The organism is Acetitomaculum ruminis DSM 5522 (genome assembly GCF_900112085.1).
Taxonomy (GTDB): Bacteria; Bacillota; Clostridia; order Lachnospirales; family Lachnospiraceae; genus Acetitomaculum; species Acetitomaculum ruminis.
In genome coordinates this window covers 1-57,671 of the sequence record NZ_FOJY01000004.1, presented here as the reverse complement: position 1 = coordinate 57,671, position 57,671 = coordinate 1, and the positions used below count along the sequence as shown (strand labels likewise).

The 57,671-nt window shown below is 34.9% G+C and carries 59 protein-coding genes (1 of these 59 running past the window's edge); 44 read left to right on the top strand and 15 right to left on the bottom strand.

Going from position 1 to position 57,671, the window contains the following annotated elements; all coding sequences use genetic code 11:
* The 20 genes from BM153_RS03355 to BM153_RS03265 all read left to right on the top strand — a co-directional run.
* On the top strand, positions 1–164 hold the 3' end of the coding sequence (locus BM153_RS03355) for a hypothetical protein (protein WP_092870759.1). Its footprint begins 211 nt before the window's first position; only the last 164 of its 375 coding nucleotides appear in the window; its start codon lies beyond the left edge, outside the window; the stop codon is at positions 162–164.
* Positions 164–556, top strand: coding sequence for an HK97 gp10 family phage protein (locus tag BM153_RS03350; RefSeq protein WP_092870757.1), 393 nt, complete (start codon positions 164–166; stop codon positions 554–556). The genes BM153_RS03355 and BM153_RS03350 overlap by 1 nt, the downstream gene beginning before the upstream one ends.
* Positions 556–999 carry a phage tail terminator family protein gene (locus tag BM153_RS03345; protein ID WP_092870755.1) on the top strand — a complete coding sequence of 148 codons (444 nt, stop codon included), beginning with the start codon at positions 556–558 and terminating at the stop codon, positions 997–999. Before BM153_RS03350 ends, BM153_RS03345 begins: the two co-directional genes overlap by 1 nt.
* Complete coding sequence (locus BM153_RS13620; protein ID WP_177205556.1) at positions 992–1,165, top strand: hypothetical protein; 174 nt, start codon at positions 992–994, stop codon at positions 1,163–1,165. Before BM153_RS03345 ends, BM153_RS13620 begins: the two co-directional genes overlap by 8 nt.
* A gap of 17 nt (positions 1,166–1,182) precedes the next feature.
* A complete protein-coding gene (locus BM153_RS03340) occupies positions 1,183–2,463 on the top strand; it encodes a phage tail sheath C-terminal domain-containing protein (protein ID WP_092870753.1) in 1,281 nt (426 codons plus the stop codon).
* A 12-nt stretch (positions 2,464–2,475) separates the two neighbouring features.
* Positions 2,476–2,949 carry a phage tail tube protein gene (locus BM153_RS03335; RefSeq protein WP_092870751.1) on the top strand — a complete coding sequence of 158 codons (474 nt, stop codon included), beginning with the start codon at positions 2,476–2,478 and terminating at the stop codon, positions 2,947–2,949.
* A gap of 52 nt (positions 2,950–3,001) precedes the next feature.
* The gene (locus BM153_RS03330; protein ID WP_092870749.1) at positions 3,002–3,436 is read left to right on the top strand and encodes a phage tail assembly chaperone; all 435 of its coding nucleotides are present in this window, start codon (positions 3,002–3,004) and stop codon (positions 3,434–3,436) included.
* A 182-nt stretch (positions 3,437–3,618) separates the two neighbouring features.
* The gene (locus tag BM153_RS03325) at positions 3,619–5,802 is read left to right on the top strand and encodes a tape measure protein (RefSeq protein ID WP_092870747.1); all 2,184 of its coding nucleotides are present in this window, start codon (positions 3,619–3,621) and stop codon (positions 5,800–5,802) included.
* Entirely contained in the window at positions 5,802–6,494 is a 693-nt protein-coding gene (locus BM153_RS03320) for a LysM peptidoglycan-binding domain-containing protein (RefSeq protein WP_092870745.1), read from the top strand. The genes BM153_RS03325 and BM153_RS03320 overlap by 1 nt, the downstream gene beginning before the upstream one ends.
* 8 nt (positions 6,495–6,502) lie before the next feature.
* Positions 6,503–7,462, top strand: coding sequence for an XkdQ/YqbQ family protein (locus BM153_RS03315; RefSeq protein WP_092870743.1), 960 nt, complete (start codon positions 6,503–6,505; stop codon positions 7,460–7,462).
* Positions 7,459–7,740: a DUF2577 family protein gene (locus BM153_RS03310; protein WP_092870741.1), complete on the top strand. Its 282-nt coding sequence runs from the start codon at positions 7,459–7,461 to the stop codon at positions 7,738–7,740. Before BM153_RS03315 ends, BM153_RS03310 begins: the two co-directional genes overlap by 4 nt.
* Complete coding sequence (locus tag BM153_RS03305; protein ID WP_092870738.1) at positions 7,718–8,128, top strand: DUF2634 domain-containing protein; 411 nt, start codon at positions 7,718–7,720, stop codon at positions 8,126–8,128. Before BM153_RS03310 ends, BM153_RS03305 begins: the two co-directional genes overlap by 23 nt.
* Complete coding sequence (locus BM153_RS03300; protein ID WP_092870736.1) at positions 8,128–9,204, top strand: baseplate J/gp47 family protein; 1,077 nt, start codon at positions 8,128–8,130, stop codon at positions 9,202–9,204. Before BM153_RS03305 ends, BM153_RS03300 begins: the two co-directional genes overlap by 1 nt.
* Positions 9,205–9,215: 11 nt before the next feature.
* Entirely contained in the window at positions 9,216–9,758 is a 543-nt protein-coding gene (locus tag BM153_RS03295) for a putative phage tail protein (RefSeq protein WP_177205555.1), read from the top strand.
* The gene (locus BM153_RS03290) at positions 9,755–11,500 is read left to right on the top strand and encodes a hypothetical protein (protein WP_092870732.1); all 1,746 of its coding nucleotides are present in this window, start codon (positions 9,755–9,757) and stop codon (positions 11,498–11,500) included. The genes BM153_RS03295 and BM153_RS03290 overlap by 4 nt, the downstream gene beginning before the upstream one ends.
* Positions 11,501–11,519: 19 nt before the next feature.
* Positions 11,520–11,963 (top strand): hypothetical protein, encoded by a 444-nt coding sequence (locus BM153_RS03285; RefSeq protein ID WP_092870730.1) that lies wholly within the window; start codon positions 11,520–11,522, stop codon positions 11,961–11,963.
* Between the two features lie 60 nt (positions 11,964–12,023).
* Positions 12,024–12,320 carry a hypothetical protein gene (locus tag BM153_RS03280; protein ID WP_092870728.1) on the top strand — a complete coding sequence of 99 codons (297 nt, stop codon included), beginning with the start codon at positions 12,024–12,026 and terminating at the stop codon, positions 12,318–12,320.
* Positions 12,321–13,199, top strand: a complete 879-nt coding sequence (locus BM153_RS13905) for a collagen-like domain-containing protein (protein ID WP_092870726.1) — start codon at positions 12,321–12,323, stop codon at positions 13,197–13,199.
* Positions 13,200–15,491 (top strand): bacterial Ig-like domain-containing protein, encoded by a 2,292-nt coding sequence (locus BM153_RS03270; RefSeq protein ID WP_092870724.1) that lies wholly within the window; start codon positions 13,200–13,202, stop codon positions 15,489–15,491.
* Positions 15,492–15,500: 9 nt separating this feature from the next.
* Complete coding sequence (locus BM153_RS03265; protein WP_092870722.1) at positions 15,501–16,355, top strand: glycoside hydrolase family protein; 855 nt, start codon at positions 15,501–15,503, stop codon at positions 16,353–16,355.
* A gap of 57 nt (positions 16,356–16,412) precedes the next feature.
* Here the strand turns inward: BM153_RS03265 and BM153_RS03260 are convergent, their stop codons facing one another.
* Together BM153_RS03260 and BM153_RS03255 are read right to left on the bottom strand one after the other, a co-directional pair.
* Positions 16,413–16,592: a RepB family protein gene (locus BM153_RS03260; protein ID WP_242949064.1), complete on the bottom strand. Its 180-nt coding sequence runs from the start codon at positions 16,590–16,592 to the stop codon at positions 16,413–16,415.
* A gap of 116 nt (positions 16,593–16,708) precedes the next feature.
* Entirely contained in the window at positions 16,709–16,852 is a 144-nt protein-coding gene (locus BM153_RS03255) for a protein phosphatase (protein ID WP_092870717.1), read from the bottom strand.
* A 265-nt stretch (positions 16,853–17,117) separates the two neighbouring features.
* On the opposite strand from BM153_RS03255, the gene BM153_RS03250 reads away from it, so the two are divergent.
* Positions 17,118–18,059 (top strand): Abi family protein, encoded by a 942-nt coding sequence (locus BM153_RS03250; protein ID WP_092870714.1) that lies wholly within the window; start codon positions 17,118–17,120, stop codon positions 18,057–18,059.
* A 156-nt stretch (positions 18,060–18,215) separates the two neighbouring features.
* On the opposite strand, the gene BM153_RS03245 is transcribed toward BM153_RS03250, so the two are convergent.
* The gene (locus BM153_RS03245) at positions 18,216–18,398 is read right to left on the bottom strand and encodes a hypothetical protein (protein WP_092870712.1); all 183 of its coding nucleotides are present in this window, start codon (positions 18,396–18,398) and stop codon (positions 18,216–18,218) included.
* Between the two features lie 130 nt (positions 18,399–18,528).
* Entirely contained in the window at positions 18,529–18,654 is a 126-nt protein-coding gene (locus BM153_RS14120; protein ID WP_278278325.1) for a hypothetical protein, read from the bottom strand.
* Between the two features lie 758 nt (positions 18,655–19,412).
* Between BM153_RS14120 and BM153_RS14115 the strand changes: the two genes are divergently transcribed.
* From BM153_RS14115 to BM153_RS03230, 5 genes are all read left to right on the top strand, one after another.
* The gene (locus BM153_RS14115) at positions 19,413–19,547 is read left to right on the top strand and encodes a hypothetical protein (RefSeq protein WP_278278324.1); all 135 of its coding nucleotides are present in this window, start codon (positions 19,413–19,415) and stop codon (positions 19,545–19,547) included.
* A 125-nt stretch (positions 19,548–19,672) separates the two neighbouring features.
* Positions 19,673–19,840, top strand: coding sequence for a hypothetical protein (locus BM153_RS13615; RefSeq protein WP_177205554.1), 168 nt, complete (start codon positions 19,673–19,675; stop codon positions 19,838–19,840).
* Positions 19,841–20,343: 503 nt separating this feature from the next.
* Complete coding sequence (locus tag BM153_RS14430) at positions 20,344–20,457, top strand: helix-turn-helix domain-containing protein (RefSeq protein WP_330392005.1); 114 nt, start codon at positions 20,344–20,346, stop codon at positions 20,455–20,457.
* A gap of 17 nt (positions 20,458–20,474) precedes the next feature.
* A complete protein-coding gene (locus BM153_RS03235) occupies positions 20,475–21,977 on the top strand; it encodes an Eco57I restriction-modification methylase domain-containing protein (protein ID WP_092870710.1) in 1,503 nt (500 codons plus the stop codon).
* The gene (locus BM153_RS03230; RefSeq protein ID WP_092870708.1) at positions 21,970–22,284 is read left to right on the top strand and encodes a hypothetical protein; all 315 of its coding nucleotides are present in this window, start codon (positions 21,970–21,972) and stop codon (positions 22,282–22,284) included. Before BM153_RS03235 ends, BM153_RS03230 begins: the two co-directional genes overlap by 8 nt.
* Before the next feature lie 10 nt (positions 22,285–22,294).
* On the opposite strand, the gene BM153_RS03225 is transcribed toward BM153_RS03230, so the two are convergent.
* Complete coding sequence (locus BM153_RS03225) at positions 22,295–22,594, bottom strand: transposase (RefSeq protein WP_092870706.1); 300 nt, start codon at positions 22,592–22,594, stop codon at positions 22,295–22,297.
* Between the two features lie 115 nt (positions 22,595–22,709).
* On the opposite strand from BM153_RS03225, the gene BM153_RS13610 reads away from it, so the two are divergent.
* The 10 genes from BM153_RS13610 (at position 22,710) to BM153_RS03185 (ending at position 33,275) form a co-directional block, all read left to right on the top strand.
* Complete coding sequence (locus BM153_RS13610; RefSeq protein WP_177205553.1) at positions 22,710–22,886, top strand: hypothetical protein; 177 nt, start codon at positions 22,710–22,712, stop codon at positions 22,884–22,886.
* Positions 22,879–23,502 carry a Fic/DOC family protein gene (locus tag BM153_RS03220; protein WP_092870704.1) on the top strand — a complete coding sequence of 208 codons (624 nt, stop codon included), beginning with the start codon at positions 22,879–22,881 and terminating at the stop codon, positions 23,500–23,502. The genes BM153_RS13610 and BM153_RS03220 overlap by 8 nt, the downstream gene beginning before the upstream one ends.
* A gap of 172 nt (positions 23,503–23,674) precedes the next feature.
* Positions 23,675–25,111 (top strand): MBOAT family O-acyltransferase, encoded by a 1,437-nt coding sequence (locus tag BM153_RS03215; RefSeq protein ID WP_177205552.1) that lies wholly within the window; start codon positions 23,675–23,677, stop codon positions 25,109–25,111.
* On the top strand, positions 25,111–26,586 hold the full coding sequence (locus BM153_RS03210) for a hypothetical protein (RefSeq protein WP_092870700.1): 1,476 nt from the start codon (positions 25,111–25,113) through the stop codon (positions 26,584–26,586). The genes BM153_RS03215 and BM153_RS03210 overlap by 1 nt, the downstream gene beginning before the upstream one ends.
* Positions 26,587–26,604: 18 nt before the next feature.
* Positions 26,605–27,510, top strand: a complete 906-nt coding sequence (locus tag BM153_RS03205; RefSeq protein ID WP_092870698.1) for a fructosamine kinase family protein — start codon at positions 26,605–26,607, stop codon at positions 27,508–27,510.
* A gap of 146 nt (positions 27,511–27,656) precedes the next feature.
* Entirely contained in the window at positions 27,657–27,890 is a 234-nt protein-coding gene (locus BM153_RS03200; protein WP_092870696.1) for a hypothetical protein, read from the top strand.
* Positions 27,891–28,313: 423 nt separating this feature from the next.
* Entirely contained in the window at positions 28,314–31,343 is a 3,030-nt protein-coding gene (locus BM153_RS03195; RefSeq protein ID WP_177205551.1) for a DEAD/DEAH box helicase, read from the top strand.
* 3 nt (positions 31,344–31,346) lie between these two features.
* Positions 31,347–31,748, top strand: coding sequence for a (deoxy)nucleoside triphosphate pyrophosphohydrolase (locus tag BM153_RS13605; RefSeq protein ID WP_177205550.1), 402 nt, complete (start codon positions 31,347–31,349; stop codon positions 31,746–31,748).
* A gap of 369 nt (positions 31,749–32,117) precedes the next feature.
* Positions 32,118–32,615: an N-acetyltransferase gene (locus tag BM153_RS03190; RefSeq protein ID WP_092870694.1), complete on the top strand. Its 498-nt coding sequence runs from the start codon at positions 32,118–32,120 to the stop codon at positions 32,613–32,615.
* Positions 32,616–32,792: 177 nt separating this feature from the next.
* On the top strand, positions 32,793–33,275 hold the full coding sequence (locus BM153_RS03185; RefSeq protein ID WP_092870692.1) for a hypothetical protein: 483 nt from the start codon (positions 32,793–32,795) through the stop codon (positions 33,273–33,275).
* 113 nt (positions 33,276–33,388) lie between these two features.
* Here the strand turns inward: BM153_RS03185 and BM153_RS03180 are convergent, their stop codons facing one another.
* Complete coding sequence (locus tag BM153_RS03180) at positions 33,389–35,776, bottom strand: Ig-like domain-containing protein (RefSeq protein ID WP_092870690.1); 2,388 nt, start codon at positions 35,774–35,776, stop codon at positions 33,389–33,391.
* Between the two features lie 44 nt (positions 35,777–35,820).
* Positions 35,821–38,145, bottom strand: a complete 2,325-nt coding sequence (locus tag BM153_RS03175; RefSeq protein WP_092870688.1) for a GLUG motif-containing protein — start codon at positions 38,143–38,145, stop codon at positions 35,821–35,823.
* A 254-nt stretch (positions 38,146–38,399) separates the two neighbouring features.
* Between BM153_RS03175 and BM153_RS03170 the strand changes: the two genes are divergently transcribed.
* The 5 genes from BM153_RS03170 (at position 38,400) to BM153_RS03150 (ending at position 44,773) form a co-directional block, all read left to right on the top strand.
* Positions 38,400–39,422, top strand: a complete 1,023-nt coding sequence (locus BM153_RS03170; protein WP_242949063.1) for a FecCD family ABC transporter permease — start codon at positions 38,400–38,402, stop codon at positions 39,420–39,422.
* 10 nt (positions 39,423–39,432) lie between these two features.
* Positions 39,433–40,209, top strand: a complete 777-nt coding sequence (locus BM153_RS03165; protein WP_092870686.1) for an ABC transporter ATP-binding protein — start codon at positions 39,433–39,435, stop codon at positions 40,207–40,209.
* A gap of 15 nt (positions 40,210–40,224) precedes the next feature.
* Positions 40,225–41,220 carry an ABC transporter substrate-binding protein gene (locus BM153_RS03160; protein WP_092870684.1) on the top strand — a complete coding sequence of 332 codons (996 nt, stop codon included), beginning with the start codon at positions 40,225–40,227 and terminating at the stop codon, positions 41,218–41,220.
* Positions 41,221–41,318: 98 nt separating this feature from the next.
* Positions 41,319–43,049 carry an ABC transporter ATP-binding protein gene (locus BM153_RS03155; RefSeq protein ID WP_092870682.1) on the top strand — a complete coding sequence of 577 codons (1,731 nt, stop codon included), beginning with the start codon at positions 41,319–41,321 and terminating at the stop codon, positions 43,047–43,049.
* Positions 43,049–44,773, top strand: a complete 1,725-nt coding sequence (locus BM153_RS03150) for an ABC transporter ATP-binding protein (RefSeq protein ID WP_092870680.1) — start codon at positions 43,049–43,051, stop codon at positions 44,771–44,773. The genes BM153_RS03155 and BM153_RS03150 overlap by 1 nt, the downstream gene beginning before the upstream one ends.
* 105 nt (positions 44,774–44,878) lie before the next feature.
* Here BM153_RS03150 and BM153_RS03145 read toward each other — a convergent pair whose 3' ends face one another.
* From BM153_RS03145 to BM153_RS03110, 8 genes are all read right to left on the bottom strand, one after another.
* Positions 44,879–46,303, bottom strand: a complete 1,425-nt coding sequence (locus BM153_RS03145) for a methyl-accepting chemotaxis protein (protein ID WP_092870678.1) — start codon at positions 46,301–46,303, stop codon at positions 44,879–44,881.
* 21 nt (positions 46,304–46,324) lie between these two features.
* A complete protein-coding gene (locus tag BM153_RS03140; RefSeq protein WP_092870676.1) occupies positions 46,325–46,840 on the bottom strand; it encodes a chemotaxis protein CheW in 516 nt (171 codons plus the stop codon).
* Between the two features lie 18 nt (positions 46,841–46,858).
* Complete coding sequence (locus tag BM153_RS03135; protein ID WP_330392004.1) at positions 46,859–48,985, bottom strand: chemotaxis protein CheA; 2,127 nt, start codon at positions 48,983–48,985, stop codon at positions 46,859–46,861.
* A gap of 31 nt (positions 48,986–49,016) precedes the next feature.
* Complete coding sequence (locus BM153_RS03130; protein ID WP_092870674.1) at positions 49,017–49,412, bottom strand: response regulator; 396 nt, start codon at positions 49,410–49,412, stop codon at positions 49,017–49,019.
* Positions 49,413–49,491: 79 nt separating this feature from the next.
* Positions 49,492–50,520 (bottom strand): protein-glutamate methylesterase/protein-glutamine glutaminase, encoded by a 1,029-nt coding sequence (locus BM153_RS03125; protein ID WP_092870672.1) that lies wholly within the window; start codon positions 50,518–50,520, stop codon positions 49,492–49,494.
* Entirely contained in the window at positions 50,513–51,322 is an 810-nt protein-coding gene (locus BM153_RS03120) for a CheR family methyltransferase (protein ID WP_242949062.1), read from the bottom strand. The genes BM153_RS03125 and BM153_RS03120 overlap by 8 nt, the downstream gene beginning before the upstream one ends.
* 13 nt (positions 51,323–51,335) lie before the next feature.
* Entirely contained in the window at positions 51,336–52,436 is a 1,101-nt protein-coding gene (locus BM153_RS03115) for an HD domain-containing phosphohydrolase (protein WP_092870670.1), read from the bottom strand.
* 64 nt (positions 52,437–52,500) lie between these two features.
* Positions 52,501–53,922, bottom strand: coding sequence for an ATP-binding protein (locus BM153_RS03110; RefSeq protein ID WP_092870668.1), 1,422 nt, complete (start codon positions 53,920–53,922; stop codon positions 52,501–52,503).
* Positions 53,923–54,297: 375 nt separating this feature from the next.
* Here BM153_RS03110 and BM153_RS03105 point away from each other — a divergent pair, with 375 nt between their 5' ends.
* The 3 genes from BM153_RS03105 to BM153_RS03095 all read left to right on the top strand — a co-directional run bounded on the left by BM153_RS03105 (position 54,298) and on the right by BM153_RS03095 (position 57,543).
* Positions 54,298–56,427 (top strand): methyl-accepting chemotaxis protein, encoded by a 2,130-nt coding sequence (locus tag BM153_RS03105; protein ID WP_092870666.1) that lies wholly within the window; start codon positions 54,298–54,300, stop codon positions 56,425–56,427.
* A 327-nt stretch (positions 56,428–56,754) separates the two neighbouring features.
* Complete coding sequence (locus tag BM153_RS03100; RefSeq protein WP_092870664.1) at positions 56,755–57,138, top strand: metal-sensing transcriptional repressor; 384 nt, start codon at positions 56,755–56,757, stop codon at positions 57,136–57,138.
* 87 nt (positions 57,139–57,225) lie between these two features.
* Positions 57,226–57,543, top strand: coding sequence for a hypothetical protein (locus BM153_RS03095; protein WP_092870662.1), 318 nt, complete (start codon positions 57,226–57,228; stop codon positions 57,541–57,543).
* Positions 57,544–57,671 lie beyond the last annotated feature (128 nt).

The following is a 57,671-nucleotide window of genomic DNA, read 5'->3' as shown; positions in this document are numbered from 1 at the left end:
AAAGAATTAAGCTCTTTATGGATAATACAATTCCAATACCGGAAGGAGCAAGGATAAAAGTGATACAAAATGATATTGAAACAGACTACAGATGCTCCGGAACGGCTTTAGTATTTGAAACCCACCAGGAAATAGAATTGATACTTGAAAAGGAGAGAGCATAATGGCAGCACAGTACAGACAATTAAAAGAATTTCAAAAAAAGGTAATGAGGTTAAATGGTGCACAAAGAGATGAGTTCTTTACTAGTACCCTAAATGAACTAGGGGCAAGGCTACTAAGAAAGACAAAAATAAAAACACCGGTTGATACAGGAATCTTAAGAAGAGGTTGGAAAGTAGATCCGGCAGGGAAAACAGCATCCGGATACCAGATAACCATATCTAATCCGATAGAATATGCCTCATATGTTGAGTATGGCCACAGAACCAAAAACAGAAGTGGCTGGGTTAATGGTAAATTTATGCTTACTAAGTCTAAATCAGAAATAAAATCCATTATGCCGGGGCTTCTTAACAGAAGGCTTACCAGGTACTTAAGTGAGGGATTATCATAATGAATAATGATATAGTTAATGCCATAGCAAGGGCTATAAGAAAAGAATATGACAATACATATAAAATCTATATTGAAAGTGTAGAGCAGGGTTTTAAAGAGCCCTGCTTTAGTATTGTAAAGGTATCAGCAAAGCATGAGCATAAGTTCTTTAGAAGAAGGCTTAAAGAATACACCTTTGCGATATACTATTTTCCTTCGGATAAAAGAAGTACATTTGAATGTGCCCAGGCAGAAGAAGAGCTCTTTGACCTTTTAGAGGAAATAGAAACCTCTGACATGATATTAAGGTCCTATGATTTTGATGCAGTAATTACAGATGGGGTTTTATGTGTAACAGCCAAGTATGACGCTCTTATATTAAAAGACGTAAAGACAGAAGAAATAATGGAAGTGGCAGAAAGCGAAATAGCACCCAAGGAAGGTGATAGTGAAGATGGATAAAGAAACAAAAGAAAAGAAATCTGAACCAAAGAAGTATTATAAAGCAGCTATCGTTGATTCAAAGAAATTTGAAGCTTATAGGGACTTTTTAGAAGGAAACCTTAAAGAAGGCGAATTATATAGCTTAAGTCAAATTGAAAGCATAATTAAGAAGCATTACAGATAAAGAAAGGAGAAAAGACAATGGCATTAGGTGGCGGTACCTATATAACAAAAAATAAGAGTCTTCCCGGAGTATATATTAATTTTATATCCAATGCCACAGCAACTACAGGTTTATCTGATAGAGGTGTTGTAGCAATGGGTATAGCCACAGGATGGGGACCATCCGGTGAAATATTTGATATTGATATGGGAGACTTCCAAAAAGACTCTCTTAAAATCCTTGGATGGGATTATACTGCTGAAAAAGTAAAAGGTTTAAGGGATTTATTTAAGAATTGTCTCACCCTTCATGCATATAGGTTAGACGGAGGTGGACAGCAGGCCAGCTGTAGCCTTGGAACTGCCAAATATGCAGGAAGCAGGGGTAATGATATAAAAGTTGTTGTAGTAGAGACAGCAGACAGTACTTTTAAGGTATCTACTTACGTAGGTAATACCCAGGTGGATATCCAGGAAGTAACAACTGCAGCAGAGCTTTTAAACAATGATTTTATAGAATTTGATAAGACAGTAACCCTGACAGCTGTAGCCGGGGAAAATTTAACCGGTGGAACAGACATGGAATCATCAGCTACCACACATCAGACATTTTTGAATCTATGTGAGTCATATAGTGACATTAATGTAATTGCCTATACAGGTTCAGATGATGCCATAGCATCATTATATGCAGCCTGGACAATAAGGATGCGAGATGAAGTAGGTATTAAGCTTCAGACAGTACTTTATAACAGTGCAAAAAACAATGTGGCAGTTATTAATGTATTTAATTCTCCTGATTTAGTATGGTGGGTAGCGGGCAAAGAAGCAGCAGCAAAGGTTAATACTTCAACTACCAATGATATATACGATGGGGAGTTTGATTTTGTAGTTGATTATACCCAGAAGGAACTTGAAGCAGCAATTAAGGCAGGAAAGTATGTTATTCACAGGGTAGGAAATGAAAAGAGGGTCCTTTTAGACATTAATTCCTTTGTAACCACTACAGAAACACAAGGAGAGCTTTTTAAGGACAATCAAACCATTAGAATAATTGATAGTATAGCAACATCCATAGCAAACGTATTTACGTCTAAATATCTTGGAAATGTAGCTAATAATCCTGACGGAAGAACTTCTCTTTGGGCAGATGTAATAGCAATCTATGATGAGCTGTATGCTTTAGGAGCTATAGAAGAGTTTGACAGTGAGGAAGTAATAGTATCTGCAGGTGATGATAAAGGCAGTGTAGTTATAACCAGTACAATAACGGCAGTAAATGCCATGAGTAAGTTATACATGGAAACAGTAGTAGCCTAGGAGGTGTAATATATGGCAAATAAATATTTAAAAGAGCAGGATGTACCATCAGCAAAGCTTGCAACGGTGTATTGCACTATTAATGGAAAAAGATACAATATGATGAATGCCAAGGACTTTGAAGCCACTGCCTCAGTTACTACAAAAGAGGTGCCTATACTTGGAAAGACCATTAAAGGCCGTAAGGCAGCAGGAATGGAAATTAAGCTTACCATGACGGTATACAAAGTATTTGAAGTCTTTGATAATGTTATTGAAAATTATAAGAAAACTGGAGTCCTTCCGACCTTTACCATCCAGGTGACCCAGGAAGATGCTGCCACTTCAATAGGCAGATCCACGAAAGTATATAAAGATTGTGTAATAGATGGTGATGTACTTTTATCCGCTTTTGATGCAGATGGTGAATTCATTGAGCAGGAAATAGAAGCCTATGCTCAGGATTATGTATCAAAAGAAAAGTACAAAGCACCTAAATACATGTAGTTAAGTTTGAAGAGCCTTAGGGCTCTTCGTTTTTTGTATAAAGGAGGAAAAAATGAGCAATTTATCAATGTTTTTAAAGAAAAACAAAAAAGTGAAGGAAAACACAACTTTCGCAGTAACCAAATCCTTACAGGATGAGGAAGGTAATGCCCTTTTATGGGAGATAAAACCTATAACTACAAAAGAATCAGAAAAGATTAGAAGTGAATGCACAATAGAAGTGCCAATTCCGGGGAAAAAGGGCATGTACAGACAAAAATTAGATACAAAAGCGTATCTGGTTAAATTAATGGTTAACTCCATTGTATATCCGGATTTAAAAGATGAAGAGCTTCAGGACTCCTACGGAGTGTGCTCTGAAGAAGAGCTTCTTCTTGAGATGGTCGATGATCCAAGTGAATACAATGAATTTGCGGAATTTATTCAAAAATACAATGGATTTGATAAATCTCTGGATGAAAAAGTAGATCAAGCAAAAAACTCATAAGGGGCAATGATGCAGAATCAACTTATGCATACTATGCCCTTCATAAATTACACATCAGGCCAAGTGAATATATAAATATGGATGAAGAAGAAAGAGCCTTCATCATGGCAGCAATAGACATAAGATGTGAAGATGAGAAGAAACAGGAAAAAGAAGCAAGAAGAAAGGTAAAGGGTTAATATATGTCTGATATAAGTTCATCAATTACTCTTAATGATCATGTTACGGAAGTATTGAACCGAATTACACAGTCACTATATAGCACTATATCCGCCTTTGATGAAGTAGATGAAGCCAGTGCAAGAGCTTTTGCAGATGATATTGGTTCTTCCGTGGCGGACAGCCTTGTGTATTACGAAAATGAACTGGCAGATGTACATGAAAGGCTTGAAGAAGTTACCAATGCCACCAATTCCACTCAGAGTGCCACAAATAATCTCGAATCCACAGTAAAAAGGGTTGTAGGAGCTTATTTGGGTTTTCAGACAGTTAAGAAAGTAATTAATATGTCTGATGAAATATCATCCACCAGGGCAAGGATTGATAACATGAATGATGGTTTGCAGACTACTGATGAACTTATGGATATGATATATCAGGGGGCTCAAAGAGCGAGAAGCAATTATACAGACCTTGCAGATGTGGTGGCCAGGTTTGGAAACAATGCAGGAAATGCTTTTGATTCCAGTGAAGAAGTAGTTAAATTTTCAACTGCAGTTGCAGAGTTTATGGCACAGGCAGGAACAGGAGCACAAGAAGCAGCAGCGGCAGAACTTCAGTTGTCTCAAGCATTAGGCTCAGGAGTCTTAAGGGGAGATGAATTAAATTCAATATTTGAACAATCACCAAACCTTATTCAGGCCATAGCAGATTATATGGATGTAGACATAGGAAAAATCAGAGAAATGGCATCTAAGGGAATGATATCCGCAGAAGTTGTTAAGAATGCCGTCTTAAGCAGTGCCGGGGAAATAGATGAAAAGTTAAATAATATGCCTTTGACATTTGAACAGATTTGGACAAAATTCCAAAATGCAGCAACAAAAGCATTTTTCCCGGTGTCAGAAAAAATTAATGAGATTGCAAATTCTCAGGCATTTCAAGGTTTTGTTGACGGTGCAGTATCAGCTGTTGCTATAGTGGCTAATGCTATAAATGGGCTATTAGATATTATTAGTATAGTAATTAATGCAATTTATGAAGGATGGGCTTTTATAGGTCCCATTTTTGAGATAGCAGCAGTGGGATTAGGTGCTTATTTAACCTGCATATCCATTGCAGCGATTCAAACAGGAATAGCTGCAGCAGCATCCATAGGACACTCTATAGCTCTTGGAATACAAACGGCAGCTCTTGCACTATTTGGTGGTATGACATGGCAGGCGGCAGCAGCACAAACGGGACTTAATGCAGCTATGGCAGCATGTCCTATAGTTTGGATTGTAGCAGCCGTTTTAATGTTAATAATCGTAATATATGGAGTAGCCACAGCAATAGCAAAAGCAACAGGGGTAGCAAGCACAGGCCTTGGAGTATTAGTTGGGTGTATAAATGTAGCAATAGCATTTTTTCAAAATCTTGGAATAGTAGGAATCAACATATTTAGAGCTATAGCTGCAGGGGCATCAGCTGTAGGAAATAATATAAAAACAGCCTTTTCACAGGCTATATCTTATGCCCAGGGGCTTTTTTATGATCTGTTGGCCACAGCATCAAGTGTAATTGCATCAATTGCAAAGGCACTTAATTCATTGCCTTTTGTAAGCTTTGATTATTCCGGCATAAGCTCTGCAGCAAGCGGCTATGCTAAAAAGTCAGCTGCAGCATATAAGGCAGCGAATGGAGCAAACTATAAAGATGTTGGAGCTGAGATAGATAAAGCTATGTCAAAAGGGCAAAATGCTTTTGAAGGAGATTGGGCAGGAAAAGCTTTTAATGCAGGTGCCAAATATGGAGACGGAGTAGCTGAAGGAATAGCAGGAGCCTTAGGAGGCGGTTTTGATCCATCAAAAATTATGGGTGATCTAAACATGGGTGATCTGGGAGCATCCATACCGGATTATGGCTCATTAGGAGGCACAGCAGGAAATGTAGGCGATAATATAGCCGGTAATACAGGGAAAACGGCAGGAAATACAGCAGATATAGCTAAAGCAGTAAATGTATCTAATGAAAATCTTGAGTATATAAGAGATTTAGCAAAAAAAGATGCAATTAATAGATTTACAACAGCACAAATAAGCGTAAATCTTGGAGGGGTTACTAACAATGTAAATGGTGACACCGATTTGGACGGAGTAGTGTCCTACTTAGCAAGAGGTGTAACAGAGGCAATATCAAAAATAGAGGAAGGAGTGCATGCATAATGGCATATTATTTTTTCTTCGGGAAGATACTCCTTCCCGTTCCGCCCCAAAAGATTCAGATGAAAATAAACGGAAACAATAAAAGCTATGATTTAATTAACCAGGGTGAAATAAATGTAATAAAAAGCCCTAAATTAACGGAAATAGACTTTGATTTTGAACTTCCAAATGTTAAATACTCATATGCAATGTATAAAAAGGGATTTCATAGGGCAAATTATTATTTAGAAAAGCTTGAAAAGCTCAAAAAGAAAAAGAAACCATTTCAATTTATTATCTCCAGGAAGCTTCCTAACAGGAAGAAGCTCCACTATACCAACATGAAGGTAACCATAGAAAACTATACCATTACGGAAGATGCTACAAATGGCTTTGATGTGACAGTAAGTATTAAATTAAAGCAATATGTAAGTTTTGGAACGAAATTAGTAAAGGTAAAGAAAAAGAACAAGGCAAAATCAAAAAAGAAAAAAGTGGTTAAAGAGGTTAGAAGCCCCTCCTCAAATGCTCCTTCCAATGGCCTTCCTCAGCAATATACAGTAGTAAGAGGGGACTGCCTTTGGAACATTGCCAAAAGATTTTATGGTGATGGAGCTAAGTACCCTCTTATATACAATGCCAATGCAGGTCAGATTAGTAATCCTAATTTGATTTATCCGGGGCAGGTATTTACCATACCGGCAGAAAGCTAGGTGATAATATGGCAGCAGAAATGATTATTATTAATGCATCAGGAAAAATAATGATGCCGGTATTATTTGATGATATTACCTGGGAAACCGAAAGAGAAGGAGTCCCAGGTAAACTTAACTTTAAGGTTTTATATGATAAAAATCTTGATATAGAAGAAGGAAATGCAGTCAGATTTAAGTGGAATAATGTAAAAGTCTTTTTTGGTTTTATATTTAAGCTAACGATAACAGCTGAAAACGTAATATCCATCGTAGCTTACGACCAATTGAGGTATTTAAAAAATAAGGACACCTATGTAATCAGCAACCAAAAAGCCTCAGAAATGGTTATAAAGATAGCCGGTGACTTTGGTTTAAATTTAGGGGGCATAGAGGATACAGCCTATAATATAGCATCACTTACAGAGGATAATATGGCTTTATTTGATATTATCGGGGACTGCCTGGATGAAACCTTAATGAATACAGGAAGATTATATGTGTTATATGATGATTTTGGGAGTCTTACCCTTAAAAACATTTCAAACATGAAAAATAATCTGTATATAGACTCTCAAACGGCAAGTGATTATAGCTTGGAAAGAAGTATTGATCAGGACAGCTATAATCAGATTAAACTTGTCTATGATAATAAGGATACAGGAGTAAGAGATGTTTACTTAGTTAAAAACAGCGAGAATATAAACAAATGGGGCACATTACAGTACTTTGATAAGTTAAGCGACGGGGAAAACGGTCAAACGAAAGCGGAGGCTTTAATGAGGCTGTATGGAGGCAGAACTGCCACTCTTAAAGTAACAAAAGCTTTCGGAGTTCCTTCAGTAAGGGCAGGAAGCCTTTTACCGGTATCCCTTAAAATGGGGCTGACAAATGTTAATTCTTACATGCTGGTGGAAAAATGCACCCATACCTTTAGCGATAATCTTGATTTAATGGATTTAACCCTTACAGGAGCACAGATACAATGAGTGAATTCAATAATTTAATAAAGCAGATAAAAAAGGCAGCAGTTGAGGCAGTAGAGGCATCTAAACCGGCTGCTTTTTATATTGCTACCGTAGTAAATACACAGCCTTTACAGGTAAAGATAAGCAGCAAGCTAGTACTTACGAAAGCACAGCTGATACTTACTAAATCAGTGGAAAGTATGGTTGTAGGTGATAGGGTGGTCTTAGCAAGAGTACCAGGAGGAAGGCAATTTATAGCAATGGATAAGGTGGTGGATGAGCTTGCTTCCGGAAATTGATAATGATGAATATACAGAAGTTGAAGATTCAAAGATTGTAGAAACGGATTACAGAATGGACATTGAAAATAAAAATATAGGTGCCTTCTGTACCGGCATTGATTCAATTAAACAAAAAATTTATAAAATTCTAAACACAGAAAGGTATCAGCATATTATATACAGCTGGGATTATGGAGTGGAATTTAAAGACCTTATTGGAGAGCCGGAAGAGTATGTAGTACCGGAGATAGAAAGACGTATAAAAGAAGCCTTAATAATAGATGAAAGAATTGAATCCGTTAATGACTTTGAATTTGACACGACAACGAAGGGAAGTATAGTAGTTTCTTTTACAGTAGGAACTATATATGGAGAAATTGAAGCAGATACGGAGGTGAATTATTAATGTTTGAAAATATGACCTTTGAAAACATTATGGAAAGCCTGACAGCCAATATAGATCCATCACTGGATACCGAAGAAGGCTCTGTAATATATGATGCCCTGGCACCTTGTGCAGTTGAATTGGCTAATTTATATATACAGCTTGATACAGTTTTAAATCAGACCTTTGTGGATACAGCAACAGGAGACTATCTAGATCTAAGGTGTGGCGAAAAGGGCATAAAAAGAAAAGAAGCAACATATGCTGTAGTAAAGGGGATATTTGAGCCTTCTAACATTGAATTACTAAACCAACGCTTTACATGTGGGGCATATTCATATAAAGCTTATGAAAAGATAGAAGCAGGAATTTATCTGCTAAGGTGCGAAACCTCGGGAAGTGCCCCAAATGCCACAGTAGGCACTCTTATACCAATTAATTACGTGGAGGGGTTAACCACAGCATCTATAACAGAGATAGCCATTCCGGGAGAAGACAAAGAAAGTGATGAAGAGTTAAGGGAGAAATATTTTACAAATCTTGAAAGCATTGCTTTTGGTGGTAATATTGCTGATTACAGGACTAAAATAGAATCCTTAGATGGCGTAGGAGCAACTAAGATTATACCAGCATGGAATGGCGGAGGGACAGTGAAAGCTCTTTTACTTGATTCTGAATTTAAGGCGGCAAGTTCTAATCTTGTAAATAGTGTTCAGGAGAAAATGGACCCCTTACAAGATGGTAATGGAACGGGTATGGTGCCGGTAGGGCATAAGTTAACAGTGGCAGCAGCAAAAAACAAAGCTATAAATATAAGTTATTCCATAACCTATGAAGGCAGTGAGCAAAGTGTGATAGATGCAGCAGTAAAAGCAGCAGTTGAAAAATATTTTAAATCATTGGCCAAGCTCTGGGCTGACTCAAACACCATAACAGTATCCTACATGGGAATAGCAAGTGCCATATACAGCGTGGCAGGAGTTAAAGATTTAAGTGCTTTAAGTGTTAACAGTGTTAATAACATTAATAACGGAGTGCAAAGCGTAGAGCTGTCTTATGATGAAATACCGGTAATAGGTACATGGACGATGACTTAAGAGGTGATGACATGGATAGATTATTAATTGATTATCTGCCCAATTTCATGCAGGAATACAAGCAGATAAAGGAAATTATGAAAGTGCAGCAACCTCAGATTAATGCAGCCTGGCATAGTGCAAATAAGGTATTACAGGAACAGTATATCAATACAGCTACAGACGAGGGATTAAGAAGACTTGAAAAAATATACAATATCACCATTAAGGAGGAAGATTCTATTGAAACCAGAAGAGCAATGTTTCTTTTAAAACTTGGAACAGTAGATAACCCCACCTTAAAGGTAATAAGCAATAAATTAAATGAGATATTACAGGGCAAAGAATTCTATTTAATAGTTAATTATAGCCGTTATGCAGTGTCCATATTAATCCCTACAGCCACCCAGGCCATACTGGATGCCACAGTAGAATATTTACGAAAAATAATCCCTGCAAATCTGACAATAACAGCGGATATATTAACGCAATATATAGCCCTTGGTGCATATACTCATGAAACCCTGGGGGCTTACACCCATGAAGAGATTAGTAAAGGAGATATGAACTTATGAATTACACAGAACATTTAGATCTGATTAAGCCGGAGGTTACAGATACCTACAATATAGAAGATTTTAATACAAATGCTGACTTGATAGATGAAGCAGTAGGAGGGCATGTATCAAATAGGACAAATCCCCATAATGTAACCAAATCTCAAATAGGTTTAGGAAATGTGCCAAATGTCAGCACCAATGACCAGACTCCAACATACACAGAAGCGTCAAATTTAACGGCATTAACCTCAGGGGAAAGCTTATCTACGGCTTTTGGAAAGATAAAAAAGGCGGTAGGTTCTTTGATAAGTCACTTATCAAATACCTCAAATCCCCATAGTGTAACTAAGTCCCAGGTGGGTTTAGGAAGTGTGCCAAATGTGTCCACCAATAATCAGACACCTACCTACACAGAAGCCTCAAGCTTAACGGCATTAACCTCAGGGGAAAGCTTATCTACGGCTTTTGGAAAGATAAAAAAGGCGGTAGGTTCTTTGATAAGTCACTTATCAAATACCTCAAATCCCCATAGTGTAACTAAGTCCCAGGTGGGTTTAGGAAGTGTGCCAAATGTCAGCACAAATAATCAGACACCCACGTATACAGAGGCTTCTAGCTTAACAGCTCTAGCTTCTGGAGAATACTTATCAACAGCTTTAGGAAAAATAAAAAAGGCTGTAAATGTAGTAATAAGCCATGAAACAGGTAAGATGAATACAAGTAACCCTTCCGGGAGTGGTTCTTTTTCACTTAATAGGAAAAGCGGAACAACAGTGGGGAATAATAGCTTTACAGAAGGAGATGACTGTACAGCATCAGGGTTTTGTTCTCATGCAGAAGGAAATTCGTGTATAGCGTCAAAGGATGAAGCACATGCAGAAGGATGTAATTGTACAGCGTCAGGCTATTATTCTCATGCAGAAGGATTTGGCACAACAGCATCAGTTAGCTGTGCTCATGCAGAAGGATGTAATACAATAGCATCTAATTCTGAAGCACATGCAGAAGGACTTGCCACCACAGCATCAGGCAGTTATTCTCACACAGAAGGTCGTTATACGACAGCATCAAATGAAGCGGCTCATGCAGAAGGATGCAATACAATAGCATCAGGCTGGTATTCCCATGCAGGTGGATGGGGCACAAAGGCAACGGTAAAAGCTCAGACAGTAATAGGAAAGTTCAATGAAACTAATTCAAGTGCTTTGTTTATTGTGGGAAACGGAAGTGAAGGTGTCCAAAATGCAGGCGGCTCTGCCACAGATTCGGCAGAGAGAAGCAATGCTTTTTGGGTTAATGAAAACGGCATCGCATATGTACAAAAAACATCATCAGGAGTAAGTAGCGGCTCAAAAGAAGTTTTAAATGGTGGGGCAGTGTACAATGCCCTAAATCCCAGCCAGGTAAATGTGGACATAAGTACCAATGGGAGTGCCCCATCTTCGGTTACAACGGGAAGCAGTGGAGCACAGGGAGTTAAATATATAAAAATAGGTGCTTTGGTTGTAGTGGAATATATGGTTAATGTAAAAAGTGGAGTCAATATGGATAGCGTAATAACTATAGCATCAGGACTTCCAGCTGCAGCCAATGGCTCAAGGTATTGGGGAAGGACTCAAAATCAATATATTGCAGGTTTACAGCTTACTACAGACGGAGAGCTAAAACTTGAATTTGTAAGAAGAATTACAGATGGAACTAAAATGGATCCGTCAGGTTTATGGCTTCAGGGAACCATCACTTACATTAGCAGATAGATGAGGAGTTAAAAAAATTATGACATTACACGAATTGTTACAGCAATTAGGATTAAATATATCAACCTGGGCAGAATTTATATTTATAATCAGCTTTTTTATCGAAATAGCACCAATAAGGATAAGCCCTTTTAGTGCTATTTTTAAATGGATAGGTAATACAATCCTGGGAGATATTCCCTCAAAAATAGAGGAATTAATGAAAGTAACAAAGGACCTATATAAATATGTTAAAGAGGTGGAGTTTACTACATCCAGATATAGGATATTAAGGTTTGATGATGAACTGATTCATGGATTAAAGCATACCCAGGAACATTTTAATCAAATTAAAGAAGATATAAATGTATACAGACGATTTTGTTTAGATAACCCAAATTATAAAAATGGAATTGCAGACGGTGCCATAAATCATATATTGGAAGTGGATGCCAGATGCCAAAGAGAACACAGTTATTTATAAATTACATCAATTCATGCAGCAGTTTATGGCTGCTTATTTTTTTATAAAGGAGGGGCACACATGACCTATACAATATTTATTACACTTTTAACCTTATTTTGTGGAATTACTAATATTACTCTTGAATGGCTTAAAAAAATGGTTGACACAAATGTAGCTGTTTTAAGTACCATAACAGGCCTTTTAGTAGGTGGGGTAGGAACGGTATTTTATTTCATTTTCATGGAATTACCCTTTGATATTACAATGGTCCTTTATGTCATACTAGAAGCCTTTGCTACAACTATAGCCAGCCAGGTAGGATACGATAAGATTATAAGTTTATTGGCTGAATTCAAGAAAGGAACTAAGGAATAAATGAGTGCAATTATTAAAGCCGGTGAAAACAGGGTTATATTAGTCCAGGTTGTGGATCTAAATGTAGAGCTTGTTGATAGTGTAATTTTCACAATTAAAAATTCAGACTACGTAAGTAGTATTACAAAAACATATCCGGATAATGATGTAGGCTACAGTAACGGCTATTTTTTAATAATAATAAGCCAGGAAGATTCATTGGCAATCTGTCAGGATGAAGAAGATATACAGGCAGTAATGGAAGCCCAGATTAATTTTAAAAATGGCGGAGTTTTAAAAAGCGATAAAATAGCCTGGACAATTCCGGGAAGCATAGCCACAAGGGTTATGGAAAATAATACACCTACGCCTGTAGCTTCAGACATCTTAAACTTAAACATAAGCGGTAGTGCAGTAATAGCAAGCGTGGAGGCGGAAATATCTGAAAATGTAATCAGGCAGCAGTTAGATGATTATCTTGATAATAATGGCTTGAATTTAGATGATTATGTAAAGGAAACTGACTTAGAAACATATACACAGGAAGTAATACCTCAAAGCGTAGATGAATACATAAATTCACATGTCACTTTATTTAAAGGCGAAAAAGGAGATACCGGAATTCAAGGACCACAAGGCGAAAAAGGAGATACCGGAGAGCCAGGAGCAAAAGGCGAAAAGGGAGATACCGGAGAGCCAGGAGCAAAGGGCGAAAAGGGAGATACCGGAGAGCCAGGAGCAAAGGGCGAAAAGGGAGATGCAGGAGAGCCTGGAGCAAAAGGTGATAAAGGGGACAAGGGTGATCCGGGTGAAGATTATGTAATTACCCAGGCAGATTATACAGCTATAGCAAACACAGTATTATCAATGCTTGAAGATGCGGAAGGGGTGAGTGTTTAAATGTCATATTATAAAATTTCTGATACTACCCTTAAAAACATAGCTAATGCCCTAAGGGCAAAAACAGGTTCAGATGCATTAATGAAAGTGTCTGAAATGCCGGATGCCATAGCCTCAATAAAAAATTCAGATTTAAAAGTAGGAATTAAATACAATTTTAATAATAATGTGCCGGGGGATGCTTCCGGCACTATTTATGTATGTAGCATAGATATAAATTTGACAGATATTAGCCTTAGGTGGGCTGATAATGAGGGTGATTTGCAAGAATATACAAATATTAATGTGGAAGCCTTCAATGTAGAATTTATGGAAAGAGAAGCCTACATATACATGAGTGAGATTAATTTGATTCCCACTGCTGCCACACGAGTAATAGCTTTGGTAGATGGAGCAGTAGTAGGAAGTTTTACAATACCTGTTGCCAAAAGATTAACAAGCTCTGTGCTGGGTAACCATGTGGGGGATGTTGCGTTGTTATCGGATGTTCATATTGGCTATGATACCAGCGTAGAGGATTTAACAAAAATATTGTCGTATGCCAGAACTATAGGAGCTGATGCAGTATGTATTGCAGGAGATATAACCCAACAAGGGACACAGGCATATTTGAATAATTGGCAAAGTGCCAGAGATAATGCCAGAGGTTCCCTGGCAGTTTATTCCTGCACAGGAAATCATGAAGCCTATAATGATAATTGCCTTATTGTGCAAGGCCAAAGTATAAGAGCGTACTTAGATACCGACAGCACAAGTGATACCTTGCCTTACTTCTACAAGGTAATAAATGGGGATGTTTATGTGTTTGTATCATGCTTTGATGGTGATGTAAAGCAAAGCAGAGACAATGTCATGTACACCACAGCTCAATTAGATTGGCTTGAAGATGTTTTGGAAACATACAGAAATCAAAGGGTATTCTTATTTGCTCATGTTCCACCAAACAAGTGGGCTATGTCAAATAATGGTTTTGGTATTGCAAATGGGGCATATAGCTTTGATGTATGGGGCACAAGTTCGGGAGTTTTAGCAGACAGAACGAGATTCTTAAGCCTTATGGAGCATTATAAAAATGTGATTTGGTTTTCAGGACATTCTCATATCAAGTGGGAATATCAAGAGTCTGCAAGCATGAAAAACTTAAATTATGCTAGATATAACAACGGTGCAAGGCTCATACACTTGTCGTCTTTAACTGTTCCAAGAGATTTAATAGATTCTGATAATGATGGCTTAAAAGATGATAGTGTGACAGATTATATTTATGCCGAAAGTCAAGCCATGATAATGGAAGTTTATGAAAACGGCATTTTACTAAAAGGCAGAGATTTTATTGTGGATAAATTCATTTCTATAGCTCAATTTTACCTTGATACAGCACCTGTAACGGTTCCGGCTAAGGAAGTAGTGACCTTAACAGGCATAGAAGCAGTTAAAACCAAGACATCCTACAGTACAGGGGAGAGCTTAAATACAAATGATATAACAGTTACAGCTTACTACAGCAATAATACCAGCAAAATAGTAACAGCAATGATTAATACAAGTAATGTGGATATGAATATTCAGGGAACGTATCAAATTACTATTAGTTATACAGAAAATGGAACAACACTTACAGATACCATAAGCATAACTGTAGAAGATGCCCCTGTAATAACCCTAAGCAGCATCACAGCCACAAAGACGAAGACACAATACAATACCAATGAAAGTCTTAATACGGATGATATTACAATAACAGCCCATTATAGTGATGGTTCAAGCCAAGTGGTACAAGGTACAGTGGATACGAGTAATGCAAATATGGCAGCAGCAGGAACTTACACAATTACAGTAAGTTATTCTGAAGATGGAATAACTAAGACAGCAAACATTACTATAACAGTCACAAGTGCAAGCGTTGAACCAAATCCGCCAAGTGGGGAATATGTAGAAATACCTTTAACATGGCACAATGGTCGTGTAGATGGTGTTACGGGAGAAATAGACGATAAAGCTAAGTACTCTTATACAGATGCTGTGTCAGTTAGTAATGTTTCAATGGTTAAAGCTACTGTACAAACAAATATATGCACAGAATACTACTTACAGCTTGTGTGGTTCAACGCTAACAATGAAATGATTAGATACTCCGAGGATGACAGAGCAACCACAACCACAGGTGAAATTGTCACGGTAGAAATGGCTGTACCAAGCGGTGCTAGTTATTTAAGAATTAACATGAAACACGGCACAACATCACAGTATTATGCACAAGCAAGGAGCAATACACAGTTATTTGTAAAATAGGAGGAAATAATGAGAACAAATACAGCAGGAATCAATTTAATTAAATCTTTTGAAGGCTGTACATTAACGGCCTATAAATTAGCCGGAGAGCAGTATTATACTATTGGATACGGACATTCATTTGATAAATCAATAACGGCAGGTACAAGATGGACTGAAAAACAGGCAGAAAATGCCCTTATAGCTGATCTAGTTAAATTCGAAAACTATGTTACTAATATTGCCCTGGTAAAATTTCCGAATTTAAATTCAAATCAATTTAGTGCACTGGTAAGCTATTGTTATAACAGGGGTGCAGGTGGCTTAAGGCAATTAATAACAAATAGTTATAATATTAATAGCTTAAGCCAAAATATAGTGAAATTTTGGGGCAGTGCCACAAGATATAGAACAGGTCTTGTAAGAAGAAGGACGGCAGAACAAAAATTATTTAATACTCCTTGTGAAAGCTCTTCATCAGCTGGAGCAGCAGGATTTAAACCTAAAGGCACCTTGATCGCAATCGAAAAGTGTGATTTGTATAAAGATTTGGGGGCTCATAAGGTTGGAGAGCTTGGGGCTGGCAATCGTGTTGAATTTGAAACCTATATAAATAAATATGTTAAGATTAAGCATCCTCAAATAGGTGTATGCTATGCTCCGGCAACATATCTAGATAAAAAAAACTGGAAGGCAGCAGCAACCAAAACAGTAAATTGTCAAAAACTAAATATCAGACTTAACCCCTCAAACACAGCTTTGATTCTAGGAAAGCTAAACAAAGGAAATCGGGTTGAGATTAACAAAGAGACTGAAAACGGCTTTTATAAATGCAAGGTCAAAGGATATGGCATTGTATGGCTTTCAGCCTCTTATTTAGATTAAAAAAGTGTACAAATAGACCGCCTCAGAGCATGAGGCGGTCATGTAGCAAGGAAATAGCTATTTAATATTTAATTCTTTAAAAATAAGTTCTTTAATGAAAGTATTAACAGGCTTTCCAAGCTCTTCACAATGAGCCTTAATTATTTCATAATGTTCATTTTTGACCTCTAAAGGTATTCTTTTATAATTTCTCTTTTTGTATTTGGCAGTAGCCTTATTTTGAGATTCGCTTGGCATAATACACCTACTTTCTAATTGATTTTTTTTAAGTTTCCTGCTAAGATTTAATTGGAAGGGCGGAAGCAGGAAACTGTTTAAGGAGTCCGCCCTAGGTTTTTTGTTTTAAAGTCTTATTATTTATCTAATAAGGCTTTAATTTTTTCTTTTGCCTCTTCAAGGCTTTTACAGGTTTCTAAGATAAGTAAAATCTTTCTTGTTTGATTTTCTTCAATTACTTGTTTTAATAATTCTGAATTATTCATTTTTTTCTTCTCCATTTTGTAAACTCCTTTCCTGCTATCTCCTTGCTACAATTATATTATAGCATATGTGGACACATATGTCAAGGGAATAACAAAAAAATTAAATATTTTATAAAAAATCTGCTTACCTTGATAAATAAGGATAAAAGGAATATAATTTTTAAATAATTATTTAATAAATTAAATGAAGTATTTAAGCGAAGATAATGAGAAAGTTAAGATGCAAAATCTTGAATAGGGAAATAAGGAGTTTAGATGAAGTTGAGAATAGGAAATCATCATGAATAAAGTAACAAAACCATTTTTAAAAATAGAAGACCAATTGAAACATATGGAATCGAAGGGAATAACATTCAATATTATTAGTCGGGATGAAGCAAGGAATTATCTTACTGAAAATAATAATTATTTTAAACTACGTGCATTTCGAAAAAATTATGATAAGGTTTCAGGAGGCGAGAACGATGGGAAATATATAGGGCTAGATTTTGGAATGTTATGCGATTTGGCAACTATAGATATGCATGTTAGATACTGCGTTTTGCAACTGGCATTGAATACAGAACATTTTCTTAAAGTAAAGTTATTAAAGCGGTGCGAATTAAATAATGAAGATGGTTATGCCATTGTGAATGATTATTTTAACCATATTAAAGTTAGCGACAAAAAACATAACAGACTTAGTAATGAGCTTGAAAGGAATCGGAATAATCCTTATTGTGGTGGAATTATTGAATCGTGTTCTGATGGATATGCAATATGGGCATTTATTGAAGTTGTTTCACTTGGGACTTTGCTGGACTTTTATAAATTTTGTGCAGATCGGTTTAATGATGACGATATGAAAAATGATTACTATCTCATGAGAACGGTCCGACCTCTGCGTAATGCAGCAGCACATAATAATTGTATTATAAGTGATCTTCGAGCTAAAGACCGTAATTTTCAACCAGATAAAGAAATGTTAAAAGAACTATCATCTATTAGGAAAGACACTAAAAATAAAAGACTTTCTAATATAAGGATGCTTCAAATTTGCACATTATTATATACACATAAAAAAATAGGAAGTAGTGCTTCTAACGGGGCTGCTAGACGATTATTAAATGAGTTGGTTAACAGAATGATTAGGAATAAAGATTACTATATGAAGAATACGACTTTTGTAGGAAATTTTACTTTTTTAAAAAAAATAGTTGAAATATTTTTCCAGGAATGTTAAAATTTAACTACGTTACAAAAAGGTTGACCTTTTATAGGAGCGTGATTGCTTGGGTGATCAGGCTCCTTTTTTGTATTTCAAAGATATTATAGTATGTGTAAATATACATGAAAAAAGACCGCCCCAGAGCGTGAGACGGTCTTAATTTAAAGGAATCTAATTATTTTCTAACTCTTTAAAAATAAGCTCTTTAATTAAAGTGTTTACAGGTTTACCCAGCTTTTCGCAATGTTCCTTTAATCGTTCATAATCTTCATAACGAAGATCCAAAGGAACTCTTTTATAAGTTTTCTTTTGATACTTAAGTGTAGCTTTCTTTTGGGATTCTGTATACGGCATATATTATTTTACTCCTTTGACATTTGTAATTTTTCCTGCTAATATGTTTTTACAAGGAGCGGTCAGCAGGAATGTTGAGGTATCCGCCCCTCGTGTGGTTTTGGGCTACCTAGTTGCTAGGTAGCTTTTTTTAATCTTTAATTAATTCTTCTAGGTATTCAATCATTTCATTGACTGGTGTGCCTTTTTTTAAAAGAGCGATTATCATTTTTATGATTCCCTTAAATTGATAATTTGTCATTTTATTATCCTCCATTGTATCAACTCCTTTCCTGCCATTCCCTTGCTACAATTATATTATATCATACACGCACGTGTATGTCAAGCAATTATATTCATTTTTTATAAAAAAGATGAATATAATAAGCATATAAAATCCTATGAAAATAAAAATCAATAAGCCCTATAGTACAAGTTTTAAAGTACTATAGGGCTTTTTAAATATAAACAATTTCTTTTTTGCCCCAAATTTTGCCCATTAGTCAAAAAAAACGCATAAATACAAGGGTTATAGCAGTTTATTGTTCGGGTTCGATTCCCGTTGCTATTTATCTTGAATGTTTCGTTGTTGCTTTTTTTTTGACTGTAAATTCATCTTCAAGGCAGCAGGATACAAATTCTAAAACTTTTTCAGCCTTGGTGTATTACGTATGGAAGATAAAAAATACAAAGTTGGTCATTTCTCGACTGACTTGGAAAGTGAGGCAAATGAGAAAAAATAGTAAAGACTACTGGAGAAAAAGATATAAAGAAGTAGAGCAGGCTGCAAATGATTTATCTGTGGAATAAATCACAAATCTTGAAAAGAAATATAGAAGTTGTGAAATGGCCATAAATAATAATAGGACATGATGGGACTGTTTACTTGTATACAGCACCATCAAGAATTATAGAAAAAATTGATTATTATGTTGCATATAAGAAGCTTTCGAAATACAATCTTGATGAAGAGGCGGTTGTTAAATATTTATCTGAAAAATTTAGTTTTAAATTCAAGAAATTGTAGGTGATATCATGCAAGATGGAGAATGGATAGTTGATGATAGAGAAGAGATGAGAGACGAGATGGAAAAAATACGTGCCATGTCAGATGAAGAGTTTGAAAAGCATATAGAAAAATTAAAGAGAGAAGATAAAGATAAAAGATAAAGATAAAAGATAAAGATAAAAGAGTGAAGAAAAGTAGTATATAGAGCTGCAATATAGATATAAAAGATTTGATGAAACATATGTAGAATATAGGACGAAACAGAGGCTAGAAAGAAGGTAGTTGTATGTACGTAGATTATGATACAGGGAAAATTAAGGAATTAAGAGAACAATTTGAACCTTGGCTAGAGCCTAATAGAGTAGATTTGCGTGAAGATACACCAAAATATATCAGAAAAATTAGAGATAGATATGATGAATATCTTAAAAGTCTGATGGAAGGTGTAATGTAACTTGATAATATTTTTAACATCCTGAAAAGGGTGCTTTTTTGTATTTATTTAATAATAAGCAAGACGTAATCCGGGTTGGGAAGAACTATTTGATTTTGAAATCAAGTTTGAAGAGTATCTGGAGTTGAAAAATAAGAATGTGGAAACGGAAGATATTATCAAGGAGTTAGGGCAGTCAACACGAGTTAGTAGACGGAAAAGATAACACTATTCCACCTTTTTTAAAACTACTCTTTAAAATTCATTATTATAGTGATACAATAGAACAATCGTTTGGGAGTGGTTTCAAGATTTATTCTTGCTGCAACAAGAATAAATCTTGATTTGGAAAAAGGTTTGGCTTATAATGTACCGCGTGGTAAAAGAAACACAAGATATTGAGAATAGAAAGATGTAGAGATGAGTATAAGTTATAAAAAGCTATGGAAATTGTTGATAGATAAGGAAATGATGAAAAAGATCTCCAACGAGAGGCTGGCATAAGTTGGGCGTCAGTTACAAAGATGTCAAAGGGAGAAGTTGTTGGGACGGAAATTTTAATGAAAGTATGCAAGACGCTTCACTGCGACATTGGAGATATTGTTGAGTTTATTGAAGACGATAATTCGGAAGAATAATTTAAGGGTGTGATTATATGGATTTACTTGGTTATGTAAAAAAACAAACAGGAGAATTCCTGGAAAAAATGCCCAAAAGTATAAGGAAGAAAAAAGGACAGTTTTTTACATCTGTTGAGACAGCCATTTTTATGGCAAACATGTTTGATATTTCAAATTGTAAGGATGAGGTTTCTGTTTTAGATCCAGGCGCAGGTACGGGAATTCTAACGATTGCATTCGTGAATAGATTATTTGCAGAGAAATCTAATACAAGTGTAAATATAACTTGTTATGAAACAGATGCAGATGTATTGCCGGTTTTACAAAAGAATCTTGCATATTTAAAAAATGCATTTAATGATTGTGTGAGCTATAGAATTATAGAGGAAGATTATATTCTGTCACAGAGTAACGATTTTCAGGAAAACCTTTTGGCGGCAAAGAATCCTGAAAAATATGATTATGTTATTGGAAATCCACCATATTTAAGGATAATGAGGGATAATCCTGCGGCTATTGCCATGCCCAAAGTTGTGCATGGTGCGCCTAACCTTTATTTCCTATTTGCATCGATGTCCCTGTTCAATTTAAAAGATAATGCTGAAATGGTTTATATTATTCCGCGCAGTTGGACATCTGGTGCATATTTTAAAGCGTTTAGAGAGTATTTCTTGAATGTGGGTAAAATTGAGGGTATCCACTTGTTTGTGAGCCGAGATAAGGTTTTCGGTGCCGAGCAGGTTCTACAAGAAACTATGATTATCAAGATGAAAAAAACTGCTGAAAAACCCGAAAGTGTATTAATTACATCTACGAATAGTAGTTCCGATTTTGAAGATGTTTCTGAACTACGAGTGCCTTATGACGCAGTTGTTTCGGGAGAAGAATTATATGTATATCTTCCGACAAACGAGGCAGATATTAATGTTATTAAGAAAATAAATATGTATCATTCAACAATGCCGGACGAAGGATTAAAAATGAAGACAGGAATAGTTGTTGACTTTAGACAGTGGGAGGAGTTGAGAAAGGAACCGGGCGAAAACACGTTACCTCTGTTTTACAGTCAACATATTCGAGATGGCAGGGTGAATCATCAACCGTCAGGCAAAGAGTATGATTGGATAAGTGATGAAAAGCCGGGGCTGATACAGAAGAACAAGAATTATGTGTTTATAAAAAGATTTACAGCAAAAGAAGAACGTCGTAGATTGCAATGTGGTGTGTATTCGCCATCAGATTTTGAAGAATATGAATATATAGGAACTCAAAACAAGATTAATTTTGTGGACAAAACAGATGGTGGAGAAATGGATGCGCAAACGACATATGGAATATATGCTTTGTTAAATTCTACATTTTTTGATATGTACTATAGAATCTTAAATGGAAGTACGCAGGTTAACAGTACAGAAATTAATAATATTCCTGTACCGCCAGTAGATTTAATTAAAGAAATTGGAGAACAAGTTTTACTTTCTGAAGATTTATCTACAGATAATTGCGATCGTATTATTTCGGAGGTGGCGTATGTCTAAAATAGATGAAGCAAGGAAGTTTTTAGAAGATATAGGTATGCCAAAGGCGCAGCAGTCAGATATTTGTGCACTAAGCTTATTAGCTATGGCAGGAATTAAACCGAGTAATGAGTGGAAGAGTGCGTCAAATGAATGGATACGTATTCATGATATTATAGCTTTTGTAAATCAGAATTATGGGACAACTTATGCGGAAAAAGCTCTGTATCCAGAACGTGACACGCCTAAAATTTTCAGCATTCCGGAAGTAGAGACACGGCGTCCGGTAACTTTAGATGCCTCTACCTTTGCAAAAACTTCAGTATAGATAGCTTCTGTTAATCTTTTCCCAGAATGCCGATGGCTTTTTTTAACACATCAAGTGCATCCTGAGTGTCACGGAGTTCACGTTTGAGACGAGCTATCTCTTTAGCTTCGTCTGATTCGTAATTACCGGAACCTCTGACAGGAATATCGCCATCATTATTTCTGAATTGAGCTTCCCATTTTCCTAGGGTACTGGTTCCAATTCCAAGATTTTTGGCACATTCAACCTGAGTAATATCGGGATGTTCTTTGCGATAGTTGACAGCATCCAATTTAAATTGCTTAGTGTGTTGTTTTGTTTTACGTGACATAATGAGTTCCTCCTATTGTTATGATTATACTATATTTCAAGGGAATAGCTCATTTTACTTTGTACTAATTAGATGCTAACATCATTAAAATGTAATAGTGAAGGAGGCGGATAGTATGACTAATGCTGAAGCATGGAATTATGCAATAGGTATGATTAAAGTAGATGGTTTGGAGCCAACTAAAGAATTTAAAGAATATATTGAAAAAGAAAAACGCAGTGAAGTGACAATGGAGGATGCAAAGCGTTTTTTAGATAAGAAATATAAGATGAAGGAGTCTACAAATGCGTGATCCTTATCTTTATGAGGATGTTCCTATTTTAAAAAATATTCTTGGTATAAAATCTCAAGAATTGTTGGATGAAGCTGAGGCTGATTATGTTGTATATCGATTAAAAGATGTAGTAGTAAATCCGTTGGTGGGAGATTATCACACTGAGCATTTTCTTAAGATGCATCAGGTTATTTTTCAGGATATATTTGATTGGGCAGGCTCTCCTCGAACTATTTCTATTTATAAAGAAGAAGATGTTTTAAGTGGACAATCTGTAGAGTATTCTGATCAATTTGATATTGTTTCTGATATTCATCATGTATTGAAAGATATGAGAGATAAAGAATGGGATTCGTTTAATCTGGAAGAATTATCAAATCAATTCTGTAATTCTTTGGGGGTATTATGGAAAATTCATCCGTTTAGAGAAGGGAATACTCGCACTACAATAACTTTTTGCTGTCAGTTTATAGAAGCACAAGGAATAAGGATTAATCGAAGGATTTTTGAAGAAAATGCTGTATATGTTAGAACGGCACTTGTTGCATATAATGCATTTTTTTCAGATGGCAGTGATTTTAGTAAAAAAGAGTATTTATATAAAATTGTCTATGATGCTTTTTCTGGCCAATAATACAATGTTTATTTTGCGAGAGTCTTCAGTGCTATGGTCACAGTATTTTAACCAATTTAAAATATTGATTGAAAATACGGACAAATACAAGGGATTTTGTTATAATTATTGATGTTGTGTTAGAAAAAATCTACGCAATTACACCTTTTAAATGGGGGAATTCGAGAGCGTTATGACATATATATCAATGTATTATTATTTCTTAGTCCTTGCTGTGCTAATTATTTATTATTTATTTCCAATAAAGCATAGGTGGATTGCATTACTTGTTGGAAATATAGGTTTTTATTTCTTATTCTATAAAACCGGCTGGTGGATTTTTGGAATAACGATAATTATTTCGTTTTTTGCAGGAATCGCATTACAAGGATTTGAAGGAAAAACAAGAAAACTGATTTTAATATTGGCGTTATTAGCAATAATTGCACCGTGGTTTTTGTCTAAAAATTTTAACTTTATTTTAAAAATAGCACAGAAAGATCCTATTCAATGGATAACTCCATTAGGAATATCTTTTTATACCTTGCAACTTATATCTTATTTGGTAGATGTTTATAACAAAAAAATAGCACCACAACGAAATATTGCTCATTTTGTTCTATATGCAAGTTTTTTTCCTCAGTTAATACAAGGACCTATACCGCGCTATGAACAGTTGCAAAACCAGCTTATTACAGGCAATAAATTTGAAGAGAAAAATATCGTCAAAGGATTTTGCTATATAATATGGGGCTTTTTCTTGAAATTGATGATTGCAGACAAGGCAGCAGTGGTAGTTGATACTGTTTTTGGAAACTATCCTGCATACTCGGGAGGGTTTATTTGGCTGGCATCAATTTTGTATAGTGTGCAGTTATATGCGGATTTTTTGGCTTGCACGACATTGGCACAGGGCGTTTCGAAAATGTTTGGCATTGAGATTATAGATAATTTTGCAAGACCATATTTTGCCACTTCAGTAAAGGATTTTTGGAGAAGATGGCATATATCACTTAGTAGCTGGCTAAAGGATTATATTTATATCCCTTTAGGCGGAAATAGAAAAGGAATTATCAGAAAATATATCTATCTTGCAATTACATTTTTGGTAAGTGGAATATGGCATGGTGCCGGGTATAAATTCCTTGTATGGGGAGGAATTCATGCTTTTTACCAAATCGCAGGTGATATTACTCACAACAAAAGAGAAGAATTATATGAGTTTCTAAATGTTTCGGCAGAATCAAGAAAGAAAAAGATATTGAAGCAGATTGGAACATTCATGCTTATAAATTGGGCGTGGATTATTTTTAGAGCAGATTCATTACGACTGGGGATTAAAATGATTAAGCATATGTTTACAGAGTTTAATCCATGGATTTTTTGGAATAATCAGATTTTTACTCTTGGATTAGAGTGGAAAGAAATGATGATTTTATTATTTTCCATAGTATTATTATGGAAAGTGGGGCTTTACCATGAAAAAGGATTATCTATCAGTGATAGTATAATGAAACAAAGACTTGTAATAAGATGGAGTGTTTACATGATAGCAATAATTGGAATAATGGTATTTGGAACTTATGGATTTGGTTTTAATGCACAAGATTTCATTTATGGAGGATTCTGATGTTAAAAAAATGTAGTTTTTTTCTGAGAATAATTATCTTTTTTGTTATTTTATCTTTTTTGATAATTGAAACAAATTATATTCTTACTCCTAAAAAGTACTATGAGGATGCCTGGCCAACTACATCAACATATAAAGGATTTTACCAAATGCAAAAAAATACCGTGGATGTACTGTTTTTTGGAAGCAGTCATGCCGCAGCCTGTTTTAATCCTCAGGAAATATATAATAATTGTGGTATCAGAAGTTATAATTTAGCGTGTGAGCAACAAAGTATTCTTGTTTCCTATTATTGGTTGAAAGAAGCCATTAAATATCAATCTCCTAAGATTGTAATTCTGGATACTTATATGATGTTTGAATTTAATCAATCTGAAGCATTAAATACTTCTGAGCCTTGTACAAGAATGGCAATAGATGCCATGAAGTTTTCTAAAGTAAAATATGAAGCTATAAAGGCAATTTGCGATAATGATAAACAGCAGAATTTAGAAAGTTATATTTTTAAAAATATAAGATTTCATACCAGATGGACAGATCTTACTGAACAGGATTTTACTTTTAAAAATTTAGAAACACATTACGAGCTAAAAGGATTTGCTCCACTTTATCGTAAAGGTTATAAGGTAGAAAATGATTATCAGCCATATTTTAATTATGATACATCTGTTTTAAGTGAACCCGTACCCTTAATGAGGGAATATCTTGATAAAATAAAAAAACTGTGTGATGAAAATAATATTAAGCTGATACTTGTAAAGACACCAACTTTGAGGTTTGATACTTCAAAACATAATTATCTGACCCGATATGCAAAGAATAATGGAATTGATTTTTTAGACTTTAACATTAAAGAGATATATGACGCATGTGATTTTGTATATCCTAAGGATATGAATGATAATGAACATAGTAACATATGGGGAGCTAAAAAAATTTCATTATATCTTGCTGATATTCTTAAGAAGCAATATGGAATAGGTAGTGGTGATTATTGTGAACAGTGGGCTGATACAGATGAGTATTATCAAAGAATATTGGCAGATTATAATTTAAAGTATATTACTGATTTACATGATTATATCACTGCATTAAATCAGGATAGATACACTATTTTAATTTCAACTCAAAGTGATATGTTATTTTGCATTAATGATGCTGTTAAGAAAGAATTTTCTCGACTGGGACTGGATTTGAATGCCAAACAAAATGATAGTTATTATGCTGCAATTACTGATTATGATACTGTACAGCAATCAGGTAGTAAACTTTTGAAATATTCTGGAAGTACCCGTAAAAAACTGGAAAATTTCACTATTGTGTCAGGTGGTTTTAATGCAGGAGCACAAAGCTCTATAAAAATAGGTGATACTGAGTATGGCAAAAATCTGGATGGTGTAAACATTGTAGTTTATAGCCAAGAGACAAGAAAAGTAATTGATTCAGTTGTATATGACGGAAAGCTTCATAGATAGCAGGCAGGAGGTAAGGATTTGGATATAAAAAATTTTGGATACGGCTCACTTGATGAAGCTATCAAAGCCTTGAATAAAGACAGTACCACAATAACCGGTTCTGTTAAGCTTAGCGGTGGTGATATTAATGAGGCATATATGCTGAAATTATCAAATGACAAAAGGGTATTTTTAAAATCAAATAAGTCTAAGGAAACAGAGTTTTTTGAGGCTGAAGCCCAGGGACTTTTAGCAATCCACGCTACAAAAACAATAGCTGTACCACAGGTTTTATGCGGTGGAAATGATTCTGATAGGGGAGCATTTCTAATTCTTGAATATCTTGACAACGTCGGGAAAGTAAAGGGATACTGGAGCATTTTTGCCGAAGAATTGGCCAATATGCATAAAGCGGATGCTGTAAATTTTGTCAAAGCCGGGAAGTATGGTTTTTTGAATAATAATTATATTGGTTCTAGAAAACAGATTAATACTTCTTATGATAAGTGGGTGGATTTTTTCAGGGAATGTCGCCTTATTCCACTATTTGAAAATGCCGAGACATATTTTGATAATTCCATGATAAAAAATATTAATCGCCTTCTTGATAATCTTGACAAGTGGCTGTTAGAACCAGAGAGACCGTCGCTTTTACATGGAGATCTTTGGAGTGGTAATTTTATTACGGGAAATGATGGTAAAGCATGGCTTATTGACCCGGCAGTATATGTAGGTCACGCTGAGGCGGATATTGCCATGACAGAGCTTTTTGGAGGTTTTGTGGAGGAGTTTTATCATACTTATGCTGATAGTAAGCTTCTTGGATACGGATACGAGGACAGAAGAAATCTCTACAACCTGTATCATTTACTGAATCATCTTATTTCTTTTGGAGGATCTTATTATGACCCGGTTATAAGAATTATAAAGTATTATATTGGCTAATTTAAAGAAATCTTTATAAAAATACAGATTCTAAAACAGGGCATTTATCCTTTGAGATAATAGCCCTGTATTTTTACATAGGAAATGAGGTAAAATGTTTGTAATAATAATTGACTAAATCAAAATTTAAGAAGGAGATTTTTAACATGAAAGAATATGAAGTAGCAATTAAAAGGAAACAGCCGACTTGTGGAGGAAGGACGCCCTATGATAGTAGAATTATAGAAATTGAGACAGATGACCCTATTTCTTTTGTAAAAACAGAAGAAAAGGAAGAAGACCTTGAAATGAAAATTGAACGTAGTGATGATGGCAGCATTGTTATTATAATAGACAATCCTCCATATCATGTGGTGGAATATTCATTTACAGAAATATAAGACTAATATAATTCTATATTTATTTTCATATTATAGGCGGGAAAAAAGGAAAGATACAGTATCAGTTTTCAATATATACTGATATAGCTTTTTTCATTCCCGCCTTCTGATTCATTCCCTAAACATTCCTAACAAAACAAGTTTTTCATGTATTTGATATGCCGTAAACGTCCTCCATGATGCCAAAAAGAAGTGACGGTGCTACGAGTAGGAAGTATATTCGTTTGTAAAAATGTAATGAAAACAAAATTTTCCCTTGTAAAAGTGTTACATAGATTAAATATTCCCTTGTAAAAGTGTATAATCAATTTTGTAACAGAGTTTTACTTTGTATTGATATTTTATATGATAAATTTGTGGAATTAATCAAGAAGAGTGAAGAGAATTTTTGTAATAAATTCATACCCAGGGGAGGTATAAAAAATGGCTTTAACAAACAATAATATAAATGATATAAATTCAGGCATTCAAAATGCCTACATTGACAGTTGCATCGATACAAATCTTGCATTTAGCCCTCAGTTTTTAACAAACAATCATCATAAAGGAACCAAGGTGCTAACATATATAGAAAATGAACTTTTACATTGTGATGAGTTTTGTATTAGTGTTGCCTTTATTAATCGAAGTGGCTTTGTGGTTCTTTCACAGACATTAAAAGAACTGGAAAAGAAGGGAATAAGGGGAAGAATTCTCACAACAGATTATCTTACCTTTAGTGACCCATATGCATTGGATAGATTAGCGAAACTAAAAAATGTTGAGTTAAAAATGTATCATGTAAAGGAGGCTGGCATTGGTTTTCACACAAAGGGATATTTGTTTAAAGAAGAAGGAACCTATCGAATTATTATAGGCAGTTCCAATATGACTCAGACCGCTCTTACTACCAATATGGAGTGGAATACTGCCCTTGTAAGCACTGATTGTGGTGCAATGGCTAAATCCATAGTAAATGAGTTTGAAAGCCTGTGGAATGACTCAGCATCCAGGGATTATAGGGAAATAAGAAAACTTTACATAAAGCAATACGATAGAAAAAAACAGATAGATAAGCTTATTAAATCCCAGCATAAGATTGCTTTGGAAGAAGATATTGTAGAATTGGATACCTATAATCTTAAACCCAATAAGATGCAGGAGACATTTATTGGAAATATACATGAACTTCGTGAATGCGGGGAAAAAAGAGCACTTCTTATTAGTGCCACTGGAACTGGAAAAACTTATGCATCAGCATTTGCCATGAAAAATGAAAATCCCAACAAAGCATTATTTATAGTACACCGGGAGTTAATAGCAAAGCAGGCCATGAAAAGTTATCGAAAGGTTTTTGGCACAGGTAAAAAGATGGCTTTGTTGTCCGGAAATTCAAAAGAATATGATGCAGATATTTTATTTGCAACAATGAATATGATGGCGAAACCGGAGACCTTTGAATATCTTAAAAAACATAATATTCACTATGACTGGATTTGTATAGATGAGGTGCACAGAGCAGGTTCTAAGAGTTATCAAAGGATAATGGAATATTTTAAACCGGATTTCTGGCTTGGCATGACCGCCAGTCCGGAAAGAATGGATGGTTTTGATATTTTTGAATTATTTGATCACAATATTGCATATGAGATTCGATTACAACACGCATTAAAAGAGGATTTGCTATGTCCTTTTCACTATTTTGGAATTACGGATATAGAAATTAATGGGGAGGTTATAAATAGGGAAACAGAGCTTAATAATTTCAAATACCTGGTATCTAATCAGCGTGTAAATCATATTTTAAAAAATGCAAACTTTTATGGTCATAGTGGTGACAGAGTAAAAGGACTTGTTTTTTGTAGTGGAAAAAAAGAGGCTTTGGAGCTTTCAAGTAAATTTCAGGAACAGGGATACTATGCAAGAACTCTTTTTGGGGAGGATAGGGAGTCTGTTAGAGAAGAGTGCGTAGAATTGTTATCAAAAGATGTGGATGTTGACGTAATAAAAAATCACCATAAAGATATAGAAAATAAGAAGGCGGCTAATGAAAAAAATATGCCCTTTTTAGATTATATTTTTACAGTTGATATTTTTAATGAAGGCGTAGATATTCCCGAGATAAATCAGGTAATAATGCTAAGAGAAACCCAGTCACCTATTGTATTTGTGCAGCAATTGGGAAGGGGGCTTAGAAAAGCAGAAGATAAGGATTACGTTGTAATCATTGATTTTATTGGAAATTATAATAATAATTACATGATTCCCATAGCACTTTCCGGGGATAGAAGCTATAACAAGGATTCAATGCGTCGTTATGTTAAAGAGGGAACCAGAATTATTCCCGGTGTCTCCACTATTCACTTTGACGAGATTTCAAGACAGAAAATTTTTAAATCCATAGATTCTGCCAAAACCAATGAGATAAAGCTTTTAAAACAGTCCTTTGAACAGTTGAAATATCGTTTGGGGCGAATACCTACAGTCCTTGATTTTAAGGAATATGGTTCTATAGATGTAAGTAAATATTTTGAAAAATGCGGTTCTTATTATGCCTTTTTGGTTAAGTATTATGGAGATGAGTATAAAGTCCGACTTAACAGTAAAGAAGAGGAAATAATAGAGTTTCTTTCTAAAAAAGTTACCCGGATGAAGAGAATACATGAACTTTTGTTGTTAAAAGAACTGATAGAACACAATAATTGGATAACGGTATATTTTAAGACGATTATGACAGAGCATTTTCATGTAAATTTTGATGAAAAAGTTGAACAATCTGTTTATCGAAATCTTACCAATCAGTTTCCAAAAGAAGGAGAAAAAAAGAAATACAGCAATTGTGTATTAATAGATAAAACCCAAGGGGGCTATCAGTTAAGCTCAAATTTCAGATCTTTATTAATGAGAAATAAAGATTTTTATGAAATGGTGTGCCAAGTGGTTGAATATGGGATTTCTTTGTGCAAAGAATTGTACTGTGACAATTACAGGGATACGAATCTTTCTTTGTATCAAAAGTATACCTATGAAGATGTTTGCAGGTTGTTAAACTGGCAGAAAAATATAAATGCTCAAGGTATTGGCGGGTATCATTATGATGCTGAAACAAAAACTCTTCCAGTGTTTATAAACTATGATAAGACCGAGGATGCGATTGCATATGAAGATAGATTTATTTCTTCAAAAGAATTGATTGCTCTATCCAAGCATCCAAGAAAGGTTAATTCTTCAGATGCAGATCATTTCTATAAAAGAACCAAAGAGGATAAAGACAACAGGATTCTTTTATTTGTAAGAAAGAATAAGGATGATAAAGAGGCGAAGGAGTTTTATTTTCTTGGGGAAGTTTTTGCCAAAGATGAACCTATTCCTGTTAAAATGGAAAAGACCGGAGATGATGCTTTTGAAATCAGGTATCAGTTAGATGTTCCGGTTCGGGAAGATATTTATGAATATTTAGTAAGTGAGGCATAAAAAGTGAAGACAATACGTGTAGTGGCAGCAGTAATATGTGATTCGTTAGAAAACAAAAGTCGGATTTTCTCAACCAAGCGTGGCTACGGAGAATTTAAAGGATTCTGGGAATTTCCCGGAGGAAAGATAGAAGAAGGAGAAACTCCTAAAAAAGCCCTTGTAAGAGAAATTCAAGAAGAGCTTGACACAGTAGTAAAAGTAGGAGATTTAATTGACACAATAGAATACGACTATCCCAATTTTCATCTGTCAATGGATTGTTTCTGGTGCGAAATAGAATCGGGAGAATTAACACTTTTAGAGGCAGAGGATGGAAAATGGCTTACAAAGGAGGAACTTGACTCAGTATCCTGGTTGCCGGCGGATGTTACATTGATAGATATGATTCGTAAAGAAATGGGATAGGGGGTGCCATTATGCAATTACCACATTCAAATGACCTGAAATAGCGGGTTTTGAACTTATTAAGCACATGGTCACTAAAGATATAAGATCTGATAGAAATGAAAAATGGCTGAATGTTTTTTGTAGAAAAAGATATTACTGAGCATGCTCATTTTGGAAATGCTTTTGAACGCAGTGTAAGCAATCCCCCGCTTCAAAAGCGTAAGCTTTAAGCGGGGGTATAAGCTTACTAGTGTCAGAAGGGGTTAAAGCCCCTTCTGACAGGTGGCACAAAGTGCCACTGCGTTCATGAGGAAGTAGCGAAGCGGATTCCGAATGTCCGCTTTATAAATAGAAATTGTATTAGAGATTATTGAGGTTGATATTTACATGGAAAAAGGAAGGTTTGAGTATAGAAAAGCAACAAAGGAAGATATAGTTAGAATTCAGGAAATATACGCTTTTGCCCGTGAGCAGATGAGAAAAACCGGCAATCCAAATCAGTGGGGAGACAATAAACCACCACTTGAAACAATTATGTCGGATATTAAAAACGGGAATTTGATATTAATATGCAATCCTGACATTTGTGGTGTTTTTTCCTTTACTATCGGGCTAGAAAAAACATATTCTATAATTGAAAATGGGAAATGGCTAAATGATGACAAATATGGAGTAATACACAAAGTTGCATCAGCCGGGAATAATTGTGGTATAATGGAAGCCGTGCTTTTTTATTGTGAAAAAAAGATAGGAAATATCCGTATAGATACCCACAACGATAATAAGATTATGCAACATATCCTTGAAAAGAATGGATATGTAAAATGTGGTAGAATCTACGTGGAGGACGGTTCACCAAGGATCGCCTATCAAAAAGTAAATTAAAAATCAGGGTTTAAAATAAAGGCATTACCACCAGGCGAAGATTAAAGCTTTGTCAGGTGGTTTAATTACGGGGTTAAATTACTTTTTTGCAGTACTTTTTATAGTACATATAAGTTTTTAATATAGAGTTATCAAGTAGAATTATAGATAATTGTATTAAAAAAGGGAAGAAAATTAATGAAAAAAAGTAATTTAGAAGAACATAATAGGTTTGAACATTATAATTTAAAAAAAGTATTTTTCAAAAGAAGTGAAAACTCTTTTCAGATAATGATACAGGCATTGTTTGGAAACAGGGTTTTAACATATGCAAAAGAAGAAAATCTGGACAATTTGATTCTTGGCTGGTTTGGAAAAAAACAGCCGGAGTTTACAAATGAAAAAATAGACAGAAGTGTGGTTAAAATACCCGGTACTAAAAACCTTTATCTTATTTACAACAAGTACAAGGAAGAAGAGGTTTTGGAATATATGAAATCAGAAGAATATCTTGAAAGAATTCAAGGAGGATTTGGGGAACAAAAGGCATTAGCGTATATCCCTGGTTTGGGTATAAAGCTATACAACAGATGTCTTGTGTGTAAAATGGATGAAAATGGACATTTTCTTGATTTGGAAGAAGAGGATTTTGAACTTTTTTTGGAATATCTTACGGAGTGATAATATTTAAGGGGAACAGATTGTCCCCCTTATTATTGTTAAATAATCTGGGAATTTGGTAATGTATACAATTTCAGGGAGGTTTTGTAGGCTATTAAATATAGTTTTCTTTTCTATTTAACCGTCACTTTAACCTTACTGGTTATTCCATTATGGGAATAGATGTAAATATAACAAGTTCCTTTATCCTTTGCAATTATTTTGCCTTTTTTGTCAACGCTTGCAATTTTTTTATTGGATGATAAGTATCGAATCGAAGCAACATATGTATCTGGCATAAGTTTTTTGTTTTTCTTAACTTTGTTAATCTGTGCCTTGATTTTAAAGGTTTTTCCCTTCTTTAAAGAAAGCTTTGACTTTTTAAAAGTTATGGATTTTGCATTTGTATAATTTTGATAACTATCGCCTGTAAAAACAAATATCCTTGGACTGCTTTGTAAATACTTCTTTTTTCCTTTTTTGGTAATGTATGCTTTAACATAAATCATGTAAGGAGTATGTTTTTTTAGACTTTTAGCCTTCCATGAAAAGTTCTTGTTTCCCCTAATGGCTTTTACTTTTTTGTATGTTTTATTTTTCTTTTTGTTTTGATATTTTTCAAGATAGATTTCGTATCCTGATGCATTTTTAATTTTGTTCCATTTTATTATAAGACCTGTTTCTCCAGATGTTTTTGCATTGGCAAAAAGAATGTTTGTAGTAGTAGAAGGGGAGAGCTTTTTAATGATTTCCGTTCTTTTGGCATTGCAAAGGCTACAGGTGTAGGTCTTAATACCGGTGCTTTTTTCGGTAGCCTTTTTTGTAATTATTCCCTTGTCCCATTGGTGCCCGGTAGCCTTTAAAACAAAGTCATCCTTTTGAATTTCGCATGTTGCCTCTTCATCTTTGTAATATTTACCACAATAAGAGCATACATAATATTCATTATTTCCATCTTCAGTACAGCTGGCTGCTTTTGCATGTATTTTTTCTAACTTGTGAGTAAGGGCTTTTAAAACCGGGTAGCTATCTGTTAAAGCCCAGTTATCCTCAAAATTTTCCCAGCTTTTATAAACTTTGCAGTTCTTCCCAGTCATTTCTTTGGTAGTTAAAGAGGTGACTTTTTTAGTATTACCTGAATTGTAAATTATAGCGGATGAAGGGCTTAAGATAGTACTGTCGTAATAAAGATTTTGTGCTGTACCTGTATTTAAATTTATCAGGCCGCCGGCAGAATTTCCTGAGACTGCTCCGCAGTTATATGAATTTATTAAAAGACCATGATTAGCTGCAACAAGACCTCCGGAATCATTACCGGATATAGTACCTGTGTTATAGGAATTAGATATGTCACCATTGTTAAATGCTGCTATGCCGGCATTATAATTTACGGTAGCATAAATATTTCCGCGGTTATAAGAGAATTTTATGCTACCGGTGTTATCTGCGGAAATCCCACCGACATATTTTTCTCCGGTTATATCCTTTGTGTTATAACAATAAGTTATTGTACCTTTATCGTTACAACCTGTTATTCCTCCGATGTTTTCGTCAGTTCCGGAAACATTTTGTGTGTTTAAACAATAGGATATAATTCCTTTTATATTAAAACCTGCTATTCCTCCTGTATTATTATATCCATCTACAACTCCGGTATTATAGCATTTTGTCAACTCTCCATAGTTAATGCCACTGATTCCACCTATTTTAGTGTTTATTGCGTTTATATCGAATTCAATAGGTCCATTATTATAGCAGTTTACTATACTGCCATAATTAGAACCGGATACTCCTCCGCATTCATCAATTCCACTGACTAGTGAGAAATTATATGAATCACTTATTATACCCTGATTTTCACCTGTAAGTCCTCCTGAATTAATGCTTTTTGAAATGACGGTTCCTTTGTTAGAACAGGAAATTATTTTACCCAGGTTTTTCCCTGTAATTCCACCCGAAGCATAACCGCGAGTAGATACCCCTGTGATATTACGAAACGAATAGTCGCTGGTATTCTTTCCTGAATTATTACAATTATATATTATTCCCTCGTTCCAGCCTGCTAGATTGCCTACATATGTACAACCATGAATATCACTATTTTTTAACGACACATTTTTTAATATACCTTCAGTAGCTATATAACCAAAAAGACCTATATAATAATAGTCTTTATTATACGAGCTTTGTAACCCTTTGATTACTTTATTGTTTCCATCAAAAATTCCTTTATATTTATTTTGAGCTTTTTTATAGTCACCAATGGGTATCCAGTTATCGATTTTCGCATCGATATCATTGGTTAAAATGCCGCAAGCAGCGTTATTTTGTGGAATTGTGTCATGGTCACCGTTTACAATCTTTGCGAATTCCTGCAAGTCATAGTAATCTGAAATCTTATAGGGATTTTCTTTTGTTCCGTCTCCCTTGTCCATGGCATAAACCAACTGACAGCTCACCTCAAAGAATAATGAAAATATTATAATAAAAGATAGTAGCAGTGCCAAAGTTTTATTTTTCATAATAAACCAGCCTTCCCTTTGTAATTGATAATGTTTAAGAATATCTATTTAACCGTCACTTTAACCTTACTGGTTATTCCGTTGTGGGAATAGATGTAAATATAACAAGTCCCTTTACCCTTTGCAGTTATTTTACCTTTTTTGTCGACACTGGCGATTTTTTTATTGGAGGAAAAATATCGGATTGAAGCAACATATGTATCCGGCATAAGCTTCTTATTTTTCTTTATCTTGTTAATCTGAGCCTTGATTTTAAAGGTTTTTTTCTTCTTTAGAGAAAGTTTTGTCTGCTTTAAGGTTATGGATTTTGCATTTGTATAATTTTTAAATGTATCTCCTGTAAAGACAAATATCCTTGGACTGCTTTGTAAATACTTCTTTTTTCCTTTTTTGGTAACGTAGGCTTTTACATAAATCATGTAAGGAGTCTGTTTTTTTAGACTTTTAGTCTTCCAGGAAAAGGTATTGTTTCCCTTTATGGTTTTAACCTTTTTGTAGGCTTTATTTTTCTTTTTGTTTTGATACTTTTCTAGATAGATTTCATATCCTGATGCATTTTTAACTTTGTTCCATTTTATTAAAAGACCCGTTTTTTTATAGGTTTTTACATTGGCAAAAAGAATGTTTGTAGAAGTAGGGGAGAGCTTTTTAATGATTTCCGTTTTTTTGGCATTGCAAAGGCTACAGGTATAGGTCTTAATACCGGTGCTTTTTTCGGTTGCCTTTTTTGTAATTATTCCTTTGTCCCATTGGTGCCCGGTAGCCTTTAAAACAAAGTCATCCTTTTGAATTTCGCATGTTGCCTCTTCGTCTTTGTAATATTTACCACAATAAGAGCATACATAATATTCATAATTTCCATCTTCAGTACAGCTGGCTGCTTTGGGATTTATTTTTTCTAACTTGTGGGTAAGGGCTTTTAAAACAGGATAGCTATCTGTTAAAACCCAGTTATCTTCAAAATTTGTCCAGCTTTCATATACTTTGCAGTCCTTCCCGGTCATTTCTTTGGTAGTTAATGCTAATATATTATCAAAATTCCCATTATTATTAATCGTGCCGGAAAAAATGCCTCCTATAGTTTTATCGTAATAGAGATTTTGCATGGTTCCATTATTTGTTTCTACCAGTTCTCCATCCATATGTTGGCCCGCTTTACCACAGCTATAGGAGTTTGCAAGGAGGTTGTAATTATATCCTACAAGACATCCGGCATGTATACCGGCTATGGTACCTGAGTTATAACAGTTTGTTATAGTGCCTTCATTACTACCTGCTAAACCACCATTAATACTCCTATAAGTATCATCAGAAGGTACTAAGACATTGACATCCCCAGTGTTGTATGAATTGTTAAGGCTAGATAAGTTCCACCCTACAAGACCACCGGTATAATATGTTCCGTTTACATTTTTTGTGTTATAACAGTGTGTTATAATGTTTTCATTCCAACCTGTGATTCCACCGGTATAGTAATTTCCGGAAATGTTCTGGCTGTTGTGACAATAGGATATAAAACCATATATATTATGTCCTACCACACCACCGATAGAATATTTTCCATCTACGGTTCCCACATTGTAAGAATTCATAAGATTTCCAAAGAAGCTATTTCCACAAATGCCACCAATATAATCCTCCCCTTTAACAGAACCTGTATTAAAACAGCTATTTATATTCCCATCGTTATCACCTGCCACACCACCTATGCTATCACTACCTTCTATTACTCCATAGTTGTGACAATTAGTTATTGTACCGGAATTATCTCCTACAATTCCACCGTGACTAGAACCTTGAGTATTAACATCTCCATAATTATCACAATTACTTACCAGACCTTTATTATATCCGGCTATTCCACCAGAATGATGGTTTGAACCGGTGATATTTCCATAATTTTTACAATTTGTTATAATTCCTTTGTTTTCCCCTGCCAGACTTCCTACATAATAGTTACCACTTGTATCACATTCTTTAAGTGATACATTTTTTACTATACCCTCATTATCAATATGTCCGAAAAAACCGATGTAGTCGTTGTAATTAGAGATTTTAAGTTTACTTATAACTTTATTATTTCCATCAAATATTCCACTATAATTCCAAATGGGTATCCAGTCATCATTCATCCCTTCGATGTCGTTGGTTAAAATGCCACAGGCAGCTGTATTTTGAGGAATTGTTTCGTGACCTCCGTTTACAATTTCAGCGAACTCTTTCAGTTCGGAATAGTTGGAAATTTTATAGGGATTTTCCCTCGTGCCGTCCCCTTTGTCCATGGCATATACTATCTGATAGCTTAAATCAAAGAATAAAGAAAATATCATGATAAAAGATAGTAGCAGTGACATAGTTTTATTTTTCATAATAAGTCCGCCTTCCTATTGTACAAAAAAAGTATGCATATAATGAAATTATCGGTTTATATTTATAAAAATAACATAAAAATTTGATAAAACTATAAGATTATATGAAAAAACAAAAATTACTTAAAAATGTTAGAAAACAATAATCCCCCCGGGGGACTTAAATTTATCCTAGGCATTTGGTAGATTATTTATCTGAAGGAGGAAATGGAAAGTTGAAACTAAAAAAAATATTTAACAGGGAGAACCCTAATTTGTTAGGGATAGTAATTATTTTAATTATTCTGGCAATTATAACTATGATTGTCGCAACAGGCTTGGGACCTGTAAGTGTGTCACCCCTTGACACAGCTAAGATTCTATTATCTAAATTCCCAGGCTGTAATGGTATATTTGAACAAACCTGGACAAAGGTTGAAAGCAACATTGTACTGGGACTTCGTATTCCAAGAGTCTGTCTTGGTATGGTAGTGGGTGCATCTTTGGCAGTTTGTGGTGTTACCATGCAGGCTCTGGTAAGAAACAATTTGGCTGATCCATTTATACTTGGTGTATCAAATGGTGCGGCAGCTTTTGCAACTCTTGGCATTTTATTTGGTACTTTCAGCTTTCTGGGAAGCTATAGTCTTCCGATAAGTGCTTTTATAGGTTCTGCTATAACAATTGTATTTGTCTATATGATTTCAAGAGTAAGAGGAAGGATAAATATTACACAATTGTTATTATCCGGTGTTGCAATTTCCATGATAATGGGAGGAGTAACCCAGATTATTAAACTTAGTGCACCAAATGCACTGGGGTTACACAATGCGGAATTTTGGATGTCAGGAAGCCTTGCCGGTGCAAAATGGGCATATTTAAAGTTGCCTTTGATAGTTTTAGTTATCTGCATGATATTCTTGCAGATACACTATAGAGGCTTAAATATCCTGTTGCTGGGAGAAGAAACAGCAGGTGCTCTGGGAATAAACGTAAAAAGATTGCAAAAAGAATTGGTACTAATTGCATCACTTATGGCAGGAGTTACCATTTCTGTCAGCGGAACAATCGGATTTGTCGGTCTTATGGTGCCACATTTTACAAGACTTCTTGTGGGTGGTGACCACAGAAAGGTTCTTCCGATTTCAGCCCTGTTAGGTGGTATCCTTGTAGTATGGGTTGATGTGGCTGCAAGAATGATTATTGCACCGGAGGAATTGCCTGTGGGTATTTTAACGGCAGTAATTGGTGGTCCGATATTTATTTACATGTTGAAAAAACAAACTAAAGAAAAGTAGGAGATAAGTCATGAGATTAAAAGTAGAAAATTTACATTACTCCTACGGTGAGTCAGATGCCTTAAAGGGAGTAAGCTTTTTTGTTAATGAAGGAGAATTTGTGGGACTTATTGGTCCAAATGGAAGTGGTAAGTCAACAGCCTTAAAAAACATTTACCGTGGTTTAAGACCGGATAAGGGTTCAATAGAAATTGATGGCGAAAACCTTTTGACGATGTCTTATAAAAATTCTGCTTTAAAAATGGCAGTTGTAGGACAAGAGAATGATGTTCCTTTTGACTTTATGGTGGAAGAAATCGTTGCAATGGGAAGGACACCCCATAAAAAACTCTTTGATTTGGATGATGAACATGATAAAGAAATTGTTCACCATGCCTTAGAGCATCTTGGCATGGAAAGTATGGCAAAAAAGAATTATTTACACCTGTCCGGTGGAGAAAAACAAAGAGTTATTATTGCCCGTGCCATTGCACAGGAAAGTGATTTTTATATCCTTGATGAGCCGACCAATCATCTTGATATAAGTTATCAGTTACAAATATTTGATTTTATAAAAAGATTAAATGTTACGGTTTTATCTGCAATACATGATTTGAATATGGCAGCTTTGTATTGCGACAGGTTGTATGTATTAAAAAAAGGTGAGATTGTTTTATCAGGAAGTCCTGAAGAAGTATTGACAGAGGAAAACATTTATAATGTGTATGGAGTCAATAGTTCAGTAACTAAGAATGCACTTACAGGTAAAGTTTCCATATCATTTTTACCTGCTGGCGTAAATAAATAAAAAAAGGAGAAAAAGATGAAAAAAAGAATTATAAGTGTTTTGTTAATGGTAAGCTTGGCTGTTTCTTCGCTTTGTGGATGTACCTCCAACAAAACAACAGAATCTTCTAAAAAAGAAGAAACCAAAAAAGAGGATGAAGGTTATTATCCTGTAACTGTAGACAATTATGAAAGACAAATTACTATTGATGAAAGGCCGACAGCAGTCGCTACCTTAGGTCCAAACTGCACAGAATTATTTGTTGCATTAGGCTTAGGAGATTTAGTAATAGGACGTACACTTGTAAATCACAGTCGTGGTCCTTTAGATGAGTATAAGGATGCTGTAGAGGCCATTCCTGAACTTAATCATGAATCAGTAACCAGAGAAGCACTTTTGTCTTCTGGTGCCGATTTTGTATATACCATTGATTGGGAAATAGGGGATGAAGGATGTAATATAGAAGAATGTGAAGAAGCCGGCATGAATGTATATGTAAATCAGGCTACCACTTTCGAAGAAATGTATAAAGAGATAGAAGATATAGGAACAATTTTCAACTGTAAGGACAAGGCAGAAGAATTTATTAAAGATCAGAAAACTCGTATCCAGGATGTGGAAGATAAGATTAAAGAATCAGGATCAAAACCTGTAAAAGTATTGGTTTATGACTCAGGAAATGATGGAGTATTCACCTGTTCAGGTACAAACTTTGAATCACTTCTTGTAGAAAAAGCAGGTGGAAAGAACATTTTTGATGATATTGATGAGAAACAGTGGGTAACTGTATCTTATGAGGAGGTTCTTGACAGAAATCCTGATGTAATTCTTATTCACGATTATGATTCACCATCAGTTGAAGAAAAAATCAAGGAAATTGAAGAAAATCCTACTCTTTCTCAATTAGATTGTGTTAAAAACAAAAGATATGCAATTATTACATTAGAGAGTGTACTTGCAGGTGACCGCCTTGCCTATGCAGTAGAATCAATGGCAGGAGATTTTTATCCTGACTTGTTTGGAACTAAATAATTATAATTTGTAAATTAAATCCCTTCTTTGATGCATAAATGCAGGGCTTTACTAAATAAGCCTGCAAAGAAGGGATTTTTCTTTTGAGGAAATCAGAAATGAAAATATATTTTGAATTATTAAAATATATAACAAACGTAAAAAAGGAAATAAGTCTTAAGGTGGTATTAGGTCTTGGATTATCATTGACTTATCTTTTACAGGCGGCTTTTATGTCCATGATTGTAAATGCAGTCTGGATGAAAAAGGACAGTGAATATATTTTAAAATATATATTAATTGTAGTTGTTTTAATTGCAATAAGAGGTGCCATAAGCAAATGGATAGAAGGATATAACAAGGTATTATCAGCAAAAATAAAGGCAAAAATAAGACGTTTTGTTATTGAAAAGGCATATGATTTAGGGCCTGGTTATATGAATGCAAAAAGAAGCGGTGATATGATTTCAATGCTTCAAGATGGAATTGAGAATCTTGAGCCATTTTTTGTAAATTATATACCACAGTTGTTTGTTGTTTTATTAACAGGAGTATTTATTTTCCTATATCTTGTCCGCCTGGATTCTTTTAGCAGCATTTTACTAATAATCGCAATGCTTTTTTGCGTTTTTTTACCAATGCTTACCATGCCCCTTATAGACAGACATGTAACAGATTATTGGAAGGAATATTCAAGAATAACTTCGGAATATATAGATACTATCCAGGGAATAACCACTCTTAAAATATTAAATGCAGAGAAAGAAAGAGGAGTATTTTTAAATAACCGTGCCAATGCATTTTGCAGGCAATCCATTAAAAATACCAATATTTCCCTGTTTAATTCGGATTTAATGCTTATTTTAACCGGTATTACCTCCAGCGTGGCCGTAATATCTGATGGACTTAGGGTAAGTAACGGTCAGGTTCTTGAAACAACTCTTACAGCCTTTATGTTTCTGGCAGTAGAATGTGCCAGACCTATGGTTGCCCTGAATCAATATTGGCATGGCAGTTTTCTTGGAATGTCTGTAGCCAGGGATTTATTTAATATTTTAAAATCAAAACCATCTATAACTAATATTGAAAGTCCTAAAAAAACAGGACTGGAGACAGGTTCTTTGGATATAATTATAGAAAAGATGTATTTTGAATATGAAAAGGAAAATGAAGTATTAAAGGACATTTCCATTTCCATAAAAGGTGGCTCAACAGTTGCTATAGTTGGAAAATCCGGTTCAGGAAAGAGTACTCTTTTAAATCTTTTAATGAGATTTTATGATGTTAAATCCGGTGTTATTAATTTAAATGGTGTAAATATTAAAGACTATGATATTGATTATTTGAGAAAGAACATATCCGTTGTTTTTCAGGACAGCTTTTTGTTTTACGACACCATAAGAGAAAATGTCAGGATAGCAAAGCCGGATGCCAGTGAAGAAGATGTTATTAATGCCTGTAAATCGGCAAATATTCATGATTTTATTATGTCACTTCCAAAAGGATATGATACCTGGGTAGGAGAGAGGGGAATGACCCTTTCCGGAGGACAAAGACAAAGAATATCAATTGCCAGGGCAATTTTAAAAAATAGTCCTGTTTTACTTTTGGATGAGGCTACTTCCAGCGTGGATGTCCATAGCGAAGAAGAGATTCAACTAGCGCTTAATGAAGTTATGAAAAATAGGACAACTATTATTGTAGCCCACAGATTATCTACCGTAAAAAATGCAGACCGGATTTATGCTCTTGACAAGGGACGATTGGCAGAGGAAGGAACCCATGAAGAATTGTTAAAAAAAGACGGGGTTTATGCATCCTTAATAAAAGCACAGGAGGTTTTGTCTTAATGAATATAAAAGAAAATGTTTTAAATTTATCAAAGACCATTAAACCTTACGGAAAGAGAATGAGTCTTGCCATTATTTCTTCTTTACTAAAGCAGGCGTCTATAATTGGATGTACGGCAATTACCGCATATATGGTAGGACTTGCAATGGAACATAAGCTGATTGGAGTTTTTAATATTCTTTTGATAGAACTTTTTTTATGCATTATTGCAAGAGCTCTCTTTTTCCATCTGGAAATGTATTTTGCCCATGATGTGGCATTTAGAACCATAAGGGATTTTCGTTTATCAATTTATAAAAAATTAAATGAACTGGCACCTGCTTATACTGCAAGAAAGCAAACGGGACAGATTGCCCAGAATTTTGTGGGGGATGTGGAAATTTTAGAATTGTTTTTAGCTCACACTTTTAGCAGTTTCATAGTGGCAGCCATTGTAGCAGCAGTTTTGTTTTTTGTTCTTATAACTATTTCATCTGCTTTGGCATTTGTACTTTTAATCTTTACTGTTTTACTTGCAATGGTGCCTTATTTAATGAAAAAAAGAGCGGGAAAGCAAGGAAAAGAAGTAAGAAAATATCTGGCAGACAACAATAGCCTTTTGATGGAAACAGTTCAGGGACTTCGTGAAATTATCATGCTTAACAGCAAAGATTTATATAGAAACCGTATAAATAAAAGTATGGAGGATTTATATGACTCCCAGAAAAAATACGGAGAAAGAAAAGGTTTGGAAAGTATGATGAATCATGTTCTCACCGGCTTTTTTACAGTAATAGTAATGCTGGTGGCAGCTTTTCTTGTTTCTAAGGGGGCACTGGAGATTGAACTTTATCCTGTGGCTGTAATGCTTTCTACGGTTATTTTAAATCCTGCCATGGAAGTGGCTGTAGTTGCCCAGGAAATGGGAATTGTCTTTTCTGCCAGCAATAGAATTCAAAATCTTTACGGGGAAAAACCTGTGGTAAATGATTTTGGAAATAAAGAAATAATAGGGGATAATTTAAGTATATCTTTTGAAAATGTGAATTTTTCCTATGAGTTTGATAAGCCGGTTTTAAAAAATATTAGTTTTGATATTAAACCGGGAGAAAATGTGGCTATAATCGGAGAAAGTGGTGTAGGAAAAACCACTTGTGCAAATTTATTGTTAAGATATTATGACTGTGAAAGTGGCGCCGTAAAGATAAATGGAGTAAATATTAAAAAGGTTAAAATGGAATCTTTAAGGGAGAAAATATCTGCTGTACAGCAGGAAAATTACCTTTTCCATGAAAGCATAGCGGATAATATCTCTTTGGGAGTAAAAAATGCCAGTAAGGATGATATTATTAAAGCTGCCAAAATGGCAAATGCCCATGATTTTATAATGGATTTACCTAAAGGTTATGACACAATAGCAGGAGAGAGAGGTTACAAGCTTTCCGGTGGTCAACGCCAAAGAATTGCAATTGCCAGAACAATTTTAAAAAATACTCCTATTGTAATCTTTGATGAGGCATTGTCTTCTCTGGATACGGAAAATGAACAATACATACAGGATATGTTACAGCAATATATGGCTGGTAAAAGCATAATGACAATTGCTCATAGAATATCCACTATTAAGGCAGCAGACAAGGTGGTCATGCTTAGAAATGGTGAAATATGTGCCATAGGAAATCATGAAGAATTGCTTTTAAATAATAAACATTACAGACAGTTAATAGCTATGAAGGATTTTTAATATATTTTTCAAAAAATAAAACCTATCGAAGTGTTTTGCACCGATAGGTTTTATTTCCATTTATATAATGATAAATGAGAAGAGTTAAACTAATTATCTGAAGCGCTAAAATTTACCACTGTCCCCTTCAAGGGAAATAATCTGCTCATTATCATAATTGCTTGTAAAGTTGTCATCATCATTGTAATTATAGTCGTCATTTCCCAAATCATCTGAATCAAGGGAAATGTCTATATTCTTATCTTCAAAACCAAAGGCCGGGGTAGGAGCTGTAGAAGGAGTGTAATTAGCCTGATTTTCTTTGAGTTTGTATCTGAAAATAAGAGATTTAAGATTTCTTGTCTGTTCAGAAAGCTCAATGCTTGCTGAGGAACATTCCTGGCTGGTAGCAGAGTTGGTCTGGACAACCTGGGATACCTGAGCAATCGCCTGATTAATCTGGGCTACAGCTGTGGCCTGTTCATTGGTTGCATCTGTGATTTCATGAATCAAATCGGCAAATTCTTCAATATTTGTAACAATCTTGTCAAGTCCTTCGGCAGTATCATGGGCGATTTTAGCACCTGCTTCCACTTTTTCAATGGAATCTTGAATAAGTTCTGCTGTTTCATTAGCAGCATCACCGCTTTTTTCTGCAAGACTTTTAACTTCTTCTGCAACCACTGCAAAGCCTTTTCCGTGAACTCCGGCTCTGGCTGCCTCTACAGTAGCATTTAAGGCTAAAATATTGGTCTGGAAGGCAATATCATCAATTACCTTTATAACCTTTGAGATGGAGTGGGATGCTTCATTGATTGCATTCATGGACTCTATCATGTTTTTCATCTGTTCATTACCGTCTTCAGCCTCGGTTTTTACCTCGTTGGCAAGTTTTTCTGCCTGAGAGGTTCTTCCGGCTGTATCATTGGTTTTTTTGGCAATATCATCCATGGAACTTGTGATTTGTTCAATGGCACCTGCCTGTTCCGTAGAACCTTGAGCTAAAGCCTGGCTTGCAGCCGCAACCTGCTCACTTCCGGAGTTAAGCTGTCCGGTGGCTTCTCTTATATCAAGCATGGCGTTATTGGTGGAATCTACCATATTTTTTAAAGCAATACCTAAAACATCATTATCGGAATTTGGCTTTACATCAACTGTCAAATCTCCCTTAGCCATCTGGTCTGCAACTAAGACCTGCGATTTTGTGCTTTCTACAGTTTCTTTAAATGCGTTAAACAAAGGCTTAAATTCATTATTAGAATCAAAGTCCAAATCCAGTTCCAAATCGCCTTCAGCCATTTGTTTGGCGGCTTTTGTAAGCTTATCAATAGGCCCCTTAATTGTCTTTATAAGGCTGATAGTAAGGGGAATGGCAAGAACTATAGATAATACAATTACTACCCTTATAGCCATTATTACAAAATTCATAATAGCTTCATCTTTTCCATTTTCAGAATCAGCAATAAAAAACAAAGTTCCAAGAATCATCAATACAGCAAGCATAAACACCATTGTAAAAATAATACGGTGTGATATTTTTATATTTTTCATAACAAAAATTCCTCCTCCTTTTTAATTTTCCTCATAATCCGCCATTTCTTCCAGCGTTTCCATATCTTCATCCCGAATTAGTTTTTCAGGACTAAGAAGCAGTTTAACGCTGTCCCCGGACTTTCCAAGACCATAAACATATTTGTTACGTCTTTGTAATTCGGAAACCTGTGGTGGAGGTACAATATCTTCGCTTTTTAGTGTTACAACTCCTGCTATTTTTTCAACAATAAGACCTACAACTGTAGATTTTATATTTGTAATTATGATACAGGTTCTATCGGTATATTCGATAGGATCTTGTTTAAATCTGATTCTTACATCTATTACAGGAATAATTTTACCTCGTAAGTTAATCAGACCTTTAATATAATCTTCGGTTTCTGGAATCTCGGTGATTCTTTGCATTTCAACAATTTCGCTTACGTATTGAAGCTCAATTGCAAATTCCTCATTGCCTGATTTAAAAGTCATAAATTTATCTTTTTGAGTATCTTCACTTTCGTCTTCATTAACATCCATTATTTCTTCAGCCATTTTTCATCCATCTCCTTTCTATGATAAAAATCCGCCCATATCCAGGATTAATGCGATACGACCATCTCCAAGCTGGGTACAGCCGGAAAGACCTTTTACCTTTTTGATATAGGATGGTATAGGTTTGACAACGATTTCCTGTTCACCTACCAGTCTGTCTACAAAGATGCAAGCACTTTTATCATCATATTCCGCCAATATAACAATTCCGTCATCAACCCTTTGAAGACCGTTTTGCAGCTGATACCTGTCGTTTAATCTGATTACCGGGTAACAATTTCCTCTTATCATTATAAATTCAGAACCGTCCGGATCAGTAATAATGCTATCCTCCGTAAGCCTTAAAAATTCTTTAATGGCAGAGGTTTCTATTACAAAAGTCTGATCACCGGATTCTAAAACAATGCCTTCTATTATAGAAAGCGTAAGTGGTATTTTTAAGGTCATGGAAGAACCATGTCCGTTTTCGCTGGTAATATCAAGAGAACCGCCTACAGACTGGATATTTTTAACAACAACATCCATACCAACCCCTCGACCGGAAAGCTCGCTGACTTTTTCCTTGGTGGAAAATCCCGGAAGAGTGATAAACTGGAAAATTTCCTTGTCGGTAAATTCATCCTTTGGTCTGTTTCCAATCAGCCCTTTTTCTCTTGCTTTGTTATATATTTTATCTGTATCAAGTCCCTTACCGTCATCGGAAACAATGATATAAACCTTGCCACCTTCATTTTTGGCCTCTAAAGTAATGGTACCCTTTGGATCCTTTCCGGCTGCCTGCCTTTCCTCCTTGGTTTCTATACCATGGTCTACAGAGTTTCTGATAAGGTGCATAAGAGGGTCGGAGATATGTTCAATAATATTTTTATCAACCTCAGTATCCTGACCAATCATAATAAGTTCTATATCTTTTCCAAGTTTTCTTGAAGTCTCAAAAACAATACGGTTCATTTTCTGGAAGGTATTGTTTAGAGGCATCATTCTAAGGGACATAATAATATCCTGAAGCTCTGAAGTGAATTTTGTAAGCTGAGCAGCAGCTTTGTGGAAATTTGTAAGATTCAGTCCCGGAACCTTCAAATCCTGATTTTGTAAAACCACTGATTCAGAAATTACAATTTCACTGATAAGATCCATAAGCTGGTCCATTTTCGAAACATTTACACTGATAAAGGATTGCTTCTTTGCTTCTTTTTTCTTTCCTGCCAGTTTTACACCCTTTCCCGGATCCTTTTCTTTAATGACAAAATCACCTGGTTGAGGATTATTAACCTTGGAATTTTCTTTTACTTCATCCTTGATTTTCTCAGCTTCTTCAAAAGAAACAGTATTTATGGCATCAGAGGCCTCATTATCTGCCGTATTACCAAATCCAATCAGGAATTCATCCTCTGTAATGTCATCTATTTCAACACTTTCAATATTTGAAAAATCCAAAAGACTGTTTAATTCTTCACTACTGGATTGTGTCTGTAAAAATATAACAAAACCATTAGCTAAAATCTCCAAAGAGCTTTCCTCATTTGTGAGAATATCGCTAGGAGAATAGAGGATATTTTGTGCAATTGCCTTAAGTACATGTACTGCATTATAAGCGCGAACATTACACATTTGTGTATCACTTAAGAAATTTATCTGTATTCTGTAATATTTACTGTTTTCACTGTTGGCCGGAGCAATATAAAAATGCTGGGGTTCCTCAAATTTGTTTTCCTCAGGAAGAACAGCACCAGAATCACTGATACCATCTTTTAATTTGTGAAGGAAATTGTCAATTTTTTCCAATATCTCAGTAGGGTCCCCGTCTGCATCATCACCTTCTCTGATTTTGTCAAATTCTTCGCTTATAAAATCACTAACCATAAAAATATGGTCAACCAAAACCAGATGTGGCACATTTTCGGGGTGAGATTCCCTTAAGTAATAGAAAACATCTTCTAACTTATGTGCAACCTTTGTAATGTTGTCAAACATCATAATTGCAGACGAACCCTTGATAGTATGCATTATTCTGAAAAATTCATTAATGGTAACTTCATCAAATTCATTTTCATCCTTTTTTTCAAGAGTTACATCCTGAAGATTTTCCAGAAGCTGACCGTTTTCAAATAGGTACATGTCTAACATTCCATCTGTATCTGACACTTCAATTCCCCCCTTTCCTTATATTGCATAATTATTTTGAAAAACCATATTTTTTTAATACTTCTTCAACTTTTTTGATATCAATAGGCTTACCTATGTACACCGTGCAGCCTAATTCAAAAGCCTTATCTACCTGAGCTTTGTTATTTAAAGCTGTATTGACAATAATTTTTGTGATTTTATCATCCGGTATGTTTCTTTCGGTTTCTATGCTTCTAATTGCCTGAAGTGCCTGAAAACCATCCATAACAGGCATCATAACATCAAGCCATACAAGATCATAAGGTTCATCATCCTCAACTGCCATAATAAAAGCATCTACAGCTTCTTCTCCATTAACGGTGATATCACATTCTCCATAGTTTGAAAGAAGTTTTTTAAGATATTTTCTTGTTGCAAAGTCGTCTTCCGCAATAAGAATTTTCATTTCACAATTCCTCCTTATTTGCATTATAATCTGACATTATAATTCTCTACCTTTATACATAATTAATTGTTTTCTAATATTACATTTGTTCTATTACAGAGTAGGTTTTTCTGGCAATCTGTGCCAGATCCACCTGATATTGAACGGCGCCTATATCATAGGCAGCCTTTGGCATACCATAAACTACACAACTTGCCTCGTCTTGTCCAATGGTAGGACAGCCGGCTTTTCGCATTTCCAATAGCCCCTTGGCACCGTCAGCCCCCATTCCTGTAAGAATTATACCTAAAGCTTTGTTTTTAGCCTGTTTTGCCACAGATTCAAATAATACATCGACAGAAGGACGATGTCCGTTTACCTTTGGACCTGATTTGCACTCAACCTGGTATATTCCATTAATTTTAATAAGTCTCATCTGAAGATTTCCGGGAGCAATAAGCACTTTACCCGGTTCAACCCTGTCGCCGGTTTTAGCTTCTGCAACAGCTACAGAGCACTGTTTGTTAAGCCTTTGGGCAAACATTTCTGTAAAACCAGGAGGCATGTGCTGTACAATAACAACACCGGGGATATTTATATCAAACTTCTTTACAACATCGTAAATTGCTTCGGTTCCTCCTGTGGAAGCTCCGATAGCTACAATAATATCCTCTCGTCCTTTGGATCTTATAAAATTTCTTCTGTTTAAATTTTTAAAATTAGAAAGATTAGCCGTGCTGGCAATCTTTATTTTTGTAGTCAACTCATTTTCCAGAAAACTTTGCATTTCCTCATAGGTTATGCCACTGGGTTTAGGAACGAAATCAACTGCTCCTGCGTTTAAAGCATCAAATACCTTATCTGTCATTGCACTGAATACAACAGTGGCAATAGGGTATTGCGGCATCAATTTTCGTAAAAACTCCAACCCATTCATCCTTGGAAGCTCAATATCTAACGTCATTACATCCGGTTTGTATTTAATGATATTATCTCTGGCTTCATAAGGATCCGTAGCAGTAGCAACCACCTCAATCATGGGATCCTTATTAAGGCTTTTTACAAGGAAATTCTGAAACATTAGAGAGTCTTCTAATACTAGAACTCTGATTTTTTTCAAATCAGTCATCCCCTTTCCTGAAAATTGATGGTCTAACATATTTAAATCGGGTATGAGTCTTTTGAATAGATTCAGTGCTTCCTATAATTAAAAAGCCTCCCGGCTCCATTGCATCATATATCTTTTCAACCAAAGCATTTTTGGTGTTTTCATCAAAATAAATCATTACATTTCTTAAAAATACCGTGTGCATTTTATGTTTAAAAGGCAGATTATGCATAAGATTAAACTGCCTGAATAATACATGCTCCTTAAGCTGATCAGTAACCTGGTATTCATCGCCACCACAGGCTTTAAAATGCTGCCTTTTCCATACATCAGGCACAGATTCCAAAGCACTTGAAGGGTACCTTCCTGCTATGGCTTTACTTAAGACCTTGCTTGAAACATCAGTAGCTAAAATCATAGTATCCCAGGTAGCATAATCAAGGCCTAAAAAATCCTTAATTATCATAGCAAGAGTATAAGGTTCTTCTCCGGAAGAACAGGCTGCACACCAGATTCTCATATCCCTGCTTTGTTTTTCCTTTTCCTTTATCCAGGGAAGGATAGTGGATTTAAAATAATTCATATGGTCAAATTCCCTCATAAAAAAGGTATGATTTGTAGTAAGGATATTAATCAGGTTTTGAGCTTCTTTTTTTGTGGGATCGGCATTAACATAATCAAAATATTCGGTATAACTGTTATATCCTCGATTTGAAATGTAATTATTTAGTCGTCCCTCAACGATAACTCTTTTTGCAGATAGGTCTATTCCGTATTGGTCGTGAGAATATCTCACCAGTCTTTGAAATTCTCTATCAGTCAAAATAAATCCTCCTTTAATCGGTTGTAAGCTGCTTAACAATCTGGCAGAAAACTTTCATTATGTAAGGATCATATTTAAAACCGCTTCCTTCCTGTAATATCTTTATTGCCTCCTCTTTAGAAACAGCCTTTCTATAGGTTCTGTCGTGGATAAGAGTATCGTAGGAGTCAATGATTTTCATAATCCTGGCGCTTAAAGGAATATTTTCTTCTTTTAATCCATCAGGATAGCCGCTTCCATTCCATCTTTCATGGTGATATTTAATAACTTCAAGAGAGGTTTTTATATAAGGATTTTCCTCCTGTCCAGGATAAATTTCTGATATAAGATCAAACCCTTGTGTTGTATGAGAACGACATATTTCAGTCTCAGTTTCAGTAAGGGGACCGGGCTTTGAAAGTATGGAACTAGGTACCGAAATCTTTCCTATATCATGAATATTTGCAGCTACCTCTAATGCATCAATGAATATATCAGAAAGCTGGTTTTCATATTTGTCTGTAAAATTTAATCCCTGAGCCAAAAGCCTTACATTGTGAGCACAATTTTTCAGATGAGAAGGATGCTCACCGAAACTGTGTTTTTCAGCAACTGCAGCTAAAGTCTGTAAAAGTCTTTTTTGCTCATTTTCTATAGCTCTTGCCTGTTGTTTAACCACTTTGGCAAGTCTTTGGTTTTTTTCTTCAAGCTGATGCTGTAAGGTAAAAATCTTAAGGTGAATATTAACCCTTAAAGCTACCTCTGAAAAATCAAAAGGTTTTCCGATAAAATCCACCGCACCTAGATTAAATGCTCTTCTTTTATCATAAGATGCATCCATTGCAGAAACGATAATAACCGGAATATCTCTGGTTTCCGGATTATTGTTAAGGATTTCCATAAACTGAAAACCATCCACATCAGGCATGATTAAGTCTAAAAGTATAAGATTGGGTATTTTCTTTTCGATTTCTTTAATAGCTTCATCTACACTCATGGCAAGAACAGACTTAAAACCCAGAGCATCAAGCATTTGCTCTAACAAAGCAAGCTCCATATCCACATCGTCTACCACAAGAATAGTAGGTTTATTATCATCATTAAACATATCTAAAACATTGTTATTTATATCCATGGTATTACCCCAATCCCTCAATATGTATTTCTTTGTTTTGTAGCTGTTTATATTAAATTTACTGTTATAAATTTAGTTTTTGCTTTACAAGGTCGTAATATTTATTGAAATTATCCATATCTTCCTTTCTTACAGCCATTTGTAATCTGAACATACTTTTTTTTAGGTCACTGTTTTCACTGGACTCCAAAAGAGATTTTAGGCTGTCAGAAAAAAATTCACCCTTTTCCCATAATCCCATATCTATGGCAATAACCAGTTTTTCCATAATATTTCTTAGACTTTCCAGATTTTTTTTACTTCCAAATTCGTATAAATCATCCTCGTCATCAACAGTTGGAATATTGATGGTTTTGGTAGTGTATTCATTTTTGGAAACAATCTCAGGACTTTTAACCTGAATATTAACTATAAATGTACTTCCTCGACCTTTTGAACTTGAAACCGAAATATCCCCATGCATCATGGTAGCAAGCTCTTTTGAAATAAAAAGTCCTAAACCTGTACCGCCGTATTTCCTGGTGGTAGAGGCATCTGTTTGAGAAAAACTTTTAAAGAGCTTTTCTTGTCCTTCTTTGTCAATACCGATTCCCGTATCAATAACAAAAAAAGTAAGCTCCATGGTATCTTCGTAGTGCATGGTCTTATGAACCTCTATACGCACACTTCCTATTTGCGTAAATTTAATTGCATTAGAAATCAGATTATTTAGAATCTGAAGGATTCTAAGTTCGTCACCAATGACTATTTCAGGAACATTGTCATCAATAAGGGCAGAGAGGTTAAGCCCTTTGGAATTTGCTATTATCATGTTAATGTCTAATACATCATCAATGACCTTTCTGATAGGAAATTCTCTTTCTTCCAGAACAATTTTGCCGGCACTTAATTTTGAAAAATCTAAAATATCATTAATAATACTTTCCATATTGTTACAGCATTTCATAATGATATCTAAAGTAGGTAAACTGTCCGGACTTGTAGTGGAATCATTTATCAGATTATTTACATGACCTTTTATACCGTTTAAAGGAGTGCGCAGTTCGTGGGTAGTATTTGCAACGAACTGATCTTTAATCTTATTAGCTTCTTCAGCCTCTGTCTCCATTTTCTTTATTATCTTTTCAGATTCCTCCTTGGCAAATTCGTTGGTAAAAGTAGCGAAATAAATGAATTTGCTTGGAGATATCTTTAAATTTAAGATTTTAACTATGGCTGGAAAACAGGTCTGATTAACCCTGTAAACGATAGTATTTATCTCTTTTTCGTTGTTTCTTTCTACAAATTCTTCGAGATTTTCATCTTTTGATAGAAACATTCTGAAAATACTATACAAATCCGGATACTCATCTGAAACACCAAGCTCATTTTTACCATATTGATTCAGATAAATAATCTCGGCTTTATCATTGAATAAAAGCATGGAACACATGCAACATTCAAGTACTCTCGTTTGTAGGCTGGTTGTTTCTGTGATAGGCTTCATAGCTTCGATACCCCTTTACAAGTAATTGTATATAAATAAGCAGTGCTGTGATAAATGAGTCTTGCTTATCTAAAATTAAACAGCTATATTCTAAATTTTTATCGACAATATTAAAAAAATCAATAATATATTTAAAAATATTATCCGAATACGCAAAAAAAAGGTGTTGAATAATAAATGTTAGTAAATAAATATGTTGAGGTTTTATAATCAAAAGAATGTAAGAAAAAAAAGGAAAAATTCGACAGAATTTTTATAAAAAAATATAACTTAATATGAAAAATTAGCCGAATTAGTTATATGTACAAAAATGTATAAAGTGAAACCACGTCTTTATAAAATAAGGAAGTAATATTTATTTATGGAGGGATTTTTATGTTAAAAAACTTTAGGTTGAGTACGAAGATTATATTCATCGTGGTATGTATTGTTGCAGTCAGCTCACTAGTGAGTTTCTTTGTCACCAGAAATAAATTGACTAATACACTGACAATATCTACAGAAAAGGAATTTGCTGCTACAGCAGATTATGAAGCAAGGCTGATAGAAGCCTATATGGCAGACCAGACCACTTTTTTGGATTCCTATTGGAAATCATCAGATATTCAAAAATTAAACAAAAATCAAAGTGATAAAGAACTTTTAAAAAATGCTGAGGAATTTACATTAAATTATGCCAAAGGCAGAAAAGATTTGGATGCTTTATTATTTGAAGCAATAGACTCCCTGGTACTAACTCATACTACAGAAGAAGTAGTGGGAATACTTGGAGCAACAAGTGAAGAAACATTAAAGAGTATGACAGAAAGCTCCTATGCAAATAATACAGCGGGGCAGGAACAGCAAAGTTATGCTTATACTACTACAGTTTCACCGGTTACCGGTGAGGTAGCTATTATTGTGGGTACAGGTGTATATAATGGTAAGGAAAGAAGTGGTTTTCCTGTATTGTCCTTAAATTTTGAAGGGGTAAAGGAAATTCTTTCAAAATTAAACAGTGATAGTGTTGAGACCGTTAGAATCATTTCAGCCAGAGAAAATAAGGTTATGTATGATAAAGACGGAGCAGTTGAAAGTACGACTGATAATGATATCGAGCCTATAACAAAGGCTATTGAAGAGATTAATTCCGGAAATACACAGGCACAGTCAGGAAATATAGAGTATGTTGATTCTGTTACAAACCAGAAAATGGTAGGTGCTTATACCTACATTCCTTCATTAGAGTGGATGATTCTTGTATCAGCAAGAAGTTCTCTCATTTCCTCCACTGTTCAGGCAGAGACGAATTCCATTGGAATTATTTCTTTAATTGCATTGGCAATTATGTTAATAGTTATATGGCCGTCAGTAGTAGTACTTACATCTCCATTAAATGTAGTAGAAAAAGCTTTGGTTAAAATATCAAACCTTGATTTTAATGTAGGAGATGACCTTTTGAAATTTAAGGGCAGAAAAGATGAAATCGGAAAGATTGCATCTTCGGCTCAAAAGGTTGTTGATACTCTTAAAAATACAGTTAGAGTCCTTAAAAACTGTAGTTTAAGTGTTAATGATTCTTCTGTCAGACTTAACGAAAATTCAAAAATACTTGTTCAATATACCATGGACAATTCAGCTACTACCGAGGAATTATCAGCAGGTATTGAACAGACGAATTCAAATATTTCAAGTGTAAATGATGAGATAGAAAAGATTGTTGATATTGTAAGAGAGATAGAAGATAAAGTTAATAACGGCGAACAGGTATCAAAGAATCTTATAACCAAATCAAAAGAGATGTTAAATGATGTTCAAAATACCATAGAAAACAGTAAAGAATCTATGGAAACCACAAAGACAAATATGGAAACTGCTCTTAACGGTCTTGAAGAGGTTAAAAAGATTAATGATCTTGCAGATTCCATTATGGATATTACATCTCAGACAAATCTTCTTTCCTTAAATGCTGCCATTGAGGCTGCACGAGCAGGTGAAGCAGGAAAAGGATTTGCTGTAGTTGCCAGTGAAATCGGAAAACTTGCAGAACAGTCACAACAGACCGCTATGAATATTCAAAAAATTGTAGACGGCAGTAATCAGGCAGTTGAAAATGTTAGAGAAAATGTTGACAGCGTTCTTGCATACATCTTAAATGATGTTAATACAGAATTTGAAAACTTTGCTGTAAATTCAAAACAATATGGTGACAGTGTAATGGATATTATGCAGGCTGTTGCAGAAATTGGAAGCTCCATGGATGAATTAAGTCAGTCTGTAAGAGAAATTTCTAATGGAATTACAGCGGTATCCCATGCATCTGAACAAAATGCAGATGGAGTATCTGATATTGTATCCAAGAATGAAGATACAAGCCAGATTTCCGAAGAAATTGATAAACTTGCATCAGAAGGCAAAAACAATTCCGAAGAAATCGAAAAAATAATCAGATTGTTTAATAATGTTGGGGATGAAGAAGAAGAGGTTTCTGAAGAAGTTACAAATGAACCACAAGAAGAAGAATAAAGTCCGTTTATATTTAGCATTAAAGCCTCTCAGGGTCCCCCTGGGGGGCTTGTTTTAACAATATGTCTTTTGTATACTGATTCTAATCAACGTAAACCCATGAGGTTTCATCGTATTAGCACTGATATTAGCGGTTTTGCTATCTTTCAATGCTTATTTTCGATTAATACCTTTGTAGTTTGGTATATGATAAATAGATTATTTACCGATTTTATTATTAGACGGATGTTTTCATAATCAAATTTTTCTGCTAAAATAAGAGATATTGTGTTAAATATTTGTTGAATTGTTTAAAAATACTGAATTAATGGGTATTTGGAGGAAAATATGACAGAAGATAATAATAAAAGCACGATAGATGGAGAAGGAAAGACTCATGTACATAAGTTTTCAGATGGAACTACAATTGTACATTCCCATTATTCGGAAGGTACCCATATTCACCATCATGGCAAAGACAATACTAAGGCCATAATGAACAGGCTTTCAAGGGCTATCGGTCACATGGAAGCCATAAAAAGAATGGTGGAGGATGAAAGAGATTGTGGTGAGATTCTTATCCAGCTTTCGGCCGTCAGGGCAGCAATAAATAATACTGGTAAAGTTATTCTAAAAGAATACATAGAAAACAGTATTGTAAATGCCATTGAGACTAATGACAGGCAAACCGTGGAAGAACTTTACAAATCTATAGACAAGTTTGTCAAATAAATGAAGAGTTTAGTCTTCATTTGTTGATTATTGCTATAGGTGATAGTATAATTATGTAAGTTTGAATTAAAAAAGAGGTGACAAATTATGTGCGATGAAGAAAATACAGTTGGTTGTAACCATGACATAGAAGAGAATTGTGCTTCTTGTTCAGATGGTGACGGAAAGGGAGGATGTACACATTCTCACCTCCATTCAAATACCGGTGGACTTGAGTTGACATTGGAACAGTATTTGCAACTTACTTATAAGCAAAATCAGATGATTGCTGCTAAGCTGGAAAAATATTCCGACGATCTTACAAAAGCCGGAAAAGCAGATGTTGCTGTTCATTTAAAAAACAGTATTATGGAGTTTGAAAAAGGTAATATGTGGTTAGGGGTTGCCTTATCCATGTTGAATTAAGATATATAGAAAGGAGAAGCTGTTTAAATATAAGGCTATGTCACAACAAACAGTTGATAAATAGCCATTTTTATAGGGGAGTATCAGAACTCCCCTACAAACTGTTATTTGCAGTTATCTATACTCAT

Bases quoted from the DNA above. Each gene is read 5' to 3' on its own strand.
- BM153_RS03350 (WP_092870757.1), top strand. From the start codon at position 164: ATGGCAGCACAGTACAGACAATTAAAAGAATTTCAAAAAAAGGTAATG.
- BM153_RS03345 (WP_092870755.1), top strand. From the start codon at position 556: ATGAATAATGATATAGTTAATGCCATAGCAAGGGCTATAAGAAAAGAA.
- BM153_RS13620 (WP_177205556.1), top strand. From the start codon at position 992: ATGGATAAAGAAACAAAAGAAAAGAAATCTGAACCAAAGAAGTATTAT.
- BM153_RS03340 (WP_092870753.1), top strand. From the start codon at position 1,183: ATGGCATTAGGTGGCGGTACCTATATAACAAAAAATAAGAGTCTTCCC.
- BM153_RS03335 (WP_092870751.1), top strand. From the start codon at position 2,476: ATGGCAAATAAATATTTAAAAGAGCAGGATGTACCATCAGCAAAGCTT.
- BM153_RS03330 (WP_092870749.1), top strand. From the start codon at position 3,002: ATGAGCAATTTATCAATGTTTTTAAAGAAAAACAAAAAAGTGAAGGAA.
- BM153_RS03325 (WP_092870747.1), top strand. From the start codon at position 3,619: ATGTCTGATATAAGTTCATCAATTACTCTTAATGATCATGTTACGGAA.
- BM153_RS03320 (WP_092870745.1), top strand. From the start codon at position 5,802: ATGGCATATTATTTTTTCTTCGGGAAGATACTCCTTCCCGTTCCGCCC.
- BM153_RS03315 (WP_092870743.1), top strand. From the start codon at position 6,503: ATGGCAGCAGAAATGATTATTATTAATGCATCAGGAAAAATAATGATG.
- BM153_RS03310 (WP_092870741.1), top strand. From the start codon at position 7,459: ATGAGTGAATTCAATAATTTAATAAAGCAGATAAAAAAGGCAGCAGTT.
- BM153_RS03305 (WP_092870738.1), top strand. From the start codon at position 7,718: ATGAGCTTGCTTCCGGAAATTGATAATGATGAATATACAGAAGTTGAA.
- BM153_RS03300 (WP_092870736.1), top strand. From the start codon at position 8,128: ATGTTTGAAAATATGACCTTTGAAAACATTATGGAAAGCCTGACAGCC.
- BM153_RS03295 (WP_177205555.1), top strand. From the start codon at position 9,216: ATGGATAGATTATTAATTGATTATCTGCCCAATTTCATGCAGGAATAC.
- BM153_RS03290 (WP_092870732.1), top strand. From the start codon at position 9,755: ATGAATTACACAGAACATTTAGATCTGATTAAGCCGGAGGTTACAGAT.
- BM153_RS03285 (WP_092870730.1), top strand. From the start codon at position 11,520: ATGACATTACACGAATTGTTACAGCAATTAGGATTAAATATATCAACC.
- BM153_RS03280 (WP_092870728.1), top strand. From the start codon at position 12,024: ATGACCTATACAATATTTATTACACTTTTAACCTTATTTTGTGGAATT.
- BM153_RS13905 (WP_092870726.1), top strand. From the start codon at position 12,321: ATGAGTGCAATTATTAAAGCCGGTGAAAACAGGGTTATATTAGTCCAG.
- BM153_RS03270 (WP_092870724.1), top strand. From the start codon at position 13,200: ATGTCATATTATAAAATTTCTGATACTACCCTTAAAAACATAGCTAAT.
- BM153_RS03265 (WP_092870722.1), top strand. From the start codon at position 15,501: ATGAGAACAAATACAGCAGGAATCAATTTAATTAAATCTTTTGAAGGC.
- BM153_RS03260 (WP_242949064.1), bottom strand. From the start codon at position 16,592: ATGCCAAGCGAATCTCAAAATAAGGCTACTGCCAAATACAAAAAGAGA.
- BM153_RS03255 (WP_092870717.1), bottom strand. From the start codon at position 16,852: ATGGAGAAGAAAAAAATGAATAATTCAGAATTATTAAAACAAGTAATT.
- BM153_RS03250 (WP_092870714.1), top strand. From the start codon at position 17,118: ATGAATAAAGTAACAAAACCATTTTTAAAAATAGAAGACCAATTGAAA.
- BM153_RS03245 (WP_092870712.1), bottom strand. From the start codon at position 18,398: ATGCCGTATACAGAATCCCAAAAGAAAGCTACACTTAAGTATCAAAAG.
- BM153_RS14120 (WP_278278325.1), bottom strand. From the start codon at position 18,654: ATGGAGGATAATAAAATGACAAATTATCAATTTAAGGGAATCATAAAA.
- BM153_RS14115 (WP_278278324.1), top strand. From the start codon at position 19,413: ATGCAAGATGGAGAATGGATAGTTGATGATAGAGAAGAGATGAGAGAC.
- BM153_RS13615 (WP_177205554.1), top strand. From the start codon at position 19,673: ATGTACGTAGATTATGATACAGGGAAAATTAAGGAATTAAGAGAACAA.
- BM153_RS14430 (WP_330392005.1), top strand. From the start codon at position 20,344: ATGTCAAAGGGAGAAGTTGTTGGGACGGAAATTTTAATGAAAGTATGC.
- BM153_RS03235 (WP_092870710.1), top strand. From the start codon at position 20,475: ATGGATTTACTTGGTTATGTAAAAAAACAAACAGGAGAATTCCTGGAA.
- BM153_RS03230 (WP_092870708.1), top strand. From the start codon at position 21,970: ATGTCTAAAATAGATGAAGCAAGGAAGTTTTTAGAAGATATAGGTATG.
- BM153_RS03225 (WP_092870706.1), bottom strand. From the start codon at position 22,594: ATGTCACGTAAAACAAAACAACACACTAAGCAATTTAAATTGGATGCT.
- BM153_RS13610 (WP_177205553.1), top strand. From the start codon at position 22,710: ATGACTAATGCTGAAGCATGGAATTATGCAATAGGTATGATTAAAGTA.
- BM153_RS03220 (WP_092870704.1), top strand. From the start codon at position 22,879: ATGCGTGATCCTTATCTTTATGAGGATGTTCCTATTTTAAAAAATATT.
- BM153_RS03215 (WP_177205552.1), top strand. From the start codon at position 23,675: ATGACATATATATCAATGTATTATTATTTCTTAGTCCTTGCTGTGCTA.
- BM153_RS03210 (WP_092870700.1), top strand. From the start codon at position 25,111: ATGTTAAAAAAATGTAGTTTTTTTCTGAGAATAATTATCTTTTTTGTT.
- BM153_RS03200 (WP_092870696.1), top strand. From the start codon at position 27,657: ATGAAAGAATATGAAGTAGCAATTAAAAGGAAACAGCCGACTTGTGGA.
- BM153_RS03195 (WP_177205551.1), top strand. From the start codon at position 28,314: ATGGCTTTAACAAACAATAATATAAATGATATAAATTCAGGCATTCAA.
- BM153_RS03190 (WP_092870694.1), top strand. From the start codon at position 32,118: ATGGAAAAAGGAAGGTTTGAGTATAGAAAAGCAACAAAGGAAGATATA.
- BM153_RS03185 (WP_092870692.1), top strand. From the start codon at position 32,793: ATGAAAAAAAGTAATTTAGAAGAACATAATAGGTTTGAACATTATAAT.
- BM153_RS03180 (WP_092870690.1), bottom strand. From the start codon at position 35,776: ATGAAAAATAAAACTTTGGCACTGCTACTATCTTTTATTATAATATTT.
- BM153_RS03175 (WP_092870688.1), bottom strand. From the start codon at position 38,145: ATGAAAAATAAAACTATGTCACTGCTACTATCTTTTATCATGATATTT.
- BM153_RS03165 (WP_092870686.1), top strand. From the start codon at position 39,433: ATGAGATTAAAAGTAGAAAATTTACATTACTCCTACGGTGAGTCAGAT.
- BM153_RS03160 (WP_092870684.1), top strand. From the start codon at position 40,225: ATGAAAAAAAGAATTATAAGTGTTTTGTTAATGGTAAGCTTGGCTGTT.
- BM153_RS03155 (WP_092870682.1), top strand. From the start codon at position 41,319: ATGAAAATATATTTTGAATTATTAAAATATATAACAAACGTAAAAAAG.
- BM153_RS03150 (WP_092870680.1), top strand. From the start codon at position 43,049: ATGAATATAAAAGAAAATGTTTTAAATTTATCAAAGACCATTAAACCT.
- BM153_RS03145 (WP_092870678.1), bottom strand. From the start codon at position 46,303: ATGAAAAATATAAAAATATCACACCGTATTATTTTTACAATGGTGTTT.
- BM153_RS03140 (WP_092870676.1), bottom strand. From the start codon at position 46,840: ATGGCTGAAGAAATAATGGATGTTAATGAAGACGAAAGTGAAGATACT.
- BM153_RS03130 (WP_092870674.1), bottom strand. From the start codon at position 49,412: ATGAAAATTCTTATTGCGGAAGACGACTTTGCAACAAGAAAATATCTT.
- BM153_RS03125 (WP_092870672.1), bottom strand. From the start codon at position 50,520: ATGACTGATTTGAAAAAAATCAGAGTTCTAGTATTAGAAGACTCTCTA.
- BM153_RS03115 (WP_092870670.1), bottom strand. From the start codon at position 52,436: ATGGATATAAATAACAATGTTTTAGATATGTTTAATGATGATAATAAA.
- BM153_RS03110 (WP_092870668.1), bottom strand. From the start codon at position 53,922: ATGAAGCCTATCACAGAAACAACCAGCCTACAAACGAGAGTACTTGAA.
- BM153_RS03105 (WP_092870666.1), top strand. From the start codon at position 54,298: ATGTTAAAAAACTTTAGGTTGAGTACGAAGATTATATTCATCGTGGTA.
- BM153_RS03100 (WP_092870664.1), top strand. From the start codon at position 56,755: ATGACAGAAGATAATAATAAAAGCACGATAGATGGAGAAGGAAAGACT.
- BM153_RS03095 (WP_092870662.1), top strand. From the start codon at position 57,226: ATGTGCGATGAAGAAAATACAGTTGGTTGTAACCATGACATAGAAGAG.